Origin of the sequence: Bradyrhizobium sp. McL0615, assembly GCF_049993905.1 — a bacterium.
Taxonomy (GTDB): Bacteria; Pseudomonadota; Alphaproteobacteria; order Rhizobiales; family Xanthobacteraceae; genus Bradyrhizobium.
Genome location: NZ_CP188254.1, coordinates 4,510,535 through 4,564,271 on the forward strand (window position 1 = coordinate 4,510,535; position 53,737 = coordinate 4,564,271).

The following is a 53,737-nucleotide window of genomic DNA, read 5'->3' on the forward strand; positions in this document are numbered from 1 at the left end:
TCGATGGCCGCGATTTCCGCTCGGCCCGCGAGGCGGAGCGCGCTGCCAGGGCAGTGCTGGGCGGCAGGCAAACCAGCACGCATTCGCAGTCGTGAGCCGGTGGCTCGATCAAGTCAGAAAGGAAGAACATATGACCACGAGAAGAAATATCATCGCCGGCGCCTTGATCCTTGCATCGCTCGCGATATCGCCCGCGCAGGCGCAGGACAAGCCAACCGAAATCCGTATCGGCACGCAGAAGGGCGGGTTCTTTCCGGCGGTGCGGCAGCGTCACACGGTCGAGGACGTCTTCAAGCCGCTCGGCATCGAGATCAAGTGGGTGGATTTCCAATTCGGGCCGCCGCTGCTCGAGGCCATCAATGTCGGCGCCGTCGATTTCGGCTTCGTCGGCGATTCCCCGCCGATTTTCGCGCAGGCCGGTGGCGCGAGGATACGATACGTGGCCGCCGTCAAATCGGACGGCAACAACCAGGCGATCATCGTTCCCAAGGACTCGCCGATCAAGACGGTCGCCGATCTCAAAGGCAAGCGCATCGCCTTCGGCAAGGGATCGAGCGCGCATAATCTGCTGGTCGCGGCGCTGGAGAAGGCCGGGCTTTCCTATGGCGATATTTCCCCGGCGCCGCTCGCGCCGGCCGATGCGACGGCAGCCTTCCTCAAGGGCTCGGTCGATGCCTGGTCAATCTGGGATCCGTACCTGGCGCTGGCCGAGCTAAAGGAGAATGCGCGGATCATCGCGTTCGACAAGGACGTGCACAAGCCCAATGCGTTCTATATCGCGGGGTCGGACTTCGTGGACAAGCACCCGGCGCTGGTGGCGAAGCTCAACGCTGTCTTTGCCTCGGAGGGACGGTGGGCGGACAGCCATCACGACGAGGTGGCGAAGGCGCAAGCCGAGGCGACCGGTGTCGATATCGACGCAGTCAAACGCTTTGTCGCCCGCTCAAGCTACCGCGTCGTGCCTGTCGACGACGAGGCCGTAAAGAGTCAGCAGGCGATTGCCGATCGCTTTGCCAAGCTGGGCCTGATTCCGAAACCGGTCAACGTGTCTGATATCATCTGGAAATGGTCGCCGGGGTCCTGATTCCGAGCGCATCAATTCCAGACATCCGGGCACGTATGGGGCGGACATGGCGGGTCCGCCCCATTTTTGTATGGAGCATTGCGGCTGAAGACGGGTTGCGCCAGACCGCAATTGATGGCGGACTGCGGGCCGCCTGCAACGTCTTCGGGAGCCGAGCGTCATGAGTATCTTCGACACGCCATTCGATTCTACTCGCGAGGCGGCGCTCGTTACCGGCGCGGGCAACGGAATCGGCCGCGCGATCGCGCAAGCCCTGGTCGGCGCGGGCGTGCGAACGGTTTTTGCCGATATCAATCGGGAGACGGTAACGGCGGCCATCAAGGGCTCGGCTCGGCCGGAACTGGCGATGCCGTGGTTCGGCGATCTCGCCGAGCCCACCGCCCGCAACGCGCTGCTGACGGAAGCAGCCAACGTGCTGGGATGCGTGACGCATTTCGTGCACAGCGCCTCGCCGCCGCGGCGGGAGGCCGATCATGCGCTTGGCGTCAGCACCGAAACCTGGGCGAAGATGCATGCGGTGAACCTTGAAGCCGGTTTCGATCTGTCGCGCGAACTGGCGCGCAAGCTGATCGCCGACAAACAGCCCGGCTCGTTCCTGATCTTGACCTCGCTGCATGCCGGCACGCCGCGCAACCTGCCGCATTACTCGACGTCGAAGGCAGGGCTTTCGATGCTGGTGAAGGAATTGGCCAAGACGTTCGGCCGCTTCGGCATCCGCGTCAACGCGCTGGTGCCCGGCGCGATCGCGGCCGGCGGCTTCGTCGCCGATCCCGCGCTCGCAAGACACATTCCGCTCGGCCGGCTCGGAGAGGCCAAGGACCTTGCGCCGCTGGCGCTGGCGGTGCTGTCGAACCGGATATCGGCCTACGTCACGGGCGCCGCGATCGTGATCGACGGCGGCCTGTCGCTGACGAACTGGTTCGAGCCGCCGGAGCTCGGGGATTTGTAGATCGGTAGGATGGGTAGAGCGAAGCCAAACCCATCAATCGCGGTTTGCAATCACGATGGGCTTCGCTTCGCTCGACCCATCCTGCGAATGAGGGCTACGCCGCTACTAAATCGCGCTGCCCTGGTGCTTCGCGCGCCATTTCGGGCCGCGGCCGCGCATGTAGTGCAACTCGGGACGGTAGGGGTTGCAGGCAAGGTCGAGCAGCCTGTGCCAATGAATCACGATCTCTGTCAGGCGTCGGAGCAGCGGTTGCATGACCAGCATGGCGGCCTCTCAATGCAGCTTGCCGAGCATGGATGAAAACGGCAGGGCGAAGATCTCGTCGTTGAGATCGTCGCTGACATGCAGTGTCCAGTCGCGCCAGTCTTCCGGGCCCTGCGTCGTTATCAGCGACTGCACGACGCGGGCGGCGTGGTTGCGCACCTCGGTCAGGTTTCCGACGGCGGTGCCACGCTGGTCGACGCATACGCCCTCGGAATTGGAGTAGTGAAAATAGACCTTGGCCATGTCCGACTCCCGCGATTGCGACTCACGCCGAAAAATACCAGTCGGAAGACCGGCTTGATATTCGGGGAGATTGCGGACGGGATATTACGGGGACCGCAGATGGAACCGCGCGATCCCTAAACTTGTCCGAAAATTATCTGTCACAACGGAAGGAACGAGACTTTCGGTTCGGCAGTTTCCACGACGAAGCCGCTGGGAATCGAAACGCTGCGGCGTGGACTGGTGGAACCCTGGGAGAGCGACATGATCTCGGAAATGCAGATCCACACGATTGCACGCCAGATGATGGAGAAGCACGGCCTTAGCGCGATTGCGCAGGCCGCCCACAATGCACTGGCTTGCGAGAGCAACGGCGAGGCCGAGGAAGCCAGGGAGTGGCGTCATATCGAGGACGCCATGAAGATGATGCGGGGACCGCACCAGAGCTGAGTTCCCATCCGAAGGCAATGCAAGCAGCAAAGCCGGTTGCGCGAATGCGCCGCCGGCTGGCTTTGTCGAATCCGGCCGCTACCGCAGCGGCATCGGCGGGCGCACCACCGGCTCGCCGTCGTCGGCGATCGTTTGCTTGGGCGGTGCTGGCGGCAACGGCGCGGCAGCCGGCGTCGGCGGGAGCGGCGCTACGGGAGCGGCGGCAACCGGCGCGGGCGAGTAGGAAAAGGCCGCCGGCTTCGGTTTACGCACGGGCGGCGGAGCGGCCGGCCGCTGCGGAGGAGGCGGCGTCAGCGCCGACACCCTGGGCCGCAAGTTCTGCTCGGCAGGCCTGGTTTCGCCCACTTTGGCCTCTGAAGCCTTGGCAAGCTCACGCGCCATCTGGGCCTGGCTCGCCTTGAGCTGCGCGATGGTCGATTTCAGTTCCTCGACCTGCTGGCCCATCGTGGCCAGATCCTGCGCCATCGATTGCATTTGGCTCGATTCCGCAGAAGGAGCGGCCGCAGCAGTGGCCGTCGGGGCAGCGGGGGCGGGTTGAGCCGGTGCTGCCGCGGCTGCCGGTTGCTCGGCGGTCTGATCGGTCGTGGCGGCTTCAGTGGCCGGAGCGCTCGGCTGCTCCGCGACGGCAGGCCTGCTTGCCGAAGGCAATGCGGCCAGCACGAAGGGCGGCGCCCATTCGGCGGCCATCGCCGTGGCCTGATCGCCATAATGCTGCCAAGCCGCGGCAGCCGTGGCGCCGCACAGGCCGAGCAGCGCCATGATCACGCGCTTCGACCATTTGGACATCGGTTGTGCGCCGAGAGGCTTGAGACCATCCACCTTGATCTCGCTTGGCCTGACATTCTCAACCTGGATATCGTGCACATCGGGGTCGCGAAACGTCGGTTCGATCTGCGGAGTCGGAGCGCCGACCGAAATCAGGGGCGCGACGTGGACTTGCGGCGCCGCTGAAGGGGCGGCCGGATCATGCGCCAGCGGCGGCGCCTTTTCGGCATGCGCGTGCAGCAGCGATTCGATTGCGAAGACGTCGTGCGGATCGGTCTCTTTCAGCGGTGGCATGGATTGCATTGGCGGTCCCTTGCTCAATGTCCCCCGCATCAGGCGGCGAGCATGCTTTGCAGCGTGGAAAATCCTCTGCCCAGAAAGCCTTGTCCAAGCCGCACACGGCCAGCGAGGTTTGACCAAAGCAAGGCGATCTCGTGGAGAGGTTGAGGCTGCGGGTTCCGCATACTGGAACCGGCGCGCAAAGGAGTGCGAAGGGGATTAAGGAATTTTATGGATCGGCGCAGAACGCGCCGGCTGCGCGATCGGCCGCGTCTTTAGAGGGTAATGCCTGCGATGTCAGCGCGATGTCTGGCGTGCCATTTCGGGCCGGGGCCGCGCATGTAATGCCGCTCGGGACGATAGGGGTCGCGGGCGCGCGCGATCAGGCGGTGGCAGCGCGCCATGAGCGCATCGAGCCGACGGAGCAGCGGCATGAAGGGGGGGCGCGCCGGCAGCATGGCAACCTCTCAGTGCGGTTTGCCGAGGACGAAAGCGAACGGCAGAACGAAGATCTCGTCGTCGAAATCGTCGCTGACATGCACGACCCAGTCGCGCCAGTCTTCCTCGTCGCGTCCCATGATCAGCGAGCGGACGATGCCGGCTGCACGGTCGCGTGCCTCGGCGAGGTCGCTCACCGCTTCGCCAGATCGATCGATCCGGACTTCCCGGGAGTTCGAGCAGTGGAAATAAACCTGCGTCATGTTGGCCTCCTGTGCTCCAAAGCGAAGCTGCTCTTATTGGTACGAAGCTAACGCCCGAAGGTTCTGCCAATCCGTGATGCACCTCACATCCGACTCTTAAGATTTTCTTAATGCTGTGGTGGTGAAGTTTTAGGCATGGAATCGCAGCGGAACCGGACCTTCCGAGCCGGCAGTTGCAAGAGAAGGCCGGTGGCGTAACGCCCGCCGGCCTTTTCTCTTGCGGGCAACAGGCAAGCGATCGCCTCCAAAACTCACGGCGCCGTGACACCGAGCTCGGGAACCAGCATCTCATCTCGCCCGTTCGCTCTCATATTGAGATGGAGAATGAGCGATGACGAAACTGACACTGCTCGGCGCGGCCGCGATCCTGGCGACGGCGCTTGCGACGCCTGCGATGTCGCAGGAAGCGACCCAGGAGCCCGGTATGATCGGGTTCAACTACCCGAACTCGAACTATCTGCGCGGCGGGTACGGCGTGCGTACGCCAAGCCGTCATGACCACAGCTACTACTATGGCGGCTACGGGCCGCGCGCGTATTACGGCCCCGGGCCCGTCGGGGTTGCGGCGGGCATAGCCGCCGGAACAGCGGCTGCCATTGCAGGCGCGCCGTATTACGATTCCTACGGTTATTATGATGGGCCCGGTTATTGATAGAGCCGGACGCGCCACTGCAATGAAGCGGCCGCAAGGCCGCTTTTTTGTTGGCATTTTGTGCGTGGCCCGAACGAGCGAAGGCGACATCCGCAGCGACGGTCATTCATTGGCCGCAGGCTTCCGGTCTTGCATGGAAAGGAGCCGCATGGTTCGACTGCTTCCTCAATGTCTTGAGGGGCAGGCGTCATGGGAAATCGCATTCTCGTTCTTTACGGCTCCTACCGGTCCGACCGCATGGGCATCCGGCTGGCGCAATACCTCGTCGACGGGTTTGCCGCGCGCGGCGACGATGTCGAACTGATCGACGCCAAGGCGATCGGCCTGCCGATGCTGGACCGGATGTACAAGGAACATCCGAAAGGCGGCGCGCCTGATGTGCTCGAGAAACTTGCCGAGAAGATTCGCACCGCTGAAGGCTTTGTGTTCGTCACCGGCGAATATAATTGGGGCATGCAGCCGGGGCTGAAAAACCTCACCGACCATTTTCTCGAGGAATGGTTCTGGCGGCCTGCGGCGATTGCGAGCTATTCGGCAGGCCGCTTCTCCGGCGCGCGCGCAGCGCTGGCATGGCACGGCACGCTTTCGGAAATGGGCATGGTGGTGATTTCGAGCTCGATCGCCGTCGGGCCGATTGCGCAGACGCTGACCGAAGACGGCAAGCCGGCAGGCGAGGGCGGCAAGGCGCTGTCGCACGCGTTTCCGCGCTTTGCCGATGATCTCGCGTGGTGGATTGAGGCGGCACGGGCCCAGCGAGAGAAGAGAAAGCCGCCGTACTAGAAGCGTAATTGTAGCCCGGATGAGCGAAAGCGATATCCGGGATCGGTGTCCACGCTATCCCGGATATCGCTGCGCTCACCCGAGCTACTGCTTCATGCCCCGATTCAAGCGCAATAATGGCGGAAGCGCACCCATTTTTCGCCACGCCTGGACAGCAGATTGCGCTTCGCTTGCCATCTTCCGCCTTCTTGCAAGGCGGCTCATCCGCTCCGTCCGGAAAAACTGATGTCGCCAATGAAAGCGCGCTGCGGTCTGCTTGTTCTTGCGACGATAGTCGCGCTGGGCGGATCGGTGGCTGTTGCGCAAAATCTCGATCAGGGCAAACCGGCGCCAAAACTGTTTGCCGAAAGTTGCGCATCCTGCCATCGCAGCCCGCGTGGGCTCGCCAAGGGGCGCTTTCACCTCACGCTCTATCTGTTTCTACAGAAACACTATTCCAGCAGTTCGAGTTCGGCCTGGGCGCTGACGTCCTATCTGGAATCGATCGATAGCGGAAAGCGCGTCGCGGCGAAGCGGCCGGCTGCGACAGGGGCGGCGCGGTCACGCTTGTTGCGGCCACCGGCGCCGGTGCCGGCGCGATAGGCGGCCGGCGTGGTCCGTCACGACTTGCTCACGGCTGCGCTACGAAATCTCCTCAGCCTTGCCATCTTTTCGACCTTTGCCGGCCTAGCATCCTAGGGGTGTGCGTGGCGGGGAGTGACGACGATGGTGGTGGCTGAGCTTAAGACCAAGGTTGAGAAGTACGAGACGAAAGCCTCGCGCTGCGAACAGCAGGCGCGGGCAGCAACCGACAAGGCCGAGCAGTCCTTTTATGAGGTGCTGGCCGGCTACTATGGCAGCCTGGCTACCGATTTTCGCAAGATTCTCGAGAAGCGGCTGGTCGCGTAGGCGGCCACCGCTTGCAGCCGCCGTAGCCTGGATCAGCGATAACGAAATCCGGGGCGGTATTGGCGTTGTCCCGGATGTAGCTAACGCTCATCCGGGCTACATGGCCTTGCGATATCCTTAGCCGTTGGCAGGCTGGTTCTCTGCACCCGGTCCCTCCGCACCCGGCGGTTCGGGCTTCAGATAGACGATCAGGCAACAGATGCAGATGCCGAGCCCGGCGAGCGGATATTTCAACGCGACCACGGCGGCGAGGGCAAAGCTGCAGAGCGTCGTCAGCGACCGTATCCGCATGATCCGGCGCGCCTTTGGCGTGATCGTGGTGCCGGGCGTCCGCTCGATCAGATCCCAGATCAAGGCGATATAGGTCGCGTTCACCAGGAAGAACACGGCCGCATAGAACGCGACCGGTTGCGGGGCCAGTTCGCTGACAGCCATCCAGGCGGTGGAAAGCGGCAGCAGCGACATCGAGAACAGATGCGCAAAGTTGAACCACATTAGCCGCGGCGTCGCCTCGGTGGCGTAGCGCATCAGGTAATGGTGATTGGTCCAGACGATGGCGATGAAGAGATAGCTGACCGCGTAGCTGAGCCAGGTTGGCCAGAGCGCCATCAGCGCCGCGATGGTCGGAGTTTCGGGCGGCCGCAATTCCAGCACGAGCACGGTGATCAGGACGGCGAACACGCCATCGGAGAAGAAGCTCAGTCGTTCGGGGGTCGCTCTGCTCAGCACGGCCGATTCCCTTTCTGTTACTTTCGTTGCGCGGACATTGCCTTGCCCCGTTCGGTGAGCTTCACCATCACCTGCAGCGCATGATTGGTCGGGGTCGGAATGCCGAGCTCCGCGCCCTTGCGACCACATGGCCATTGAGGAAGTCGATCTCGCTGGGCTTGCCGCGTGCCAGATCCTGCGCGGTGGACGACATCTGGTTCGGCATGATCGCCGGGATGTTCAGGATATGCGCGAGGAGATCGTCTGATATCGATACGCCGCAGGCGCGGGCGACCGTTGTCGCCTCCTGCACCGCGCGCGTGACGACATCCCGTGTGCCTTCGACCTCCAGCATCGGGCCGTAAGAAATATCGGCCACGGCAGAAAGCGCGTTGAAGGCGCAGTTGATGATCAGCTTGCTCCACAGCGTCTTGTCGATGTCGTCGGCGATCGTGATGCCGATGCCGGCGGCTGCCAGCGTTTGCGCCAGCGCTTCGCTTGCGGCAGATGGGCCGATGGCGAGGTCGCCACCGCCGTGATGCCTGACGTGGCCGGGTCCCGCCATTTCGCTGCCGACATAGACGACGACAGGAATGACGGCGTGGCCAATGACCGCGGCAAGACGCGGCGCATTGTCGACGCCGTTCTGCAGGCTGAGCACGGATGTTTCCGGCTGCACGCGTCCGGCCAGCGACCGGCCGGCCTGCTCGGTATCGGCCGACTTCACGCACACCAGCACCAGGCCGGGCGCGGCAAGCGCGGTTGCGTCGGTCGCGGCTTTGGCGGGCAGGTGGCCGTTGAAAGTCTTGGTGTCGAGCAGCAGGCCATGGGCGTTGATGGCGTCGACATGCGGCTGCCGGCCGATGAACGTCACGTCATGCCCGGCCCGCAGCAGCAGTCCGCCATAATAGCATCCGACCGCTCCGGCACCGACGACTGCTACTTGCATGCTCTTCTCCCGCTCGGTTGAGGCAGTTCGAGTACGGCGGATGATGCCGTTCGCCTTCGCTCGTCTGGCAGCAGGTGGACGGGTTCGGCTGATCCGCCCCCACCACCGTACTTACTACGTGCCAGTCCCAATTTGCGCGGCGTTACCACCGTGCCGCGCGGCTCGCCGCACGCCTCCGGAATGAACGACAGGATTTTCTGCTAACCGGTTGGCCCCTCACCATTAATTGAGTATGGGGTGCTGCATTGTTGCAATGCGATATTGTGATATCGCAATGCAGCAAAGGGGGTATAGATTACGGCCTCGAATCCTTGTCGTCCGGAGAATTCAAGTGAAGAAGACCTACCTTTCCATCGCCACCGCCGCGCTCTCGATTGCGGCTGCCACTGCCTCCTTTGCGGCGGAGTTGCCGAGCTATGAAACGAAGGGACTGCCGATATCGTCCGTGCAGGTTCGCGTGCTGGGTGCCGCTGATGTCAAGGAGCAGTCGCCGGCGCTGACTTCCACGGTCACCGCGCATCAACTGAGCGTCCTGACACCGCGGAAGACACGGACGGCCGAGACGGCCGCGCCAGCCCCGACCATCGGTCGCGCCACGCGCTGACCGCGGTCGCGCCTTTCGTTGACCGATAGCTCCATCGTCGTTTGAGCGCGACAGATTGCAAAAAGCCCGCGATTTTGTCGCGGGCTTTTTGTCTTGATGCGTATTTGCGGCCGGGAGGGTCGGGTTCGGTGTTTCGGTGCGCGGATGTGATGGGTTAGCGGGTGTTCGGGCTGCCTACTTTCAGGTAGCATTGTCGGATGAGTGAAACCGAGACTTTGTTTGCGGCGCTCCGTCAATCGTCCGACGAGGCCGTTGTCGATATGCTCGAGCGCATGGTGCGGGATGCCCCGGATCATGCCCTGAACAAGATGAACGCGCTTGATCTTGCAAGCACGCAAGGCATTGACGAAGAGCGGGTCATCGCAACGCTGCTGAATGCGGTGGGGCTCGGCATGTTCGAGATGACATGGAACGTGATGTGCCCGAGCTGCGCCGGGGTTCTCTCAGCCAATAAAAGCCTGAAGACCCTGAACAGCGCGCAGTATAATTGCGCTTTCTGCGCCGCGGGCTATGAGACGACGCTCGATAACCTGGTCGAGGTGACTTTTACGGTAAGCCCGCGCGTGCGGAAGATCGCGGCCCATGATCCCGACGAACTGTCTGCGGCCGAATATTATCGCCAGATCTTCTGGAGTTCGGCGATCGATCTTCCTGATGATCTGGAGAAGCTGCTGGACGACGTCACGCTCGAAATCGTCGACCTGCCGGCAGGAGAGCGGGCCATCCTTTCGCTGCAGGTGCCGCAGGGCACGTTGATCGTGTTCGATCCGGTGACGCATGCGGCGCAGTTCCTGGAAGTCAGCGGCGAGGAGACCAGCGAGCGGCAGAGCCTGTCGGTGATCTTCAACAGGGTCCAGGTTCCCGTCGACACCGTCACCTTGCGCCCCGGGCCGCTGCGCGTCGCCCTGGACAACCGCACCGAAGGCCGCGTGTTGCCGGCGGTGTGGGTGGCGAACGCGGCGCTGGACGACCTCCTGACGCGACGGAAGCCGGTTCTCACGGCAACGCGACTCCTCACCAATCAGACGTTTCGGGATATCTACCGGACCGACACGCTCGCCATCGGCCAGCGCCTCAAGATCCTGAGCCTGACTTTCCTGTTCAGCGATCTCAAGGATTCCACCGAGCTTTATGAGCGGGTCGGCGACCTCACGGCTTTCGATCTCGTCAACGAACATTTCAGGCTGCTGCAGGAGATCATCGCGTCCGAACGGGGCGCGATCGTGAAAACCATTGGCGATGCCGTGATGGCGACCTTCGAGACGCCCGACCGCGCCATTGCCGCGGCAATCCGCATGCGCGAGGCGATGAGCGATCTCGGCGCCGAGCGCCAGCACCAGAGCCTTCGCCTGAAGATGGGCATCCATGAAGGCTCATGCCTTGCGGTCACGCTCAATGGCCAGCAGGACTATTTTGGCCAGACGGTCAATATCGCCTCGCGCGTCCAGGGCCTTGCGGCCTCGCGCTCGATCGTGGTGACGGAATCGGTGGTGGAGAACGCGCATGCCCGGGCCCTGCTCGAGACCAGCGGGCTGAAGCCAGCGCCGCGGCGCGTGGCGCTGACCGGCATCGCGGACAAGGTGTCGGTCTACGAGATCTCCTGAGCGAAGCGGTGGTCAGGGCCGCGATCGAGCCCACGCTTTAGGGATTGATCCGGCAATGCACCAATTTCGCGTCCGGCGCCGATATGGCTAGGCCCGCTCCACTCTTGCGGCGTAGCAGCCCGCTGCCGCAAAGTGAACATGCAGATAAGCGACTTTTGACGGGGTCAGCAACTTTTCGATGACCGGCTCGATCTCTTGCCCATCGACTAACCGGTTATCGACCATCATTCCGTTCGCGTCGAAAGACCTTACAGCAAGCGTGCGCTTTCGCAGTTGTTCGGGAATCTCATTCACTTCATCGTAGGTCTGATCGCCTTCGCGCACAAAAATCGCAAACCGCATTCGATACGGCGAGTCGACGGCATGATGCTCGTAATTGACCAGCAAAAGCTCCTCACCTGGCTGCGAGTCCGTCAGGCTAACGCGGCAGGGATAGTTACCATCGGCTGTCCGGCGCACGCCGCCTTGCGCTGCAAGGTCGCGATCAGACAAGGCAAAAAGATGAGTGAAATTGTTGGCGGGCAGTCCTAGGATACGAAAGGCCATATTTGTTACTCCGTGTGAGTGAATATCACCTTCGCACCTGCTTCAAACCGAGCCACCCGATTTCCGAACAGCCGGTGATTGCCGTGTAGGGGCAGGCGGGCCCTTAGGGCCAAGCGGTTGGGCGTTGACAGGTTCTTGATCGCCAGCTTTTGAGTTCGTGACAGGATCGCAATTGGCAGCTTTTTTCGGAGGAGAACCATGAACAAGCCTTCGCCCGTCAATCCGCCCGAACTTCGGTCGACCTTCGTCGCCGCCTCGTCGATGCCCTGGCAGCGAACGGAGTTCGACGGCATAGAGATGAAGATCCTCTACAAGGACGACGAAGGGCGCTCGACCATCCTGTTCAGGATGGCGCCCGGCGCGGTCGTGCCGCTGCACGAGCACACGGCGCTCGAACAGACCTTCATGCTCGAAGGATCGCTGGAAGATGCGGAGGGCAGTTGTGGCACGGGCGACTTCGTATGGCGACCGGGCGGCAACATCCACGTCGCGCATGCGCCCCACGGCGCGACGTTCCTCTCCGTGTTCAATCGTCCGAACCGCTTTTTCGATGGAACGAAATTTTTCACTTCCGCCGAGGAACGCAGCTAGGACGCAGGATGGATTGAGCTATTTGCTATCCATCGAAGCCACGAACAGCCATTGATAGGTATCGCTTCCGCCTTCGCTCGTTGAGCTGCGGCGGTTTGTTCGCGTTGGAATGCCAGAGCGGTCCCGGATGTCGCGCAGCCTATCAACACTGCGGGAGCGCAATTGCGCTCGTCGTCGGGACGCGCATGCGTGCGACCGTGGGCTCATCCGGCCTGGATGCTGCGATTTGAGAACACGCACGCGGGCGTCCCAAAGGATTTCGCCGAGCTAATTATTGTGGCCAGAATGTGAATTGCCTCACACGCGAGGTAGCAAGTGTGGGCAACGATACCGGTGGTTGAGAGCAAAGTGCCATTCCTAGTTTGCGTTGATCAGGGAGACCGGCCATGCGTGCAATCATTATCTTCAGAATACTCGTAGTGATCCTGGCGACAACGTGTGTTGTCACCTCGGCATCTGCTTGCCCTGGGGGGTACCGCGCATGTGGTGGCGCCTGCTGCCCCGGCTGATCAAGATTTTGAACGAACGCCTGAGAGAGAGGAGGCGGTCATGCGCATCAGGTACATGCTTGCGTTAGCGGCAGTCGTCGTGGGAGCGCCGTTGGCGGCGCATTCCTTCCAAAAGCCCGGCGATGATCAGCTCGGAGACACATTGCGGGAATATGGATTCATCCCAAAGAATCCGCCGACCACCCTGATGACCGTCGGGTCGCTCTACTACGTCGATTCCGAAGCGAAGCACTTCTTTCCGATATGCATAGCCGACAAGGAGGACGTTGGAGAATTCCTGCGCTCGTCTCCCAGCGTGGAGCTGCAACAAAGTCTCGAACGCAAGGGACAGCTCGCTACGGGGATCAGCATTGATATCGGATGGCTGCTCAAGGGCAGCGTCAACAACAACTATGTCGTGAAGGTGAATTATTCGCTCACGGACGTCCGGGTAGAAGAGATTGCGCTCGGCGCCAACTGGCAGATTTTCGGCAAGCTGATGGAGCGGCCTCCCTGCAGCCAAATGGCAATGCGATATATCCATGCTGGCGGCTACGTGTGTCAGGTGACCAGCATTTTGACGGCAACCGCAGAGTTCAAGTTGGACCGCGACGCGCAAAGCAAGCTGGAAACCAGTTCGAATGCAACGGTCAACGACGTCAAGGACATCATGAAACGCGCCGTCGAGGCGCAGGGTAATCAGGACGTGGTTGACAAGGAAGGTCGACTGCTCGCGGGGAAGGCGTTGCAGTACGGCGCTGCCTTGACTCCGCTCTGCCTCGCACCGACGAATTCGCGGTTTTCGCGCGTGGTCCCAAGCACCACGTTCGGGCGCTTCTGGAACTACGTGCTGTTCAATATCCTTGAACCGATGCTTCCGCCGGTTAAGGGCGACCAGCCGGACGTAGGGCAACCGCACGCCGGAGCCTGAACGACCAGTCGGCTCCGACCCGCCTTACGCGTTGCCCGTGATGTCCGACAGGGCCGACAACAGCCGGTCGATTTGCCCGCCGGTGCCCACGGTGATCCGCAGATAGTCGGAGATGCGCGGCGCCGAAAAATGGCGGACGATCACCGCGCGTTGGCGCAGCGCGGCGGCCAGCGCCGCGCCTTCGTGCGCCGGATGCCGCGCGAAGACGAAGTTGGCGGATGAGGGCAGCACTTCGAAGCCAAGCTGGACGAGGCCGCCGTTCAGCCGCACACGGCCTTCGATCACGCGGGCGCGGCTCTGCTGAAAATACGCTTCGTCCTCCAGCGAGGCGATGGCGCCGGCTTGGGCGGGACGGCCGAGGGGGTAGGAGTTAAAACTGTCCTTCACGCGGGTGAGCGCCTCGATCAGGTCGGCGTCGCCGATCGCGTAGCCAACCCGCAGACCTGCCAGGGCGCGGGACTTGGACATGGTTTGAACGACCAGGAGGTTGGGGTGGGACTCGACCAGCGGGATCGCAGTCTCGGCACCAAAATCGACATAGGCTTCGTCGATGACCACTGGCGCGTCGGGATGCTCTTCCAGCAGCGTCGCGATATCGGCCCGCGACAGCGCAACGCCGGTCGGCGCATTCGGATTGGGGATGATGAGCGCGCCGGCCGGCCTTCGATAATCGGCAACGCGGATCTGCATGGCCTGATCGAGCGGCACGGCATCAAACGCGATACCGAACAGGCGGCAATAGACCGGGTAGAAGCTGTAGGTGATATCGGGGAACAGCAACGGAGCTTCATGCTTGAGCAGCGCGGCGAAGGCGTGGGCCAGCACCTCGTCCGAACCGTTGCCGACGAACACCTGTTCCGGGAGCACCTGATGGTAGGTGGCCAGGGCGGCGCGCAAGGCGGACGCCTGCGGGTCGGGATAAAGGCGCAGCGTATCCGCCGCCTCGGCGCGAACGGCTTCCAGCGCGCGTGGCGAAGGACCAAACGGGCTTTCATTGGTGTTGAGCTTGACCAGCTCCGCGATGCGCGGCTGTTCGCCCGGCACATAGGGTTTCAGGTCGTGCGTCAGGCTGCTCCAGAAGCGGCTCATTTTTCGTCCTGCGGATAGTAGCCCGGATGGAGCGAAGCGAAATCCGGGGTGGTGTTGGAGTGATACCGGATTGCGCTGAGCTCCATCCGGGCTACGGGGTGATCGCGATACATTCGAATTTGCGCTCCGGGTGGACGAGCTGCTCCGCGCTCTCGACGATACGCATTTCCTCGGTACCCCGTGCAGCCGTGCGTTCCAATACGGCGAAGATGGCGGAGGCAGCGTGGCTGAGCGCGTCCGGCGTGCCGGACCCGCGGACGCGCGCGGCGACCAATAGCGCTGCGAACAGGTCGCCGGTGCCGTTCGGGCTGATCGGCAATTTTGGCGTGCGCACGCGCCATGCATTGGCGCGCTCGACGGCCAGGCTCTCGATCTCGCCTTCGGGCGTGTCGGCAAGCTCGGCGCTGGTGATGACGACCGTCCCGCGCGCCATGAAGGCGCGCGCTGCCTTGAGCAGCTGATCGATCCTCGCGGCCTTCGCGCCACTCAGCCATTCGAACTCGAAATGATTGGGCGTGACGATATCGGCCAGCGGACAGAGCAGATCGCGCACCAGCGGCGGAATGTCGGCATGAACGAACAGGCCGCGGTCGCGATCCCCAAGCACGGGATCGCAGCAATAAAGTAGCGCCGGATTTTTGGCCTTGGCGCGTGCGACGAAATCCGCGACCACTTTGGCGTTGTCGGCTGAGCCGAGATAGCCGGACAGGATCATCGTGGCGGCATCGACCGCGCCGCGCTCCTCGATCCCGAGCAGCAGATCGGCAACGAGTTGCGCATCGAGCACGCGGCCGCGGATGGTCGGGTATCCGGGCCGGTTGCTCAGCAGCGTGGTCGGCACCGCCACCACGTCGATCCCGTGCATCTGCATGGGAAATACGGCGGCGCTGTTGCCGACATGGCCGAAAGCAACCTGCGACTGAATCGAAATGACGTTCATGTTTCGTCTGGGGATTATCTGATTTGCCGGTGCGGGAACCTTCCGAGGTTAACACATTGGTTATTTGTTTGCGGGCATTTTCACAACCTCATTAAACAGGGAGGCACCATGTCTGACGTCACCATTCCCGGCGGCAAGATCCGTTCTTTCGTCGAGCGGATCGAGAACATCGATGGCGAATTGGCCGAGCTGAACGAGCAGAAGAAGGAAGTGTTTGCGGAGGCCAAGGGCGAAGGCTTTGATGTGAAGATCCTCAAGGAGATCATCAAGCTGCGCAAACAGGACCAGGACGAGCGCGACGAGCGTGAAAGCCTGCTCGATCTCTACATGCGCGCGATGGAAACCGCGGCGCCGGACAAGGTAGCGAAGGCGGCCTGAACGAAGCAGAGAGAACGTAGCCCGGATGAGCCAACGGGTCGCGCGAATGCGCGCCCGATGACAGGCTCTGCCGATATCCGGCGCGGCGTTACAGTGGCCCGGATGTCGCTTTCGCTCATCCGGGCTACTCGCTTGCTGTGGGCGACTACGACCCGAACAGCGCGATGTAGATCACGTAGAGCCAGCCCAGGACGCCGTGGATGATGGCCCAGAGGATCGAGTGGTTGTTGGTATAGGAGATCGCGATGGCGAGTGCCGAGCCAAAGCCCACGCCGTATTTCGCGCCCTCGACCCGAACCCCGTAATATCGATTTCCGTTCATGGCGATCCTTCCCGCGACCAGGGTGAGTTAGCGTAGCGCGCCAGCCATCGCGCGTGAATGACGAATTCCGAAAGGCCGGTCCGGAAACGCGCCCGTCTGCCCTGCATGGGTGTGGGTTGAACCGCCATGCGGGCCAAGTTAAGCGTCCGCGATGAATGAGCCGACCCACGGCGCCGATGCTTCAGCCCAAAAATCCGATGCGAAGCCGGCCTTGCTCGGGGTGGCCTGCGGCGCGGGTGCGGCGCTGTTCTGGGCGCTCGGCTTCGTGGCGACACGGCACGGGCTGAAACTCGGATTCACGCCGCCGGATCTGCTGATGCACCGCTTCCTGTGGTCGGGCATTGCTTTTCTGCCGCTGGTGCTTCGTGCCGGCATCGGCAATCTCTGCGGCATCGGCTGGGGCCGCGGACTGGTGCTGATGGTACTGGGCGGGCCGGTGATGTCGCTCATCAGCTATACCGGCTTTCTGTTCGTGCCGCTGGGCCATGGCAGCGTCATCCAGCCGTCCAGCGCGACGCTCGGCGGCCTGCTGCTCGCCGCGGTGTTCCTGCGCGAGCGGGTGCCGGCCTCGCGCTTGCTGGGGGCGGTCGTCATCGTCGGCGGGCTCGCAGTGATCGGCGCGGAGTCGATCGGCCATATCGGTTCGCACGGCATCCTCGGCGACCTGCTGTTCGTGCTGACCGGGTTCATGTTCGCGGTGTTTGGCACGCTGCTGCGGCATTGGCGCGTCAACGCGTTCTCGGCGGCCACCGTCATCAGCGTGCTGTCGCTCGCGCTGCTGCCGATCTATGCCGCTTCCGGCGGGTTTACCCGCGTGGCGACATTTGGCTTGGGTGAAAACGTGCTGCAGGCGCTGGCGCAGGGTATCCTGGCCGGCCCCGCCGCGCTGTATCTGTTTGCGTTCTCGATCCAGACCATCGGCGTCGCCCGCGCCGCGGTGTTCCCGGCGACCGTGCCGGCGCTGACGATCCTCGCAGGCTGGCTCATTCTCGGCGAGCGGCCGACCGCGCTGCAGGCGGCGGGGCTGGTGACGGTGCTGGCGGGATTCTATCTGGCGCAACGGCAACGGTAAATTGGAGCCCGGACGAAGCGGTGTTAGCGTGGTCCCGGATTGTGCTTCGCTCCATTCTGGCTACTTGCTACGTGAGCACGACGCAAACGCGTTGTTAAGAATTGGCTCGCGCCGATTTGCGCGATTCCGATTCGTTCCTTGCGAACAAAGTGGAGTCGGATGGAGAACAAAGCTGCGTGCTGTTTGTTTTTTCTACCTCGGCAGCGTATCGGCTACAATTGTGCTCGTCCGGCAGCGCAGGGCGCGAATTCATGACGAAGAAAACGAGCAAGCAAAAAGCGGGCAAGCGTGCATCGCGACCAACGATCCTGGCGATCGACATCGGCGGTTCGCGCGTAAAATTCATGACCGACAAGGAGCGAACCAAACGCGCGTTTATGTCTGGTCCTGATCTTTCTGCGAAAGCGATGGTGAGGAAGATCAAGGCGCTGACGAAAGACTGGTCCTATGATGTCGTCTCGATTGGGTATCCGGGGCCTGTGATTAACAACCGGCCCTTGTCGGAGCCTCACAATCTTGGTCGCGGATGGGCCGGTTTCAATTTCGAAAAGGCGTTCGGTCGCCCGACGAAGGTCGTCAACGATGCGTTGATGCAGGGGGTCGGCAGCTACCAGGGCGGCCGGATGCTGTTCCTGGGCCTGGGGACCGGTCTTGGCTCCGCGATGATCGTGGAGGGCATCCTGGAGCCGATGGAGCTGGCTCACTTGCCGTACCGCAACGGCAAGACGTTCGAGCAATGGGTCGGCGCCGCAGCTCTCAAGCGCCTTGGAAAAAAGAAATGGCAACGTGCTGTCGATGACGTCCTGAAGCGCCTGCTTGCCGCATTGGAGCCGGATTACGTCATGCTGGGCGGTGGAAACGCCGACAAGATCGATCATTTGCCGCGCAAGGTCCGGCGCGGAGACAACGTCGATGCGTTCGAGGGCGGGTTTCGGCTGTGGAAGAAGAGGCTGGTCAAGCCGCCCGACGCACGGCGATAGAAATCGGCGCTGGCTATTAAACCCTCATGGTGAGGAGGCGCCACCGGGTCCGCGCATAGCGCGGCCCGATGACAGGCTCCGCGCCGCGAACCATGAGGCTCCCGCTGGTGCCATTCATCCTTCGAGACGCCGCTACGCGGCTCCTCAGCCGGTCTCCCGTCCGCCACCGCGCGAGCCATTCTACCTCGCCCGGCACCCTTGGAGTTACAAGGATGAGGTCTCACACCGGGCGGGTTAGCGGAGTGCTCCCGCCAATCCGCCGCAGTGCGTGTCTGACACTTCCCCTTGACATGTCGGCGCGCCGCCGCCCGAATGTCTGACAGCGCAAAAGCGCGCGTCGCGGTGTCGCACCCGGCGCATAAAAACAAAGGGGGAGGATTTGCGAATGTTTCGCCAAGTGGTTCGCCATATCAGAAGTTTTGCGCTTTTCGCGCTTGCGGTCGTAACCCTGCTCGGCGCCGGAAACGCCCAGGCGGCCTTCCCGGAGCGGCCGGTCACGCTGATCGTGCCGTGGGCCGCCGGCGGCGGCACGGACGCGGTCGCACGCCAGATCGCCATCATGCTGGAGCGTGATCTCAAGCAGCCGGTGAACGTCGTGAACCGCACGGGCGGGTCGGGCGTGGTCGGCCACCAGGCGATCGCTACCGCAGCACCCGACGGCTACACTTTCGGTCTCATCACGCTCGAGATCACGCTGATGCACTGGGCGGGGCTCACCGATCTCACCTTCGAGAAGTTTACGCCGCTCGGTCTGGTCAACCAGGATTTTGCCGCGATCCACGTCAAGGCCGACGCGCCCTACAAGAACGTCAAGGAGCTGTTCGCGCATATCAAGGCGAACCCGAACAAGGTGGTGGCTTCGGGCACCGGGCAGGGCGGAAGCTGGCATGTCGCGCTCGCCGGGCTGATGCAGGCCGACGGCGTTTCGCCGACCTCGATCCGCTGGGTGCCGTCCACGGGCGCCGCGACCGCGCTGACCGATCTGGCGGCCGGCGGCGTCGACTTTGTCGCGTGCTCGATGCCGGAAGCCGAGGCGCTGATCAAGGCCGGGCGCATCCGCAGCCTGGTGTTCTTCTCGCCCAAGCGCGCGCCGAACTTCCCTGACGTGCCGACCACCGAGGAGGCGACGGGTCACAAATTTCATAAGGGTGTATGGCGCGGCTTTGCCGCGCCCAAGGGCCTGCCGCCGGAGATTGCCAGGACGTACGAGACCGCGATCAAGAAGGCCTGGGAAAGCGAGGAGTTCAAGGAGTTCATGACCCGCCGCGGCTTCGACATGATCTATCTGGACGCGGCGAAGTATGGCGAGTTCATGAAGTCCGACGACGAGGACAACGGCAAGGCGCTGAAGTCGCTCGGGCTCGCGAAGTAAGTGAATGAAGTGAGTTATAGCGAGCGTAGCCCGGATGGAGCCAACGGTCGCGCGAATGCGCGCCCGATGAAGGCTTCACGAAATCCGGGGTGGTGTCAGAGTGGTCCCGGATTGCGCAGCGCTGCATCCGGGCTACTTGCCCCGAGGGCGGCCGTCGATGACCCCCGTAACGGAATAGGCTAGCCTTGCCCGGGACGACCACCCTCCAGCCGTTCGAGCGCATAAGCCATGCACGTTCTCCGACCCCAGTTTCGCATCGAGGAGAGCCGTGCGCTTGCCTTTGCGGCCGAGCGCGGCTTTGGCGTCATCGTCGCCGCAGATGAACGCGGACCGCGTGGGTCGCACGTGCCGTTCGTCATCGCGCGGCGCGAGACCGGCGTGATCATCCAGATCCACCTCACGGCCAGAAATCCGCTGGTCGAACTCGCCGACGGCGTCAGGCGCTTTCTTCTGATCGTCTCCGGTGACGATGCCTATGTCTCCAACGACTGGTACGCCTCGCGCGACAACGTCTCGACCTGGCTCTATGAGGCCGTACATTTTTCCGGCGTCGCGCATTTACGCGAGCACGACGAGAACCGCGGCCATGGCGACGCGTTGCTCGCGGTCTCGAAGGCGCGCCTGCCGAAACAGCCTTGGGATCTCGCGCAGATGAAACCCAGCAAGCGCGAGACGATGCTGGCCTCGATCCGCGTGATCGATCTCGTCGTCGACCAGATCGAGGGACAGTCAAAGCTCAACCAGCACAAGAGCGATGAGGATCATGTCGCCGTCGCCAAGCAGTTGGCGCGCGCGGAGGAGACGGGAAGCCGGCGGTTGGCCGAGAAGATGCGGGCGCTGCGGCCGCAGCTTCGATATGAGCCGTAGCGCGCGGAAAAGTGCAGCAACATCTCACAGTGCGAAGTGAACCCGTTGTTAAGAGTTGCCCCGCGCTGATTTTCGCGATTCCGATTCGTTCTTTGAGAACAAAATGGAGTCGGACGCAGAACAAAAAAGATGATGGCGGATGACGCTACGCTAATCTGCCCCTCGCAACGGCAGCGCTGCAATCGTCTCCCTCACCAACCGTTCCACCGCGATGTGATCGTCATGCGGCGTGTAGGCCACTGAGCCGGCTTGCGCGCATTTTCCATCTGGCAGAACGCCCGCGATGTTGTCGCGGGCTTTTTGTCGCGAAATGCGGACTTTGCACCTTCGCTCGCACCTCCTAAGCTGAGGTCAACCGAACGCGCCTCACCTCTGGTCGAGATATCTAAGACCGGGAGGAAGGAAGGCAATAGCAGCGAAGCTGCGACGCGGCGCGCGGGCCCTGGAGGGGAGGACATCGATGCCGCTGTCTATCGACCGCCGCCGCGCGCTTGCGACCATCAGCTGTTTCGTTGCCGCGCCAATTCTGGCGCCACGCGTGGGCCGCGCGGCAGAGGCCTGGCCGATCCGGCAGGTGAAGTACGTCAACGGCTTTCCGGCCGGCGGCGCCACCGACACGCTCTCGCGCGTGATCTGCCAGAAGATGAGCGAACTGTCCGGACAGTCCTTTGTGGTCGAAAACAAGGGCGGCGCCGGCGGCGTGCTGGGCGCGGATGCGATCGCAAAGGCGCCGCCGGACGGTTACACGGTCGGGCTCGGCGGCATCGCCTCCAACGTGCTCGCGATCGGCTCTTACGCCAAACTGCCGTATCAACCGCGCGAGGACTTCACCTTCATCTCCGGCATGTGGCAATTGCCGAACATCCTGACCGCGAAGAAGGGCCTGTTCTCCGCTGACCTCAAGGAACTGCTCGCGGCGTTCAAGAAGGAGCCGGGCAAATACACCTACGCCTCCGCCGGCTTCGGCACCACGCTGCATCTCTCCGGCGAGATGATGAACAGCATGGCGGGCGTGCAGGTCCGGCACGTGCCCTACCGGGGCGGCGCGCCGGCGCTGAACGACCTGCTCGGCGGCAATGTCGATCTGCTGTTCGACAATCTGCCGGGCTCGCTGCCGAGCGTGCGCTCCGGCGCGATCAGGGCGGTTGCGGTCACCGCGAAGACGCGGCTGGCGGAGCTTCCCGACGTGCCCGCGATGGCCGAACTGTTGCCCGGCTACGAGCTCACCTCCTGGGCCGGCCTGGTCGGGCCTGCAAACATGCCCGCCGACCTCGTCGCGCAGATCAACGCACTCACCGGCAAGGCGCTCAGGGATTCCTGGGTGAAACAGCGCTACGCCGACCTCGGCGCCACCACCTGGCCGACCACGCCGCAGGAGATCTCGGCCTATCGCGACAGCGAGGAAGCGCGGCTGCTGCCGATCATGAAGGCGGCCGGGATCAAGCCGGAGGGAGGGTGAGGGGACGGCCGGACCCGTGGGAGGATGGCCCGCGGCCGAAGGGAATTGGCGTGCGTAGCCCGGATGAGCGCAGCGATATCCGGGGAGCGATGCTAGAGTTGTCCCGGATGTCGCGGAGCCTGTCATCGGGCGCGCATTCGCGCGACCCGTTGGCTCATCCGGGCTACGTTTGCGGCGTTTGCTTGAGGATCATGCCGGTTGTTGTTGTCCGCCGATGATTTCGAAAGCAGTCTCGACGCCGTTCGCGCGGCGGCGGCCGGACCGATCAAGGGAATCTTCGGCCCGGAGTCGCTGACGTGGCGGGTCGACCGCGAGGCGGCGGTTTTCCTTGGCGCGGGGCGGGCGCTGTTGCTGCAGTTGGCGCACCCCTGGGTCGCCGCCGCCATATCGGAGCATTCCAGGACCTTTGCCGATCCGGTCGGCCGGTTTCACCGGACCTTCAACATCACCTTCACGATGGTGTTCGGCACGCTCGATCAGGCGCTGGCCGCAAGCCGCCGGCTGCACCGGCGTCACGCCGCGGTGACCGGAATATTGCCGCAAGGGGCAGGCCGCTTCGAAGCCGGCTCGCGCTACAGCGCCAACGAGGTCGCGGCGCTGCGCTGGGTTCACGCCACGCTGGTGGAGACCGCCTTGCAGACGCATGATCTCGTGCTGCCTGCACTCACCAACAGCGAGCGCGAACAATACTGGGCCGAGGCGAAGCTGTACGCGGCCCTGTTCGGCGTGCGAGCGGCCGACTTGCCTGCGGACTGGACGTCGTTTGCGGCCTACACCGAGGCCATGTCACGATCGGACAATCTTTCGGTCAGCCCCGCCGCCCGCGACATTGCGCAGCAGATCTTTTCAGGCCGCGCGACAGGACTGCGCGTGCCCGGATGGTATCGCGCGCTGACGGCCCATCTGCTGCCGGAGCGGTTGCGCGAAGAATTCGGATTTGAGTTCGGCGAACGCGAGCAGCGCAGCATGAAGCGGGCGCTGGCGTGGATCCGCCGGATCTATCCCCGCCTTCCCATGCGCCTGCGCGCGGTGGGCCCGTATCAGGAGGCGCTGGCGCGCCTGCGAGGCGATCAGCGGCCGGACCTGGCCGTGCGCTGGCTCAACCGGCTCTGGATCGGCCGGCCGATGATGGAATGATGATGGCTTGCTTGTAGCTTGTAGCCCGGATGAGCCAACGGGTCGCGCGAATGCGCGCCCGATGACAGGCTCCGCGATATCCGGGAGCACTCTAACACCGCCCCGGATGTCGCTGCGCTCATCCGGGCTACTCGCTACTTGCTGAACTCATCCGTCGTCGCGCCCGCGGCCTATCGGCAAGAATGCGTCTGGCCGTCGTAGCCCCGGTAAGTCCCGGCCGACGCATTGTAGGTGCGGAAGCGGGTGCAGAGCATGGCTACGGTCCGCTCGCGCGGCTTCTGGGCTGTCTTGGACGGTTGCACCGGCTTGGATGGTTGCACCAACTTGGCCGATTGCACCAGCTTGGCCGGCTGCACCAATTTACCGGGCTCTGCCGGTTTGCCGAGGGCAGCGCTTTTTGATGGCCTGGCGGCAGGCTTCTGCTTCAAGGCGGGCTTCGCGTGCGCAACCCCGGGTTTTTCCGCTGATGGAGCCGGGCTCTGCTCGACAACCGCGGGCTTTGCGTCCGGGATGGTCGACGTCTGCTCGACGATGGCAGGCTTGTCGTTCGCGGCAGCCGACTTCTCCTCGACCGCTGCGGGCTTGTCCTGCGCGATTGCCGGTTTTTCCTCCGCGGGGGCCGGCTTCTGCTCGACGATGGCAGGCTTGTCATCCGCGGCAGCCGGCTTCTCCTCGACGCCTGCGGGCTTGTCCTGCGCGATGAGCGGTTTCTCTTCCGCGGGCGCCGGCTTCGGCTCGGCCGTGGCGGTGATGTCGGCCGCGGCAGGCGGTTTCGCTTCGGTAGCGGCCGCGGGCTTTTCGTCCGCGGCCACTGAAGGTTGCGCTGCGGTCGGGCCCGGATTGTCCGCGGCCGAATTCTGCGCGAGCGCTTGCGCGCTTATCACCATAAACAAGACACAGCAAAGCACGCCGGCGCGCGCGGCGGCGGCGGTCGATAAAGCTGATAAACGCATGGATTGATACTCGACTGGTTGTCCCCATCAAAGTTCCACACTCATTTGCGGCAAGTCTGTGAACGGTGAGGCTCTTTCGCTGATGACTACGCGCTAAGACCTTGAGTGTGTGCTGGCCGCCACACTGCGCGTCCTGAGGTTGGCGCCAAGACAGCGAAAGCGTTTCGGTGAATGCAACCAAAAAGAGAAAATTGAAATAAACACAATCAGACGAAAGCGAAGCAATCCATCGGGCCCGCAAGGGGAGACATGGATTGCGTCGCTGCGCGCGCAATGACGTGGGCATGCTTTCGCGATCTCGCGGCATCTTCCACCCGAGGTTTGACCGTTTCGTTGCCCTCCACTTGAAAAGAGGGCGCAGGGAAGACCGGGTGCACGCCGCACCCGCGGTCTCGCGTGCCAATGCACATGGCAGAAGCGCACACGAGCATACAGGTTCGGCAGGAGCATCCCGGCCTTCCCTGCGCAATGGCTTTACGGCTTACTTCGCGCTCTTCCCGGAGAACGGCTCTTTTGCCTCCGTTGCCTGCGCTTCTTATCGCAAGCTTAGCGCCAGCACCGCGGCGCCCGAACCACGCGACTTCACCGTACGCATCAGGCGCGTGCGTCTCGCGCGCCACCTGCGTCCACCGCATCCCACCGCGCGTTCGTGACGTGCGCAACGCCCCTCTCATCGGGTGAGACGGGCGGAGTCAAACCACTGATTTGCCCGACAACGAAAGCTAAATATTTTTGGCAAGAGCACTGGACAGGTTTTAGGTGATTTGCCCGTCGTGTTGTTTTGCCGCATGTGATGCGGAGAAATTTGACTTGCGCGTAAAGCAAATCAGCCGGCAGCGAAGGCGGATGACACGCGCATCCGTGCTACGCGAGCACGAAGCAAACGCGTTGTTAAGAATTGGCTCGTGCTGATTTGTGCGATTCCGATTCGTTCTTTGCGAACAAAATGGAGTCGGATGGAGAACGAAGCTGATGGCGGATTACGCGTTCCGCCTTCGCTCAGTGAGCTACGGCGGACAAGTCGGTTGATCTACCTGACGCGCGGCGTGATCGTCATGCGAAAATCGTCGGGTCAATCCCCAGACAATTGCGGCTGTGGCTGCCGTCGCGATCAGATGCTTCAAGGTGTGTCCGGTGACGAAGCCGAGAGCAGTCGCGATCTCGTGGTCGAGCACCTCAGCGAACTTGGCCAGGATGTACAGCACCATCGCGGTGGCGAATGCGATGCGATCGGTGCGCGGGGCGCGATGGATCGCTTGCCAGAGCGGAATAAGGATGAGAGCGAGCCCTTGCAACAGGAGATACGGTCCCAGGTCACCCGCGCCGTTCCTGTCTGACATGGCCCACCATGCGACGCTGGCGACGGCGTAGAGCCCGAGAACGATCCCGTCTAACCCCGTCTTCGTACCGCCCTGAATGTCTCCGCGGACGCCGGCGAGCAGGCCGGCGCAAACCAGTGCGATCGGCAGCCTGTCCCAGATCAGGCTGATATTGTCGGGGGCGAGATGATAGAACGCGGACCCGAAAGCGGTCAGGAACAGTCCGATCAGGAACAGCCTGTAGCCGGGCCATCCGGCGCGCAAATGCTCGCTGGCGCGTCGGGGCCGCAATGTCAGCCAGCCCCAGATCGCGACCAGCGCGAAGCCTGCGTTGGAAAGCACATCGGCGGCGTGGGGAATGCCTGACGCGGTCGACTGGTCGGCGAATTCGTTGTAGTGCGCCGGCTGCGCAATACGTCCGTGCAGCGCCAGCATCACGATCATGCCGATGGTGATGATCGTCGGAGCGTGCTTGACCCACGGGGCCATGGGGTGGCGCGTGCCGATCGAGACGTCCATACCGGGGGCGGGTTGCATCGTCGGCTCCTCCAATCTTGAGCGGTGCTCAAGTATGCGTAACCTGAAAATGAACAATGTTCAATAGGAATTTTCGATAGGTTCTTTGGCTATCCGGGGTGACTGGCAAAGTAAGGGGCCGCGAAATGACGTTTCGTGTCTTGATCATCGGTGGCACGGGGCAGGTGGGAGCGGCGGTGGTGCGCGCACTGGCGGCGGAGCCGTCCTGCGCTGAAGTCGTGATGGTCAATCGCAGGGCGATTTCGGCGACCACTGGTTCCCGTGTGCGGCAGGTGGTCCTCGATACGGCAGCGGCCCAGTTTCCGGCAGAAGTGAGCAAGCTTGCGCAGGACATGGTTGCGCAAGGGGATCCCGTCTATGGGGCGTCCTGTGTCGGCGTTGGTCAAGGCAGCATGAAGTGGAGCGAGGAGGAATTGAAGGCCCTCGAAATTGGCGTGGTCGGCGGCTTTGCCCGCGGTTGCCGGGCCGGGGGCATCGCACGGTTTGCTCTGCTCTCGGCCGTGGGCAGCAGCGCGAAAAGCAGCATTCGCTATGTGCGCGTCATGGGGCTGAAGGAAGAGACGGTTCAAGCGACGGGCTTCCAGCGCCTCGCGATTTTCCGTCCCGGAATTATCGCAGGCAATGCGCACACGCCGCGCTATGTGGCCTGGCTGGGGCGCCTGATTCCCGGCCGTTTTGGCACGATCGAGCAGGACGATATCGGGCGCGCCTTTGTCGCCGAGTTCGTCAGCAGCTCGGCGCCGAACGGGGTTGTGTATTTCGAAAATGGGGCGATGAGACAGAGGTCTCGTACGCTCAAATAGCGCGTAGGGCGGGTTAGCGAAGCGTAACCCGCCGCCTTGGTCACTTGGAATGGCGGATTACGCCTTCGGCTAATCCGCCCTGCGCTTGCTAACGCCGACTTTGAAGGTCAGCGATTGCCGCGGCCTTTTCGGCAGGCGTCATGTTAGGATCACGTCGGATCATCTCTATCTTTCCCAAGATAAAGTCGCGCGTCCGAGCGAGGTCTTCCTCGTTCTGCGGCGTCTTTCGGGCGAAGGCGTCGCGCATATCGACGATTGGCGCGTCGGTTTTTTTCTGAGTCTCTTCAATCGCCGGCGGTGCCGGCGGAGGGGTAGGATCGACTGGCATGGCGCCTTCTCCTCGCGCCGGCACGCGGCGGATCAACTGTTCACAACGAAAGCATAGTTGGGGTCGAGGAACATCAAATGGAAGCCGAGGTTGTCGATTCTCACGGTTGAGTTTGACGCAGCCAGCAGCGCCCAGGTCCCCCAGTGACCGCTGTTGTCCGCGCTGATCAGTTGCGTGCCGATCGCTCCCATCGGCTTAGTGTGCAGATAGGCCGTCTGGAAGGTTTCCACGATCGGACCCCAGGAACCGATCCAGCCCGTTTTCTGCTGAGCATCGGTTGCGGTATAGTCGTATTGATAGACGAGGTCCCAACCGCCGCGAACGTGGTTGTAGAGCAACGCCTGATTTCGGTACTTGTTGGCTCCGATCAGCCAGGTGCTGTTCCACACCGGCAGCACCGGGTAGGGGTGACCATGAGCGGATGCCGTCGTGAGATAATTTCCCAGCGATGTGAACGGCGTGTCCGTTTGCCAGTGATCGGTGCGCGCCCAGTCGAAGACCTTGAAGTGAGGCGTGCCCTGCGCGTTGTAAGCGACAAACGCCTCCACGCCGAGCCCGGACCGGTTGGTCGCCGTCAGATACAGCCAGGTGTTCACGTTACCGCCTGGCGGTGACGGACACACGAAGTCGCACGTGAGCGAAGTTCCGTGACCCCAGCCGGTTTTGAACGCTGACGTGAAGAACATGCCGTAGCCGACGCCGCCGGGGGGCGGCCTTCTTGACTCGTCTGCATCAGAACCCATGCGCTCGACCAGACTGGCGACCGCCTGGTCGCGCGCGGCGAGGTCGTGTTGGGGATGCGTGATGGCCATCCGCAGCTTGCTTTGCATGAAGGCATTTCTGAAATTCTGATCTACCGGCGTTTTGGCCGTTATCTCGGCGAATGCCGCTTGATGATCCTCGATCGCCCCATGCGGACGGTTTGAGGGTGGAGCTGGACTCTTCATCTCATGTTTGGACATGGTCAGATCTCCGGCTTGTGAGCGCGCCTTTCCCGGCGCGGGTCCACATTTTAGGGCTGGAGATCAACGACAGCTTATGAAGCAATTCACAATCGGAAGTTGTGATTCAGTGTCTGTGACGGCGGATTACGCTGGTGCTCAAGCGAGCAGCGCGTAGGGTGGGTTAGCGAAGCGTAACCCGCCGTTCTCAACCGCCGGTCGGCGGATTACGCTGGTGCTAATCCGCCCTACGCACCTACGCACCGCTCTATCGCTTCGGTCTCCTTTGGTAGACCCCTGAAAACGACACGTTGGCGCCGCCGCAATGGAGGTTGTCGCCGACGACCAAATACGTGCCGACGAGTTGCATGGTGACCTGGCAGTCGCTTTCGTCCGTGCCGTCGCCGAACTTCATTTTATCGGCAGAAGGTTTGGCGTCGTAATCGAGCTCGCCGGTGTGGGTGCGGCTGCCCGAACCCCATGTGGCCTCGCCCTTGATGGCGAGCGTGCCTGCCGCTTTCGAATTCGAGATGCTGATAACATTGTCATAGGCGTGCCACTCGCCGAACCAATCCCGCATCGCCGGTGAGCGTGCGTCCGCCTGCCACGCCAGCCGGTCGGTCTCGATCCAGCCGACCGTCTCGGTGCCCTTGCGCGGTTGAAACCAGCTGCATGCGAACTTGCCGAACGTTCGCGAGACAATGACTTCATCGCCCGGAATGACATAGGTTTTCAGACGACAGGCCGCATCGTCCGGGCAGCGCTCGCTGTCATCGCCGTGGAAAGTGATCCTGTCGCCGGCCGCGCCCTTGATCTTCGCCAGCCTGTAGTTCGTGCTCTCGCGTGGAAAATATCCGTTACGGCAAACGTTGTCGGGGTTGCCCTTGAGCTGGGCGAAAGCGGGCGATACCTGGAGCAGGCTCCATGCGAGGAGGCCCAGCGTGGCCTGGACAAGGCGTCTCATTGGGGTTTCCCCTTTCGCGTCGGCGGATCTCGATGATAATGCTTGACTTAGAGTGTGCTCGAACCTGTAGCTTCCCTGGCGTCGTGACGAAAGACAGGTTTGCATGAAGATTGGCGTGTTGGCGAAGCGTTCGGGATTGTCGGCCCACACCATCCGCTACTACGAGCGGATCGGGCTGCTTCCCTATGCCGACCGGGACCAATCGGGCCAGCGTGATTACGACGCATCAATTCTGGTTTGGATCGAATTTCTCCACCGAATGAAGACAACGGGAATGCCGATCCGGGAAATGTTGCGCTACGCTGCCCTTCGAGAAGGCGGCGTAGAGACGGAAGCGGAACGTCGCGCGCTGCTGGAACAGCAGCGCGTGCGTGTACGCACTCATCTTGGCGAACTGCAAGACTGTCTTCTCGTCCTCGACGCCAAGATCGCCGGATACTCCGGCGTGGAAGAGAGGATGAAGGTATATGACGCAATGGCACTTGGACGTGAACGAAAGCCGGCTGGAACGCGGCAAGCGGGCACTGGATCAGATTGACGGCGAGGCAGGTCGAAATGTCATTTCAGCCCTGGCCGACATTGCCCCTGATTTCGCGACCTATGTGTTCGAGTTTCCGTTCGGCGACATCTATTCACGGCCAGGACTGAGTGTGCGCGACCGGGAGATCGCAGCGATCGCCTCGCTTGCGGCAATGGGAAATGCGACGCCGCAGTTGAAGGTCCACATCGAGGCGGGCCTCAATGTCGGTCTCACGCGTGAAGAGATCACGGAAATATTGATGCAAATGGCCGTCTATGCGGGGTTTCCGGCAGCGTTGAACGGTCTTTTCGCGGCCAAGGAAGTCTTCGTTGCCAAGCGGAGTTAAGTAAGCGTAGCCCGGATGAGCGCAGCGATATCCGGGGCGATGTTAGAGTTGTCCCGGATGTCGCTGCGCTCATCCGGGCTACTCGCTCCCAACTTACTGGAACAGCGCGAAATAGATCACGTAGAGCCAGCCCAGGATGCCGTGGATGATCGCCCACAGGATCGAATGGTTGTTGGTATAGGAGATCGCGATGGCAAGCGCCGAGCCGAAGCCCACGCCGTATTTCGCGCCCTCGACGCGAACCCCGTAATATCGATTTTCGTTCATGTCGATGCTCCCCAGCCAGTGAGTAGGGCGGGTTAGCGAAGCGTAACCCGCCGACTTGGTCGCTTGGAATGGCGGATTACGCTTCGCTAATCCGCCCTACGCCTTCTTCACGAACTCCGATTTCAGATTCATCGCGCCGATGCCGTCGATCTTGCAGGCGATGTTGTGGCCATCGCTCGCCTCGGTCAGGCGGATGTTCCTGACCTTGGTGCCGCCTTTGACGACCGATGACGATCCCTTGACCTTGAGATCCTTGATGACGATGACGCTGTCGCCATCGGCCAGCACATTGCCGTTGCTATCGCGGACACCAGGCTCGGGCGAGGTCTGCGCGGCTGCGGCCGCCTCGGCGCTCCATTCATGCGCGCATTCCGGGCAAACCCACAGGCCGCGATCCTGATAGGCATGCTCGGAATGGCATGCCGGGCATTTCATTGCATCGTCCATAATCGGTCTCGTTCCCCTCTTGGCGGGGCGCACCGTAGGGGCATGCTCGGGTAAATCAAGCGAAGAAGGGGAGCCGGGGGCGTCGGGCTGGAGGTCCTCCGACGGCTGATGCCATGCGGCTTTTGCTAGCGGCTTTCGGTTTTCCGGAGTTGAGCGCACTGTCACCGTAATTGGGAATGTAAAGGAAATCAGTGCCCTTAGTTAGCGGAAGTTAGAATTGGGAGCTCGAAGTCGGCCAGGAATTTGGCAGCCCCAACAGGATGAAAATATACCCTACCAGGGGATGGCTTAACCGCCTTTGCAATATACTCCCTGATCTGCCCGCTGATTTGATGATTGATTCCGAGCGTAGTTCCATAGACTTCGCGATCGGGAGACGCGCTTTCTACAGTGAGGGCAGATACATTTTGTCGATGAAATCCAAAGCCAAGGAAAATCACAACTCGAGCGTTTGATATTGCTTGCATCATCCGTTCGCTCACATCGGCAGATCGCTGCTCGGTGAAGGTAAGGATGTTCTTGGCAATTCCTTTTAGGTCGAGATCCTCGGTGCCGCCGAATGGAACGGAGTTATTGCCCCATAAATTTCCCAAGGAACCGTAGGGACGGATAACATTAAGGGATTCGACAAGCTTTCGAGCTTGATCGGGGGCGAACGGTCCGCGCTGCACGAACGCGGTTGCGAGATAGTGCTCCAGCGAGCGATCGTAGTTGAAATTGATAACCGTGGTTGTTGCAAAGATGTGTTCAACATTCTCTCGCTTTAGGTCACGCTTGGCCAGGGAAAAGAAGGCGTGCGCCCATGTCGAATCGAATTTTTCTAATGCAGAAACGTTAGCCAAATCGCTGGTCCTTTCAGCGATAAGAATCTCCGCCGCGATTGCGATTTTCCCTAGTTCTATCGCGACGGGGTCATCTGAGAGCCAGTTTAGAGCGTCGTCGGTAGACGGACTAGACTTCAGAACTGCTCGAAGGTGATCTGCCGCCCTCTCCATCGCGTCTCTGTTTTCTGTTCCATATTTTTCAAACAAGAAGGGCAGGAGCCGCTCGGTACTGGCAGTATTGACATCGAGCGTGGTCGCAATCCGTGACACCAATTCGGAGCCTAGCGGAAAGCCGCACTCGTAACTTGCGCCGGCGCCTAGAACGAAGACTGTAGGCTTTGCAAACATCGTTTTGCCTTCCAGTTTTAGGGCTGCACCTTCCCAAGACGCTTGAGTCAATCGCGAGGCGGCTTATTCGAATACATTTCAGATTACGGTGACAGTGCACTCAATGGTTCTCGCTGCAAGTTAAGTGCACTGTCACCGTAACCCGCAGATGTTGCTGCTGGTGAGTGCAGCAACACTTGCGAGCGAGCTATGCTGAGTATCGCCTCGCACATCCGGGATCTACTTGCTGGTAGCCGATCTACTCCGCGCCGGGCGCTGTGGGCGATGGCCGCGCAACGTGTGCCGGAACTTGAATGGTCTTTTCCATGGTGTGGCTGAAGCCCCGTCCGTCTGCGTAGTCGAACGAGCAATGGAGAATGAGGTATGTGGCGGAGGCCGGAACACGAGCAATGTATGAGTAACGAGCCGTGACTGATGGGCCAACGACGAAATATTGAAATGATTTTGGTATGAATGATCCCTTAGCTATTTCGTGGGGAAAATTGATTTGTCCGGCCCATTTTTTGCTGACATCAATGGGATCATTTTCGTAGAGGGCATTTAAATCGAACGCAAATTTTTCGATCTTATGCTGAACCTTACCTTTGTTGTTCAGGACCGCAACAAGCTCGACAATCCAGAAGTCCCCTTGTTGCCCAATTAACGAAATTTCCGCCGAAGTCTCGATATGCGGGAAATTGCTTTCTTCCACTATGTAGCGGCGATAGGCCCACCAACCTCCGATAACCAGCGCTAGTGGTGTAACGATGGATTGAAATATAGCCGCGAGGTTCTTCCAGTCTGCAAGAAGCATGGAGAAGCCTTCATAGAGATATTTGGTCTAATCTTTAGAATACTCGCACAAGTTGCTTTCTGTTATCAAGGACTAAAGGAAAAGGGGCGGCCTTCGGCCGCCCCTGCGTTCGTGTATCGGTCCAAACTCGATGGAGAAAAACGATTAGGAACACCCCGTCGTGCTGCCACACGTATCGCACTTCATGCACGTCCCGTTACGCACCAGCGTGAAGTTGCCGCACTCCGAGCACATCTCGCCCTCGTAGCCCTTGGCCTTGGCTTCCGCCCGGCGTTCGGCCTTGCTCGGGGCCACCGCCACCGCCGCACTTCCGGCCTTGCTCCACTGCACGGCTTCCAGCCGTTCCGTCGGCGACAGGTCGTGGGCCGCTTCCTGCTTCAGGGCGACCGCGCCTTCAAGGGTGTCGGAGAGGCGGGCGCTGGGGCCGTGGCCGGCGATCGCGGTGACGTTGCTGGACGCCCGCGCGTCGACGTCGACGCCGCGCATCACCACCAGCTTATCCGTGCGCGAGCGGGTCAGGCCCTTGGACAGATATTTGTTGGCCTGGTGGCCGTCGGACGGCTCCTTGCCTTCCTCGACGCCTTTGCCCATCGCGTCGAAGTTGGACTCGGAGGGATCGACATGCGCGAGATCGAAGCGCGACATGTAGCTGACCGCGAGTTCGCGGAACACATAGTCGAGGATCGAGGTCGCGTACTTGATCGAGTCGTTGCCCTGCACGGGGCCCGCTGGCTCGAAGCGGGTGAAGGTGAAGGCGTCGACATACTCCTCCAGCGGCACGCCGTATTGCAGGCCGAGCGAAACCGCGATGGCGAAGTTGTTGATGAAGGAGCGGAGGGCTGCGCCTTCCTTGTGCATGTCGATGAAGATCTCGCCAAGACGGCCGTCGTCATACTCGCCGGTGCGCAAGTACACCTTGTGGCCGCCGACCACGGCCTTCTGGGTGTAACCCTTGCGGCGATCCGGCATCTTCTCGCGCTCGCGCATCACGATGATGCGCTCGACGAGCTTTTCGACGATCTTTTCCGACACCTGGGCGGCACGCGCCGCCATCGGCTTGTCGTAATACGCCTCCGTCGCATCTTCCTCGTCGTCATCATCGCTGATGAGCTGCGAGTTGAGGGGCTGGGAGAGCTTCGAGCCGTCGCGGTAGAGCGCGTTGGCCTTCAGCGCGAGCTTCCAGGACAGCAGATACGCCGACTTGCAATCCTCGACGGTGGCGTCGTTCGGCATGTTGATCGTCTTCGAGATCGCACCCGAAATGAACGGCTGCGACGCCGCCATCATGCGGATGTGGCTCTCGACCGACAGATAACGTTTTCCAATTTTGCCGCAGGGGTTGGCGCAGTCGAACACGGGATAGTGTTCGGCCTTCAGATGCGGCGCGCCTTCCACCGTCATCGCGCCGCAAATGTGCACGTTGGCTGCCTCGATCTCGCGCTTAGTGAAGCCAACAGCCGAGAGCAGGTCGAAGCCGGGGGCTGCGATCGTTTCGGCCGCGATGTTGAGCGTCTCGCGCAAGAAGTCTTCGCCAAAGGTCCACTTGTTGAAGGCGAACTTGATGTCGAACGCGGTCGGCAGCGCCTTTTCCACCTTTGCCAGTGCTTCGTCGGTGAAACCCTTGGCCTTCAGCGTGGAAACATTGATGCCGGGCGAGTTGGAGAGCGAGCCGTGCCCGACGGCGTAGGCCTCGATCTCCGCGATATCGGCCTCGCTGTAGCCGAGCGTCCGCAGCGCCACCGGGACCGCCTGGTTGATGATCTTCCAGTAGCCGCCGCCGGCGAGCTTCTTGAATTTCACCAGCGCGAAATCGGGCTCGATGCCGGTGGTGTCGCAATCCATCACGAGACCGATGGTGCCGGTCGGCGCCACCACGGTGGTCTGCGCGTTGCGGTAGCCGTTGAGCTCGCCGAGTTCGAGCGCGTTGTCCCAGGCCGCCTTGGCATGGGTGATGATGTCAGCCTGCGGGCAGGAGGCGTGATCGAGCGGCACGGGGCTCACCGCCAGCGCCTCATAACCACGGGATTCGCCATGCGCCGCGCGGCGATGGTTGCGGATCACGCGCAGCATGTGCTGGGTGTTCTTCTTGTAGCCGGGGAAGGGGCCCAATTCCTTGGCCATCTCGGCCGAGGTCGCGTAGGCCACGCCGGTCATGATGGCGGTCAGCGCGCCGCACAGCGAGCGGCCTTCCTTGGAGTCGTAAGGAAGGCCCATGGTCATCAAGAGGCCGCCGATGTTGGCAAAGCCGAGGCCCAGCGTGCGGAACTCGTAGGAGAGTTCGGCGATCGCCCTCGAGGGGAACTGCGCCATCATGACGGAGATTTCGAGCACGATGGTCCAGAGCCGGCACAAATGCTCATACGATTCGACGTCAAACCGTTTTGTGGTGGTCGAATAGAACGTGATCAGGTTGGCGGAGGCGAGGTTGCACGCCGTGTCGTCCAGGAACATGTATTCCGAGCACGGGTTGGACGCGCGGATGTCGCCGGACGACTTGCAGGTGTGCCAGTCGTTCATGGTGGTGTTGAAGTGCAGGCCGGGATCGGCCGAGGCCCAGGCGGCGTGGCCGATCTTTTCCCAGAGCTCGCGGGCCTTGAGCGTCTTCGTCACCTTCTTGTTGGTGCGGCCGATCAGATTCCAGTCGCCGTCGGTTTCGACCGCGCAGAGGAAATCGTCCTTCAGCGAGACCGAGTTGTTGGAGTTCTGGCCGGATACCGTGAGGTAGGCCTCCGAATCCCAGTCGGTGTCGTAGGTCGGGAAGTCGATATCCTTGTAGCCTTGTTTTGCAAATTGGATCACGCGCTTGATGACGTTGTCGGACACCAGCGCACGGCGCGCGAGCTTGATCTCGCGGCGGAGCGCCGGGTTCTTTTCCGGGTCAAAACAGTCGTCGCCCGAGCCTTCGCAGTTCACGCAGGCCTTCAGCACGGCTTTCAGGTGCTTCTGGTTGATCTTGGAGCCGGTGACGAGAGCGGCAACCTTCTGCTCCTCCTTCACCTTCCAGTCGATATAGGTCTCGATATCGGGATGGTCGGCGTCGACCACGACCATCTTGGCCGCGCGGCGCGTGGTGCCGCCGCTCTTGATCGCGCCCGCCGCGCGGTCGCCGATCTTCAGGAAACTCATCAGGCCGGACGAGCGGCCGCCGCCGGACAGCTTTTCGCCTTCGCCGCGCAGGCGCGAGAAGTTGGAGCCGGTGCCGGAGCCGTATTTGAACAGGCGCGCCTCACGCACCCACAGGTCCATGATGCCGCCCTCGTTGACGAGGTCGTCACCCACGCCCTGGATGAAGCAGGCGTGCGGCTGCGGATGCTCGTAGGCCGACTTCGATTTTGTCAGTTTGCCGGTGAAGGGGTCGACGTAATAATGGCCCTGGCCCGGTCCATCGACGCCGTAGGCCCAGTGCAAGCCGGTGTTGAACCACTGCGGCGAGTTCGGTGCGACCATCTGCTTGGCGAGCATGAAGCGCAGCTCGTCGAAGAACGCCTGCGCGTCTTCTTCTGACGAGAAATACTTGCCCTTCCAGCCCCAATAGGTCCAGCAGCCGGCCAGCCGATCGAACACCTGCTTGGCGCTGAGCTCGCTGACGAAACGCTCGGATTCCGGGAGGAGGGCGAGCGCCTCGGTGTCGGGCACCGAGCGCCACAGCCAGGACGGCACGGTCTCTTCCTCGACCTTCTTCAGCTTTGCTGCGACGCCGGCCTTGCGGAAATACTTTTGCGCGAGGACGTCCGAGGCGACCTGCGACCAGAACTGGGGCACTTCGACATTTTCGAGCCGGAACACGATCGAACCATCAGGGTTGCGGATCTCGGATGTCGTCAGCCTGAAATCAATCCCTGCATAGGGTGACTGGCCGGAAGTGGTGTTGCGTCGTTCGATTCGCATTGGTCGTGCCCCGTGTTCTTTGGCCGGGTCCGCTTGCCGCGGGTTGCCGGATGTTATCAGTGAGCGGACCTCGCGCACCGAAGTTGACAGCCAACTTCGGTTCGACCCGCAAGCTTTACCGGTGGACCCGGCCCTGTTTCTGTTTTCGCCACCCCAAAGGTCCCGGCCGATCGGCGGGACCCATCCCTCAAACTCAACGTAGCAACTCAATACCTGGGTCACCTTGGGCCGATTTCAGCCCGTTATTCGGTATGCCGGTCACCCCCGTTTCAAGGCAGACAAGCCCTCGATCCGTGCCTCGACCGGCCGACGGAGTGCTTGTTTGGAACCCGTTGGGAGCGTCCGGCGGGACCCAAAACTTAACTCGCGCCGTCCAGCAGGGACGCTAGGCCAAACCCGTCCGGCCCGTCAAGGACTAGTACGAGTTCCTGAATCAAATACTAAATATGGTGGAAAGTGAGGGATAACAGGGGGTGATGCCACCCCTGTGATCGCCCCAAGTATCAGTGAGTCCTCAGGGATTCCCAAGGGAAAAAAATTGTTGCGGCGTGTGGAAATCGGCTTCGCCCCGCTGTTCACAGGGCAGGTATTTTTTCGACGTCCGGGATTGCACTGGAGAGACTCACGTGAGGTTACGGAGCGCGCCTCGTTAAGGCTACGGGCGGGGAGGTCTGGCATGTCGGCGCATCCGTGGTCGCAGCGGCGGATACGCGCCATGGTGCAAACTGATTCCATCGCTTTTCCGTCCTTTGCCGGGCTCCATGACAGAATCAAAATCCACCGCGCCGGCGCGGATCGCGCCTGCAGGCCTGATGTTCCTCGCCATCACCTCGGTGGGCTGGGGGTTCAATTGGCCCGTCACAAAATACCTCCTGAGCGAGCTGCCGCCGCTGACGCTGCGCGGCTCGACCGGGGTGATCGGCGCGGCGCTATTGGCCGTGCTGGCGCTGGCGCGCTCCCAGAGCCTGAAGGTCGAGCGGCATTTGTGGCCGCGGCTGATGCTTTTGGCGCTGCTCAACGTCACCGGCTGGATGGTGCTGATGGGGCTGGCGCTGTTGTGGCTGCCGGCGAGCGAGGCGGCGCTGATCGCCTACACCATGCCGGTATGGGCCTCGCTTCTGGCCTGGCCGGTGCTCGGCGAGCGGCCGACGGTGTTGCGCACGGTGGCGCTGGTGATGGCGTTCGCGGGGTTGGCCGTCATCATGGGCGGCAACGGCTTTAGCGCGACGGCCGCAAAACTGCCGGGCATGGTGATGGCGATTGCCGGCGCATTCGGCTTTGCGCTCGGCACGGTGCTGGCGAAGCGGCTGCCGGTGCCGCTGCCGCCGATCCCGGCCGCCGCCTGGCAGATCGGGCTCGGATGTTTCCCGATCGTCATCATCGGTCTCGCCTTCGAAACCACCCATATCGAGAAGGTGACAACGCTCGGCGCGTGGCTGCTGGTCTATTCGACCGTGATCCAGTTCTGCATCGCCTATGTGAGCTGGTTTGCCGCGCTCGCCCGCCTGCCGGCGTCGGTCGCGGCGATCGGCACCATGGCGGTGCCGGTGATCGGCGTCGTGGCATCCGCGATCGCGCTCGGCGAGCCGCTGGGGTTGACGCAGATCGTGGCGCTGGTCTTTACGCTCGCCGGCGTGGTGCTGGCGACAAGGTCGTGAGCCCTCAGCGCGGCACGCCGCTGATGTCGAACAGGGTGGTGTCCTCCATGGTTTCGCCGAACCATGCGCTGATGCCGGCCTTGCGCTCGCCGATGTAAACGGGCTGGCCGCGCTCATCCAGCCGCATGCTGAGGTCGTGCCCGGGAATGACGATCGTCCCCGGCACGGCCCGCCACAGCTGCCAGATCCTGTCGATCGATGCCGTGCTCGCGGCCTCGTCGAGACTCATGTCGACCTTGCGCGAGATCAGCTCGGCCCGGTTCTTGGCGGCGTCTCCGGTGAAGATCACCGGCAGCGCGTTGGCCGTGAGATGAAAGACCAGCGAGCCGGGCGTATGGCCCGGCGCATCGAACGCGACGATCCCGGGTAGAAATTCCTCGCCTTCACGGACGCGCTTGACCCGCGGATCGGTCGCCAGCGCCTGGACATAGAGTTCAGGCAACGGATCGAAGCCCGGCGGCTGGGCCGCGGCCCATTCGATTTCCTTTGCGCCGATCCATACCGTGGCGCGATCGAACAGCACGAAATTGACCGAATGATCGTAATGGGCGTGGGTCAGGACGACGTCGGTAATGTCTTCCGGCGCGACGCCGATCGCCTTGAGCTGGCTCTCCAGCGGCTTGCGAATGCCGAAGGCGCCGACATCGATCAGGATCTTGTGCCGGTCGGAGCGCAGCAGCGCGATGGTGCTCCAGCCGAGCCCGCCATGGCACACGGCCTTGCCCGGGAATCCCTGCACCAGGACGTCAATTCGATACATGTCGCTGCCCGCCTTCGTCACTCGACCCGGATTTTCGCGGCCTCAGCGATGCCGCCGAATTTCTCGCTCTCCGATCGCACGAAGCTGCGCAGCCCGGCAAGCGTCATCGGCCGCGGGACGATGCCCTGTATCAGCAGCTTCTCCATCGTCGATTTTTCCTGCAGCGCGTTTGACATGACTTCAAACAGCCGGCTCTGCAGCGGCTCCGGCGTACCTGATGGCGCGAACACGCCGAACCAGTTGAGCAACTCGTATCCGGCGAGCGCCGGCGCACCTTCGCTCAACGGCGCCACGTCGGGCAATTGCGGCATGCGCTCGCGCGATGTCACGGCAACCGCGCGCAGCCGTCCATCCTGGATCAAGGGCAGCGCCGCGCCGAGGCTGGAAAAGCTCATTGTCACCGCGCCGACGGCCACGTCGGTCACGGCTGGTGCCGACCCGCGATAGGGAACATGCAGGACGTCGGTGCCGGCCATGCGGTTCATCAACTCGCCGGCGAGATGCTGCGGGTTGCCGACGCCCGACGATGAGAAGGACAGCTTTCCCTTGTTCGCCAGCGCGTAGGCAACCAGCTCCGCCGGCGTCTTGACCGGCGTGGTGGCGGCTACGACCACCACGCAGGGGACGATGCCAGCGAGCGCCACCGGCGTCAGCTCCTTCTGCGGATCGTACGTCATCCGCTCCTTATAGATGTGCTGATTGACGGCGACCTCGCCGGCCGCCGAGACCAGCAGCGTGTGGCCGTCGGGTGTGGCGCGGGCGACCGATTGCGCCGCAATCATCGCCGCCGCGCCGGGCTTGTTCTCGACCAGCACCGCCTGGCCGAACGCCGCCTTCATCGGGTCGGTGAGCAGCCGGGCGACAATGTCGACACCGCCGCCGGCGGGATAGCCGACGACCAGGCGGATGTTTTGCGTTGCAAAGCTGCCCTGAGCCCATGCGCTGCTGCCGCGGGCGAGCAGGGTGGCGGCGGCCGACATCGAGAAAGCGCGTCGCGTGAACACGTCATCATTCTCCGTGCGGGCGGTGGGTGGCTATGCAGGCAAGGGCGGGCAATTGAAATCCCACGCTTCCACGGACGGATAAAGCGCGTCAATCCGCCGAATCATCTGGCGGTTGCTTGCTCAACTAAATTCCGTAAACCATTGATGTGAGACAATTTCCTAGAATCATTGCGCCTTTACAAGGATTTAGCTATATATAGCGGTGTGACGCCGTACCAGTGGATCATACCGGTACAGCGCCACACCTACTCTATGGTGGTTGCATTGCTCCCACCTCCTTCCCCGGGGCTTCCGTAGCTCCCCGGTTCTTAGACGACGGCCCTTGCGAGACCATCATACCCGGCTACCCGGGAGACCCCCTGCACCAGTGCTACGGCCTGATGCAGGAAGGATGGAGACGGCGGCTTCGGCCGCCGTTTTATTTCGTGGCGCGCTGCTCCTTTACCGCCTCGTCAGCTTTTTGAACGGACTCCTTTGCGCGAGGACGGCTATCTGCGTTGCGCACAGTTTTCGGAATTTTGCAGTGGTCTGCGCAAATCCGCCAATGCCGACGAAACTCGACCGCATCCCAAGGAAGATTGTCGTTCTCGCGACGGACGATCGCGCCAGACGCTGGAAGCTTAGAACGGGCATCTTTCCCGGGAGTAAAATCGAACTGGATTCTAAACTCTTCCAAGACCGCGGGCGCGTTGAGAAGGGGGAATTCGATGTCGCCCTGCCAACCATCGCCTGCATGCCGTAAAACCAAGTTATCGTCGATTTCATTCCAGCGGATGCCGCGAACCCATTTGTGGTCCTTGAACATGATGTCGGAAACGCCATCAGCGCTAACAGGAACCCACTCTCCTATCGTGTCCTTCTGTAATAGCCCGGCGTCGGTCTGAAAAGCCTGAGCGAGGGCAATGGACGGGCGCTTGACGCGCCGCGCCATCATGCGGATTGCGTTTGCATCTTCCGGAGTAAGACGTTCCACCCGGGCTTTGGGGGCTTTAAACCTGAGCTTGGCAAGAATGCCGAACAACTGCTCGCACTTGGGATCATGCAGCATCGCATTGCCAAAACCGAATAGCCCGCGAACCATCCCGATCTTGGCGTGGGCAACCGATTTTTTGCCTCCCTCACTCCATGCCTGATGCCATTCGTTGAGATGCTCGCCCCTGAGTGAGGCGAGGGCGTCATTGCCATGGTCGTTTTCAATAAGGCCAAGCAGCGCATCATAATGCGTCTGTGATGCATGGCTGAGCTTATGATACGGGGAGGTTTCTACGGTTCGGTACGCCTTGATTAGATCTGAAATGGTCTCAAGGCGGGGACGCGCCGTCTCGGTCGGGATCAAGACGTAGTTGTGCTTGGCGGCCAGTTCCAAGAGCTGAGCATGCTCGGCCGTTTTCCGAGCAAGTTCTTCTGCCGCCGCGAGATGGCGCAAGCGATCGCGTTCAAAGCCTGCCATGGCTTCCACGATGCTCTCGTTGGTGACCTTGTCGCTCATCAGAATCCCATGAGGCCCCCTCAGAGGTCCGTTGGGAACCTAAGCTGAGATTCGCGTTAATGCAATAGCGAGCATTGGCTCTCCATAAACGAGACCGTTTGTGCACATTCCACCCATTGGCTGTGTGGTGTGAAGTACACGATCCACAATCCGCTGCGGCCCTGAACGGCAAAAAGATGCCCGCTATGTGATTGTAAGACCTATCAATTCGTGTATGCCACGGGCGAAATGCTGGCCCCGCGGAGTTGGGGCGTTCGAGAGAATTCTCACATCATCTGTGAAAGAGAGAGTATGGCGCGCAACATTTTGATCCTTGGGGCCTCGTATGGCTCGCTCCTGGCGACAAAGCTTTTGATGGCGGGTCACAACGTGACGCTGGTTTGCCGGAGGAAGACGGCCGACCTCATCAATCGCGACGGCACCGAGGTTCGCATCAAGCTGCGCGACGAGGCGGTACACCGCGCGATCTTCTCGCGCGATCTGCCCGGCAAACTGGACGCCACCACGCCCGCCGAGGTCGATCTTTCCCGCTACGACCTGGTCGGCCTTGCGATGCAGGAGCCGCAATACACCAATCACACGATCCGCGTTCTGATGATCAAGATCGCCGCGGCGGGGCTTCCTTGCCTTTCGATCATGAACATGCCGCCGTTGCCCTATTTGAAGCGCATCCCGGCGCTGGCGGACATGGATCTGGAGGAGGCCTATACCAATGCGTCGGTATGGGAGCGGTTCAAGCCCGGACTGGTGTCGCTCTGCTCGCCCGATCCGCAGGCCTTCCGCCCGCCGGAAGAGGCGGCGAACGTCCTCCATGTCGGCCTGCCGACCAACTTCAAGGCCGCGGCCTTTGAAGACGCGCAGCACAACAAGATGCTTCGCGAGCTCGAAAAAGACATCGACGCGGTGACGCTGGACGGCAAGGACGTTCCCGTGAAGCTCAAGGTGTTCGACTCGCTGTTCGTCCCTCTGGCCAAATGGTCGATGCTGCTGACTGGGAATTACCGCTGCATCACGCCGCACGAGCCGCAGTCGATCCGCGACGCCGTGCATGGCGACCTGAAACTCTCGCAGTCGATCTACGACCATGTCGACGCCGTCGCCCGGCGCCTGGGCGCCGACCCGCAGGATCAGGTGCCTTTCGAGAAGTATGCCAAGGCGGCGGAAAGCCTGCTCAAGCCGTCATCGGCGGCGCGGGCCGTGGCCAGCGGCGCGCCCTTCATCGAGCGGGTCGATCTGCTGGTGAAGCTGGTTTCCGATCAGCTCGGCGTGCCCAGCGCCGAGATCGACCGCACGGTCCAGACCGTCGATCAGAAGCTGAACGAGAAGATCGTGGTAGGTGGATCGGGTTCGCAGTAACGAGCTCGCAACCGCAGCTCGCGAATGACGCGCCATAAAAGTAGTCAGCCTGGCGCACGTTCCACGGCGTGCCTCAACCACACCATGCCGCCTTCGAGCGTCTCGCAGTGCGTGAGGCGCAGCGATTGCCCGGCGCCGGGGCGGTCCCCCTCGGGCCCGTCATAATCCACGATGCTTTGCGTACCGGCCACGCCATCGACGGCCGGATGGATCAAGGTGCTGAACTCATCAATAAGCTTGTGCTTCAGAAAGGCGCCGTTGATCTTGCCGCCGCCTTCGAGAAGAAGCGTTTTGACACCCAACAGCGAGGCGATCTCTTCCATCGCGCGGGGCAGATCATCGCCCGTGGATCCGGCGAAGACATAAGACACGCCGTCCTCACGCAATTCCGCGAGGTACGCATCGGATACTTTCTCGCCCAGAACGGCGACGACATGGTCGCCGCCGATATTGTCCTTGCCGTAATGAACGCGGCCCGATGGATCGATGCCGATCGCAAGCTTGCGCCCAATACGCCCGGCAATATAGGCATCGCGCGCGACTGTGGGTGCTTCTTTGATCGGCCGTTCCGCTCCCTTCGCCATCTCGCTCATGGTCCTGCGGCCGATGATCCATCCATCGGCGCCGAACTGATCATGGATGCGTTCATAATGTCCACGCAGCACATCTCGAGAGATGCCGTTCGCAGGTGAAGTGAAGCGACTCGGATGCAGGCGACCGTCGATCGACGTGCCCATATGGCAGATGATGTAGGGGCGCATGGGTCTTTTCCTCACCTACTGACGGCTTCTCAAATCGATCAGCGCGATGACTAATGGCGACGACTGACGGCGGCAGAGATGATAGCGATCAGCGCCAACGCGGTTCTCGGGTTCGCATGATGCCCTAGACGTAAACCTGCTTCACCAATTCGGGCAGGATCTCTTTGAGCCGCCGGTGACTGATGAGCGGGGTGGCGGCGATCTCGGCGAGCCGCCGTTCAATATGGGGCCATTGGTTTGTTTCGCGTGGGTCGGTGTCGTTCTTGGCGAGATTGCAGGGGTAGCAGGACAGCACGCGATTGCCCCGGATATTCTGCCCTCCCTTCGAGAGCGGGATGAAATGGTCGATGCCGGCCCTGACTTTGCCGTCCCATTTTATTCTGGGGAGCCCAATGTTGCAGTAGGCGCATCGTCCGCCCCAATCGACGTAGCAGCGCTTGTAGTTCAAATTGGGCGCGGTCATTGGCTCTTCCGAGAATCCCTATATCCAAGGTTTTCCTCCTCCATACACTGACTCGACACTCAAAACGACGATGCACGTGCGGAGAAGCTCGCGCCTTGCGCCGGCTCAGCCCGTCAGCGCGCGGCGATCATGTTTGGCGAGCTGGGACTTCCGATACGGCTTGGTCAGCAGCAGCACGCCGGGGTCGAGGCGGCCCTGATGCACGATGGCGTTGTCGGTATAGCCCGATGTGTAGAGCACCTTGATGCCGGGCCGGAGCTTCAACACCTTCTCCGCCAGTTCGCTGCCGGACATGCTGATCTCGATGATGCGGTCCATCATCAGCATGAGCGGTGCTGGCAGCTGAGCATTGCCCGGGCCGAAATAGCCGCCTTCGCTCGATTTGAGCAGATCTTCCCTGTTGTAGGACGATTGCGGCGCGTGAAAGTCGCGAGGGTAGGACATGGCCGTGTCACCTTTGATGATGTTTGGCGGGTGGCTGTCGAACGTCAAGCGGCCTTGTCACGGCCGTTTTGTCGACGTCGGAGCTGGAGGGCCTCGCACGGTGGTCTGCGATTCTCGCTAGGCTATTCAGCGAGTTGGTACGCGCCGGGTTATTTTTCCTTCGCCAGTGGCTTCGTGATCGCACGCACCCTGTCGATGAAAAGCTGCGTAGCTCGACTGAGAGACCGGTTCTTTAGTGTAATGATTGCAACTTTGAGACGCGTATTGGGAAAATCTACCGGCAGGACCCTGAGCGATGGGTGCCTGCGCGGCAGCAAGATCCAATAGCGAGGAACCATTGTAAGGTAGCGGCCGGTCGCAAGCATCTCGCCGCGCAAATTGCTCGAAGTCGTCGCAACCGTGATTCGTGGAGCGGCAACGCCGGCAGCGTGAAGGGCATCCACGGCGAACGACCCAAAATTGTTCTCGCGCGGCTGCAACGTCCATGGTTCGTCCAACAATTCGGAAAACTCGATCCTGCGACGGCGAGCCAGCGGATTGTTCAGTCCCGTGACGACGACCAACGGATCTTCAAAAAGCACTTCAACCGAATGTTCCTCGGAGGGAGGGCTGTACATTCGGCTCACCACAAAATCGATGTGTCGCGCGTCCAATTCGCGGGACATCGTTTGCAAGTCCCCGACGATGATGTGAAAAGACATCCGCGGATATTGTACCGAGAATTGATGGACGACGGGCGTATAGATAGCGGATATGGTATGCTCGCTCCCTCCCATGCGAATCTCGCCCATCGTCGGATCGGTAAGAGACGCGATGTCCTGAACGCCCTGTCGCAATTCGTCGAACATGGCGACACCCCTCTTGACCAGCGCGTGGCCGTACGGTGTCGGCTCCACACCCTGCCGGCTCCGGTCGAGCAGGCGCACGCCGAGAGTACTTTCCAGATAAGCGATCGCCTTGGAAACGGCCGGTTGCGACATGTTGAGCGCGCTTGCCGCCTTCCCCATGCTGCCGGTTTGAATAACGGCCAGCAGGATATCCACGTCTCGCAATTTGAGGCGGCGACGGACGCGATTGTTCCACTGCTCTGCGACTGTCATTCGAAGTCGTTATGGTATCATTCGATAACAATATTATCTGGTTTTGGTCGTTGAGGCTAGGTTGGCATTGGTTGTTTCGCATGAGTAAGGCCCAACGGAGGGCACGCCATGAAGCAGCTTCCACGTCGCCAATTTCTGTATCTTGCAGCGAGTGTTGCCGCACTTGCGGCGGTCCCTCGCATCGCGAGGGCGCAAACCTACCCGACGCGGCCAGTTACGCTGGTGGTGCCGGTTGCTGCGGGCGGCGGGGTCGACACCATGGCCCGTATTTTGTCCGAGAAGCTGCAGGAGAAACTGAAGCACACTGTCGTGGTTGAAAACCGACCGGGTGCTGGCTCGATGGTCGGCGCCAACTACGTCGCCAAGGCCAATCCCGATGGACACACGCTGCTGCTGATGGAACCCGCCGCGGTTCTGGCAAAGTGGATGAATAAGACCGTACCTTACGACGTGACCAACGACTTTGCTCCAGTTGCGCTGGTCGGCACTCAACCGCTCGTGCTGTTCGCGCATCCATCGCTTCCCGTGAACGACGTCAGGGAATTGATCGCCTATAGCAGCGCCAATCCCGGTAAGCTCTCGGTTGGGACGGCCGGCATCGGATCGCCTCATCATCTTGCGGCGATATGGTTGAATTCGGCGGCGAAGATCGAGATCGTGCACGTGCCCTATCGCGGCGCTGCGCCAGCGCTCAATGATCTGCTGGGTGGACAGATCCCACTTATCTGGGCGTTGCCAGCGGCCGTCATGCCATTCGTTGAGCAGGGCAAGGTGAAAGCACTGGCAATCTCGACAAAGCGGCGGCTCTCGATGCTGCCAAAAGTGCCAACCGTCGCCGAAAGCGCCGTGCCGGAGTTCGACATCGACTTTTTTTACGGAATCGCTGCACCGGCGAAGGTACCGCCGGCCGTCATCGTGCGCGTCGGAGAAGCCATTCGCGAGATAACCGAACTGGAGGAGGTGCGGTCACGCATGTCCACGCTTGGAATGTCGGTCGATTTTCGCGGTAGCGAGCAATTTCGTGAGCTGATCGCCGGAGAATACCAGAAATACGGCGCAGTGGTTCGCGATTCCGGCATTACGCTGGAATGACTCGTCCGAGTGAGCAATGACGCAGACCGATCCCGACGAATTCGCCAAATCCGCGGCAATGGATTTTGCCCGCCAACTCGTCCGGCATTGGCAAGAAGAGCTTGGGACCGATCTGCTGGGTGCTTATCTCATGGGCAGCCTGGCCCATGCCGGATTCAGCCGGCGCTACAGCGATATCGACATCGCCCTCGTCACGATGGCGGGACTATCCCCGCAGGCGCTCGATCGGTTGCGAACCGAGGCCGTAGCATTGTCTGTCGATTGGGGGCCCAAGGTTTCGGTGTTCTGGACTGACCGGCAATTCTCGCTCGGCAGGTTTCCACCGCTGGATCGCCTGGATTATCTCGATCACGCGGTTGCGCTGGTGGAGCGCGAATGCGTGCGACCTGCCCGACCCACGCTCGAAGAAATTCACCATTACCTGCGTGGTGCACCGTTTGCGAGTTGGGCAGAGCGCGCGCGGAGCTTCGCTGCGGCTGAAACGCTCGAGCCGAAGGATCACAAAGCGTATCTGCGGACGCTCCTCTATCCCGGACGCTTTTGCTACAGCTGGACGACCGGCCTCATGGGCTCGAACAATGACGCTGTGGCGTTTCTGAAGGAAAGTCACGCTGCGGGGTTCGATGTCAGTTCGCTCGAATGCGCGCTTCAGTGCCGCCAAAGTGCCGCTGACCCTGATACACTATTCCCCGCACGAAAAGTGCTGCCGTCACAGATCGATGCGTGCGTCGCACTGTTCTCCGCTTGAAGAATGTGCACCACGGCCACGGCCGCGTACAGAGCGGCGGCTTTTCTGCACCACATTGAGGTCGCCAAGAAGTTGATTGAGGCTGGAAGTACGTTCCCTCAGCGCCAGGCGCTCTCTTCAAGTGCAAAAATCGGCGGCATTTGGCGTCGATAGCGTGTTCCGAACTGGCGCCCCGACACCATTCGAAAGCGGCCTATGCCTTGAGAGAGTTTGTTCGCGGGCAAACACGATGTACAGGCGAAAATGGTGACAAACGGCGGCCCGCCGCCCGCCGACGAAGATGCACGCCCGCGCCGCGAGGGGGAGTGCCAACACCACTTCCGCCGCTTCACCCCGTCAGCGCGCGGCGGATCATGTTGGCCAGCTGGGACTTCCGATACGGCTTGGTCAGCAGCAGCACGCCGGGATCGAGGCGGCCCTGGTGGACGATCGCATTGTCGGTATAGCCCGATGTGTAGAGCACCTTGATGCCGGGCCGGAGCTTCGACACCTTATCCGCCAGTTCGCGGCCGGACATGCTGCCGGGCATGATGACGTCGGTGAACAGGAGATCGAACTTCTCGCCGCCTTCGATCAGGTTCAGCGCCGCCGGTCCGTTGGCGGCGCCCACGGTGCGGTAGCCGAGGCTCTGCAATTGCGTGGTGACGAAATTGCGCACCAACGCGTCGTCTTCCACCACCATGATGGTTTCGTTGCCATGCGGCAGCGCCACCGCCGCGGTTGGCGCAGCCTCGATCTGGCCGCGGGCGGGCGGCAGATAGAGCTTGATCGTGGTGCCGTGGCCGACCTCGCTGTAGATCCGGATGTGCCCGCCGGACTGCTTGACGAAGCCGTACACCATGCTCAGCCCGAGGCCCGAGCCCTTGCCGACCTCCTTGGTGGTGAAGAACGGCTCGAACACCTTGTCCAGCACGTCCTGCGACATGCCGGCGCCGGTGTCGCTGACCGCGAGCATCACATAGGGGCCGGGCTTCACGCCGGGATTTCCTTGCGCATAGGCTTCGTCGAGCACGACGTTGCGCGTCTCCAGCAGCAGCTTGCCGCCGTTCGGCATCGCGTCGCGGGCGTTGATCGCCATGTTGAGCAGCGAGTTGGCGAGCTGCGAGGCGTCGATATGGGCGCTCGCCACTTCCTGCTCGAGGATCGAGTTGACCTCGATCTGCTCGCCGAGCGTCGGCCGCAGCAGTTTTGCGATGTCGAGCACGGTGGCATTGACGTCGACATTGCGCGGCTGCAGCGGCTGGCGACGGGCGAAGGCGAGCAGATGCTGGATCAGTTCGCTGCAGCGTTCCGCCGCCTGGTCGATCAGTTCGGCCGTCTTCTGCAGCTCCGGCTGATGCGCGAGGCTCGCGACCAGCGTTTCGGTGGTGCCGGTGATAACTGTCAGCATGTTGTTGAAGTCGTGCGCGACGCCACCGGTGAGCTTGCCGATGGCGTCGAGTTTTTGCGATTGCAGCAGCTTGTGCTCGGTTTCGCGCGAGGCGGTGGCGTCGTGATAGACCAGCGCCGCGCCGCTGATGGCGCCCGCAGCATCGCGCAACGGCCGGCCGCTGATCATGAGATGAACCGGCGGATTGCCGCTGACGGGGCGGACCACGATTTCGGTGACGTCGAACGCTTCGCCGCGCAACGCGCGCGACGCAGGCATGTCCTGGACCAGCACCGGCGTGACGCCGTCGGCATGAAAGACCGTACTGAGTGACCGCAGCAGCTCGACCGTCATGCCCGGCCGGTAGCGCAGCATCTTCTCGGCGGCCGGGTTAGAGAGCAAAATCTCTCCCTTGGTGTCGATGACGAGCACGGCCTCCGCCATGCTGTGAAAGGTGCTGCGCAGCACGGCGGCCGAAAGCCTCAGTTCGTCATGGGCTGCGACCAGATGCTCGGTGCGCTCGGCGACCGCGGCTTCCAGCGCCTCGTTGGTGGCCTGGGTAGCGCTCAGCGAATCCTGCAGTTGCCGGCGCGAGCGGCGGGTCGACACCGTCAGAACGGTGGCGAGGATTAGAATCAGCGCGACGCCGGCAAGATCGATCGCCAGCAGGAACGTCCCGTTGGTTTCGGATTCGGCGCGTCTGGCGAAAAGCAGCCGGCGCTCTTCCGCGACCGCCTTTTCCAGGTTTCCGGCGATCGCGGCGGTCGCCGCGCGATCCTCCTGGCCGACGAGCGCCGCGACCGCGGCGTCATCTCCCGCGATCCGGAACCTGATCAACTCGCCGTTGAGTGCAATCTGGCGTTCCACCAGCGCATTGGCCTCTTCGATCAGCTGCCTTTCGGTGGGATTGTCCTTGACGGCCTCCATCAGCGCGGCGAGCGCCGGCAGGATCGTGTCGCTGGCGTCGCGGTATTCCCTGGCGAATTGCTGATCGCCGGTGAGCGCGAAGGCCCGCGCCGTGCTTTCCGCCCGGCGCAGCAGCGGGCGCATATCTGAGATCTTGCTGAGGATTCCAAGCGCACGGTCGACGGAGGCGGTGTCGGACCGCGACATCAGGTCCAAACCGATCGAGGCAGCGCCGATAACGAGGAGGATAGCGAGGCCAATTCCAAGGATGATACGCTGCGAGGGCATTGCCAGTTGCTTACTTCACTATTTCGAGTGGCGCGCGGAAGCTTTCGGTGTGGTGATGCACTGATTGACCGAGGTCAACAGCGCGTCCGGCGTGAAGGGCTTGCGCAGGCAGCATGCCGCGCCGAGTTCGATGGTCATCCGCAGGAAATCCGGCGCGCGTTCGGCGTTGGCGAAGGCGTAGCCCGACATGGCGACGATCGGTATGCCTGGTTTGCGCTCATGGAACATCCGAATCGATTCGAAGCCGCGCATGTGCGGCATGAAAACGTCGATCAGCATGACGTCGAAATCGGCGGCTTCGAGGGCGCGCATTCCCGCTTCACCACCGTCGGCAACGGTGACCTCGAAACCCTTGCGCGTCAGACAGACCTCGATGGCAACGCATACCATCGGGTCGTCATCGACCACGAGAACGCGCGGCACGATGATTCCTTCTTCCTCGGGCGGCAGCCAGGTGACTCGCACATCCCATGTGACGATTAAGTCGAAACGCCGACAGGTCGTCTGTATGATAGAGTGCACATAAAAGTTGTTGAGAGCAATTCCGTTTCGCTGTGTCAGAACGAGAACAAATGCACTTCCGGTTCCGGATCTAATCCCGCCATGCCCTCGATCAATCGCGCGGGGCGGCTGTCGCCGCTCGGGCTCATCCTGCTTGCCGTGACATCGGTCGGGTGGGGCCTCAACTTCCCGATCATGAAACATTTGCTGACGGAATGGCCGCCATTGTCCTCGCGCGGCCTGTGCGGCATCGTCGGTGCTGCGGCGTTGGCGCTGTTCGCGCTCGGGCGGCGACAAAAACTGAGCGTGCCGCGGCCGATGTGGTTGTGGCTGTTGCTGGTCTCGATGCTGACGATCGGCGGCTGGGTCGCGTTCATGGGGCTGGCGTTGCTGTGGCTCAATGCCAGCGAAGCCGCGGTGCTCGGCATATCGATTCCGGTCTGGGTGGCGTTTCTGGCATGGCCGATCCTGGGGGAACGGCTGTCGCCGCTGCGCGCCGTCGCGCTGACGGTCGCGCTTGCCGGCATCGCCGTGCTGATCGGCGGCAACGGTATCGAGGCCAGTGTCGAGAAGTTGCCGGGCATCGCCTGCGCGCTGGCTGGCGCGGTCTGTGTCGGCCTCGGCACCGTGTTGACCAAGTATTTCCCGCTGGCGATGCCGCCGCTGTCGCTGGCTGCTTGGCAGATCGGGCTCGGCTGCGTGCCGATCGCGATCGTCGGGCTGGCGGTCGAGCAGCCGCATTTGGCCGCATTGTCATATGTCGGCTGGCTGTCGCTGCTCTATATGACGCTGATCCAGTTCTGCCTTTGCTATGTGTGCTGGTTTGCCGCCTTGGAGCGACTGCCGGCGGCGACGGCCTCGATTGGAACGTTGCTGGTCCCGGTCATCGGGGTGCTTGCGGCGGGGGCGATGCTGCATGAGCCGCTCGGCCTGCGCGAGATCGCGGCACTGGTGTTCACGCTCGGCGGTGTGGCGGTCGCGCTGCGCGCGTAATTTTGCAAAGAGAAAGGGCGGCGCAGCAAGAATGCGCCGCCCTTCGAATTCACGCTATCGCGTTATTGCGCCGGGCAGGGGTGCCGCAGCCCGTCATTGCCGAGATAGGTTCCCGATGCCGGATCGTAGGACCGATACCTCTGCGTGCAGTACGCCACTGCATCATCATCGCCAACCGGGGGGCCCGCGGCGACCGCGCTGTCGTCATAATAGCCGTACGAGTCGTCGGTGTAGTAGGGGCTGCCGTAATAGCCGTAGCCCGCGCCCGCACCGAGGCCGATGCCAGCGCCGACCGCAACGCCCGGCCAGAAGCCGCCGCCACGGTGACGATAACCCCCGCCGCGATAGCCACCACCGCCGCCAGCATAATAATTACCGCGACCCCCGCCGCCCACAACGGCGGATCCGCCGGCGCCGGGATTGCCGCGGAATCCCATCGTCGGGGCTTGCCGGAATCCGGAAGGTGCGCCACCCATTGAAGGTGCGCCGCCACCGGCTCTAAAACCACCGCCGCCTCCACCGCCGCCACCGGCCCTGAAGCCACCACCGCCGCCGCCGATAGCTGCGCCGCCACCGCCACCGGCCTTGGTACCGAGGCCACCTTGCGCCTGGGCGGCACCGATACCCGGCGCGATCATCGGCAACACCAGCGCGATCGCCGCCGCTGTACTCAAAACTTTCAGATTAATCATTGTTGGCTCCATTTGCGGGATATAGGTCCTAACCCGTTCAGCGGGCGGACGTTCCCGAGCCCGCGTATTGATTGCGGCAAGTCGAGCCTGTCAGGTCGGAACTGTACCCGGGATGAACGGGTTGCGCCGATTCGGCGATCATGCACGCGGGCTCCATCTGGCCGAGCAGTATCGGTCCGACGGGGCTGCAATATCAGCCTTTGTCTGGACAATCCGGCCTGCCGGTGGCATCAGAACGGCACGACATCTCGAACCGGCCGAGCCCTCATGAAGCTGTTTCTGCTGAAATTTTTCACCTGGTGGAGCGGCCAGACATTCGGCACGCAATTGTGGACGTGGCGATTCGGCGAGCTGGTCGGCCAGGACGAGCAGGGCAACCGCTATTATCGCACCAAGGGCCGCAAGATCGATCCGACGCTCGGCTTCGAGCGGCGTTGGGTGATCTACAACGGCTATGCCGAGGCAAGTCGGGTGCCGCCGTCATGGCATGGCTGGCTGCATCACACCGTCGATGTCGCGCCGACCGAAGAGAACTACACGCCGCGGGAATGGGAAAAGCCGCATGTTCCCAACATGACCGGCACGCCCGCGGCATATCGCCCCTCCGGCTCGACGCTGGCCAGCGGCCGCCGCCCCAAGGCAACCGGCGACTACCAGGCCTGGACGCCCGGAAGCTGACTTCACGTTTATTTTAGCGGATGAGCTGTCGGGGCCTTCTTGCCGGCTTCGATATGTGTATCTACACCTATATCATGAAACAACTCAGCGAGACGGATTCCACTGACTACATGGCTGCCGCCGGCTGCTTCTGCCTGGCGTCGCGGCAGGCCGCCCGAAAGATCACGCGCCTCTATGATTCGTACATGCAGGAAGCCGGAATTCGGGTTACCCAGTTCACCATCCTGTCGCAGTTGATGTTGCGGGGTGAACTGCCGATCGGCAAGCTGGCCGGTATTCTCGGCATGGAGCGCACCACGCTGACGCGAAACCTGACGCCGCTCGAGGAGCAAAAGTGGATTTCGATCAAGGCGGGCGACGATCCGCGCGCCCGCATGATCGGCATCACCGGGCAGGGACGAAATGTGGTGCGCCGCAGCTTTCCCTATTGGTCGAAGGCGCAAGCCCATATCGGCAAACTGCTTGGCGCTGACGGGCAGGCCGCGCTGAAGCTTTTGGGATCCCGGAATTTGGAGTGAGACAGGACGGGACTTCGTGCGGCTTTCGTTCATCTCAATACGTGTAATTACACATAGAGGAGAGGCGTCATGCTCGACTTCATCGGAATCATGGTTCTCGTTGCCGCGATCATTTTCAGCATTAATGCGCTCACCGGCGCGATGCCGATCAGCCCATCGCAACGTCTCGCGCTTTCGGTCGGCGCCGGCCTGTGGACGGGGCTGGCTGCCGCGCTCGCCGGCGCGAACCTGTTCGTCGGCTCAAATCCGGTGGGGCCGCCCACGATCGGCGCGATGATCGTGCTTCCGCTCGTCGGCGCTGCCGTTGCGGCCTCGATCTCTCCGTCGGCGCGCGCTGCGCTGCTCGGAATGCCGATGCCTTTCCTGATAGGCCTCAATGTCTGGCGCGTGGCGGGAGGATTCTTCCTTCTCCTTGCGGCTGAAGGCCGGCTTGCCGGACCATTTCCAACCTCGGCGGGCTGGGGCGATATCATAACCGGCGCGTTGGCCTTGCCCGTGGCCTGGCTCGCACTGCGCGGGCAAGGCAGAGCGCTGGTCTGGACCTGGAATGCATTCGGCATGCTCGATC

At 62.0% G+C, this 53,737-nt stretch carries 60 protein-coding genes and 1 pseudogene (2 of these 61 cut by a window edge); 30 read left to right on the plus strand and 31 right to left on the minus strand.

Translation table 11 applies throughout. The features are described 5' to 3' along the window. From ACPPVP_RS21295 to ACPPVP_RS21305, 3 genes are all read left to right on the plus strand, one after another. On the plus strand, positions 1-95 hold the 3' portion of the coding sequence (locus ACPPVP_RS21295) for a hypothetical protein (protein WP_426524082.1). 106 nt of this gene lie to the left of the window's left edge; the window shows 95 of its 201 coding nt (coding positions 107-201); its start codon lies beyond the left edge, outside the window; the stop codon is at positions 93-95. 35 nt (positions 96-130) lie between these two features. Further along, positions 131-1,084, plus strand: coding sequence for an aliphatic sulfonate ABC transporter substrate-binding protein (locus tag ACPPVP_RS21300; protein ID WP_426524084.1), 954 nt, complete (start codon positions 131-133; stop codon positions 1,082-1,084). A gap of 160 nt (positions 1,085-1,244) precedes the next feature. Further along, positions 1,245-2,033 carry an SDR family NAD(P)-dependent oxidoreductase gene (locus ACPPVP_RS21305; protein ID WP_426524086.1) on the plus strand — a complete coding sequence of 263 codons (789 nt, stop codon included), beginning with the start codon at positions 1,245-1,247 and terminating at the stop codon, positions 2,031-2,033. 105 nt (positions 2,034-2,138) lie between these two features. On the opposite strand, the gene ACPPVP_RS21310 is transcribed toward ACPPVP_RS21305, so the two are convergent. Both ACPPVP_RS21310 and ACPPVP_RS21315 read right to left on the minus strand, forming a co-directional pair. Then, the gene (locus tag ACPPVP_RS21310; RefSeq protein ID WP_426524088.1) at positions 2,139-2,297 is read right to left on the minus strand and encodes a hypothetical protein; all 159 of its coding nucleotides are present in this window, start codon (positions 2,295-2,297) and stop codon (positions 2,139-2,141) included. A 9-nt stretch (positions 2,298-2,306) separates the two neighbouring features. Next, the gene (locus ACPPVP_RS21315) at positions 2,307-2,540 is read right to left on the minus strand and encodes a DUF6894 family protein (protein ID WP_426524090.1); all 234 of its coding nucleotides are present in this window, start codon (positions 2,538-2,540) and stop codon (positions 2,307-2,309) included. Between the two features lie 243 nt (positions 2,541-2,783). Between ACPPVP_RS21315 and ACPPVP_RS21320 the strand changes: the two genes are divergently transcribed. Further along, positions 2,784-2,969, plus strand: a complete 186-nt coding sequence (locus ACPPVP_RS21320; RefSeq protein ID WP_426524092.1) for a hypothetical protein — start codon at positions 2,784-2,786, stop codon at positions 2,967-2,969. 78 nt (positions 2,970-3,047) lie between these two features. On the opposite strand, the gene ACPPVP_RS21325 is transcribed toward ACPPVP_RS21320, so the two are convergent. The 3 genes from ACPPVP_RS21325 to ACPPVP_RS21335 form a co-directional block, all read right to left on the minus strand. Then, a complete protein-coding gene (locus ACPPVP_RS21325) occupies positions 3,048-4,037 on the minus strand; it encodes a hypothetical protein (RefSeq protein ID WP_426524094.1) in 990 nt (329 codons plus the stop codon). Between the two features lie 251 nt (positions 4,038-4,288). Further along, the gene (locus tag ACPPVP_RS21330) at positions 4,289-4,447 is read right to left on the minus strand and encodes a hypothetical protein (protein ID WP_426524096.1); all 159 of its coding nucleotides are present in this window, start codon (positions 4,445-4,447) and stop codon (positions 4,289-4,291) included. 33 nt (positions 4,448-4,480) lie between these two features. Beyond that, positions 4,481-4,714, minus strand: a complete 234-nt coding sequence (locus ACPPVP_RS21335; RefSeq protein ID WP_426524098.1) for a DUF6894 family protein — start codon at positions 4,712-4,714, stop codon at positions 4,481-4,483. Positions 4,715-5,045: 331 nt separating this feature from the next. Here ACPPVP_RS21335 and ACPPVP_RS21340 point away from each other — a divergent pair, with 331 nt between their 5' ends. From ACPPVP_RS21340 to ACPPVP_RS21355, 4 genes are all read left to right on the plus strand, one after another. Then, positions 5,046-5,366: a hypothetical protein gene (locus tag ACPPVP_RS21340; protein ID WP_426524099.1), complete on the plus strand. Its 321-nt coding sequence runs from the start codon at positions 5,046-5,048 to the stop codon at positions 5,364-5,366. A 189-nt stretch (positions 5,367-5,555) separates the two neighbouring features. Continuing rightward, positions 5,556-6,146 (plus strand): NADPH-dependent FMN reductase, encoded by a 591-nt coding sequence (locus ACPPVP_RS21345; protein ID WP_426524100.1) that lies wholly within the window; start codon positions 5,556-5,558, stop codon positions 6,144-6,146. Positions 6,147-6,371: 225 nt separating this feature from the next. Further along, positions 6,372-6,728 (plus strand): cytochrome C, encoded by a 357-nt coding sequence (locus tag ACPPVP_RS21350; protein ID WP_426524101.1) that lies wholly within the window; start codon positions 6,372-6,374, stop codon positions 6,726-6,728. A 123-nt stretch (positions 6,729-6,851) separates the two neighbouring features. Next, positions 6,852-7,034 carry a hypothetical protein gene (locus ACPPVP_RS21355; RefSeq protein WP_212418709.1) on the plus strand — a complete coding sequence of 61 codons (183 nt, stop codon included), beginning with the start codon at positions 6,852-6,854 and terminating at the stop codon, positions 7,032-7,034. Positions 7,035-7,151: 117 nt separating this feature from the next. On the opposite strand, the gene ACPPVP_RS21360 is transcribed toward ACPPVP_RS21355, so the two are convergent. Both ACPPVP_RS21360 and ACPPVP_RS21365 read right to left on the minus strand, forming a co-directional pair. After that, positions 7,152-7,763, minus strand: a complete 612-nt coding sequence (locus tag ACPPVP_RS21360; RefSeq protein ID WP_426524103.1) for a TMEM175 family protein — start codon at positions 7,761-7,763, stop codon at positions 7,152-7,154. A 67-nt stretch (positions 7,764-7,830) separates the two neighbouring features. Continuing rightward, positions 7,831-8,691: a ketopantoate reductase family protein gene (locus tag ACPPVP_RS21365; protein ID WP_426524105.1), complete on the minus strand. Its 861-nt coding sequence runs from the start codon at positions 8,689-8,691 to the stop codon at positions 7,831-7,833. Between the two features lie 331 nt (positions 8,692-9,022). On the opposite strand from ACPPVP_RS21365, the gene ACPPVP_RS21370 reads away from it, so the two are divergent. Both ACPPVP_RS21370 and ACPPVP_RS21375 read left to right on the plus strand, forming a co-directional pair. Continuing rightward, a complete protein-coding gene (locus ACPPVP_RS21370; RefSeq protein WP_426524107.1) occupies positions 9,023-9,295 on the plus strand; it encodes a hypothetical protein in 273 nt (90 codons plus the stop codon). A gap of 197 nt (positions 9,296-9,492) precedes the next feature. After that, positions 9,493-10,899 (plus strand): adenylate/guanylate cyclase domain-containing protein, encoded by a 1,407-nt coding sequence (locus ACPPVP_RS21375; RefSeq protein ID WP_426524109.1) that lies wholly within the window; start codon positions 9,493-9,495, stop codon positions 10,897-10,899. Between the two features lie 87 nt (positions 10,900-10,986). Here ACPPVP_RS21375 and ACPPVP_RS21380 read toward each other — a convergent pair whose 3' ends face one another. Beyond that, positions 10,987-11,445, minus strand: a complete 459-nt coding sequence (locus ACPPVP_RS21380) for a DUF1203 domain-containing protein (RefSeq protein ID WP_426524111.1) — start codon at positions 11,443-11,445, stop codon at positions 10,987-10,989. Positions 11,446-11,643: 198 nt separating this feature from the next. On the opposite strand from ACPPVP_RS21380, the gene ACPPVP_RS21385 reads away from it, so the two are divergent. Together ACPPVP_RS21385 and ACPPVP_RS21390 are read left to right on the plus strand one after the other, a co-directional pair. Next, positions 11,644-12,036, plus strand: coding sequence for a cupin domain-containing protein (locus ACPPVP_RS21385; RefSeq protein ID WP_426524113.1), 393 nt, complete (start codon positions 11,644-11,646; stop codon positions 12,034-12,036). A gap of 549 nt (positions 12,037-12,585) precedes the next feature. Continuing rightward, positions 12,586-13,455, plus strand: coding sequence for a hypothetical protein (locus ACPPVP_RS21390; RefSeq protein ID WP_426524115.1), 870 nt, complete (start codon positions 12,586-12,588; stop codon positions 13,453-13,455). Positions 13,456-13,479: 24 nt separating this feature from the next. On the opposite strand, the gene hisC is transcribed toward ACPPVP_RS21390, so the two are convergent. Both hisC and pdxY read right to left on the minus strand, forming a co-directional pair. Further along, positions 13,480-14,544 carry a histidinol-phosphate transaminase gene (gene hisC, locus ACPPVP_RS21395; RefSeq protein WP_426524117.1) on the minus strand — a complete coding sequence of 355 codons (1,065 nt, stop codon included), beginning with the start codon at positions 14,542-14,544 and terminating at the stop codon, positions 13,480-13,482. A gap of 91 nt (positions 14,545-14,635) precedes the next feature. Further along, the gene (gene pdxY / locus ACPPVP_RS21400) at positions 14,636-15,484 is read right to left on the minus strand and encodes a pyridoxal kinase PdxY (protein WP_426524119.1); all 849 of its coding nucleotides are present in this window, start codon (positions 15,482-15,484) and stop codon (positions 14,636-14,638) included. Positions 15,485-15,592: 108 nt separating this feature from the next. Between pdxY and ACPPVP_RS21405 the strand changes: the two genes are divergently transcribed. After that, positions 15,593-15,862, plus strand: coding sequence for a DUF2312 domain-containing protein (locus tag ACPPVP_RS21405; protein WP_426524121.1), 270 nt, complete (start codon positions 15,593-15,595; stop codon positions 15,860-15,862). Positions 15,863-16,007: 145 nt separating this feature from the next. Here ACPPVP_RS21405 and ACPPVP_RS21410 read toward each other — a convergent pair whose 3' ends face one another. After that, a complete protein-coding gene (locus ACPPVP_RS21410) occupies positions 16,008-16,184 on the minus strand; it encodes a hypothetical protein (protein WP_426524123.1) in 177 nt (58 codons plus the stop codon). A gap of 151 nt (positions 16,185-16,335) precedes the next feature. On the opposite strand from ACPPVP_RS21410, the gene ACPPVP_RS21415 reads away from it, so the two are divergent. From ACPPVP_RS21415 to ACPPVP_RS21440, 6 genes are all read left to right on the plus strand, one after another. Next, positions 16,336-17,256, plus strand: a complete 921-nt coding sequence (locus ACPPVP_RS21415; protein WP_426524125.1) for a DMT family transporter — start codon at positions 16,336-16,338, stop codon at positions 17,254-17,256. Between the two features lie 251 nt (positions 17,257-17,507). Next, on the plus strand, positions 17,508-18,236 hold the full coding sequence (locus tag ACPPVP_RS21420) for an ROK family protein (protein WP_426537985.1): 729 nt from the start codon (positions 17,508-17,510) through the stop codon (positions 18,234-18,236). A gap of 385 nt (positions 18,237-18,621) precedes the next feature. Continuing rightward, positions 18,622-19,608 (plus strand): Bug family tripartite tricarboxylate transporter substrate binding protein, encoded by a 987-nt coding sequence (locus ACPPVP_RS21425; RefSeq protein ID WP_426524127.1) that lies wholly within the window; start codon positions 18,622-18,624, stop codon positions 19,606-19,608. 228 nt (positions 19,609-19,836) lie between these two features. After that, positions 19,837-20,475, plus strand: a complete 639-nt coding sequence (locus ACPPVP_RS21430) for an FMN-binding negative transcriptional regulator (protein ID WP_426524129.1) — start codon at positions 19,837-19,839, stop codon at positions 20,473-20,475. A gap of 460 nt (positions 20,476-20,935) precedes the next feature. Next, entirely contained in the window at positions 20,936-21,934 is a 999-nt protein-coding gene (locus ACPPVP_RS21435) for a Bug family tripartite tricarboxylate transporter substrate binding protein (protein WP_426524131.1), read from the plus strand. 198 nt (positions 21,935-22,132) lie between these two features. After that, a complete protein-coding gene (locus ACPPVP_RS21440) occupies positions 22,133-23,071 on the plus strand; it encodes an oxygenase MpaB family protein (RefSeq protein WP_426524133.1) in 939 nt (312 codons plus the stop codon). Between the two features lie 170 nt (positions 23,072-23,241). Here the strand turns inward: ACPPVP_RS21440 and ACPPVP_RS21445 are convergent, their stop codons facing one another. After that, positions 23,242-24,024, minus strand: coding sequence for a hypothetical protein (locus ACPPVP_RS21445; protein WP_426524135.1), 783 nt, complete (start codon positions 24,022-24,024; stop codon positions 23,242-23,244). Positions 24,025-25,031: 1,007 nt separating this feature from the next. Further along, positions 25,032-25,880 (minus strand): hypothetical protein, encoded by an 849-nt coding sequence (locus ACPPVP_RS21450; protein ID WP_426524137.1) that lies wholly within the window; start codon positions 25,878-25,880, stop codon positions 25,032-25,034. Positions 25,881-26,005: 125 nt separating this feature from the next. On the opposite strand from ACPPVP_RS21450, the gene ACPPVP_RS21455 reads away from it, so the two are divergent. After that, the gene (locus ACPPVP_RS21455) at positions 26,006-26,683 is read left to right on the plus strand and encodes an NAD-dependent epimerase/dehydratase family protein (protein ID WP_426524139.1); all 678 of its coding nucleotides are present in this window, start codon (positions 26,006-26,008) and stop codon (positions 26,681-26,683) included. Between the two features lie 88 nt (positions 26,684-26,771). Here the strand turns inward: ACPPVP_RS21455 and ACPPVP_RS21460 are convergent, their stop codons facing one another. From ACPPVP_RS21460 to ACPPVP_RS21470, 3 genes are all read right to left on the minus strand, one after another. Continuing rightward, positions 26,772-27,011 carry a hypothetical protein gene (locus tag ACPPVP_RS21460; RefSeq protein ID WP_426524141.1) on the minus strand — a complete coding sequence of 80 codons (240 nt, stop codon included), beginning with the start codon at positions 27,009-27,011 and terminating at the stop codon, positions 26,772-26,774. A 32-nt stretch (positions 27,012-27,043) separates the two neighbouring features. Next, a complete protein-coding gene (locus ACPPVP_RS21465) occupies positions 27,044-27,973 on the minus strand; it encodes a hypothetical protein (protein WP_426524143.1) in 930 nt (309 codons plus the stop codon). 247 nt (positions 27,974-28,220) lie between these two features. Beyond that, on the minus strand, positions 28,221-28,916 hold the full coding sequence (locus ACPPVP_RS21470) for a hypothetical protein (protein ID WP_426524145.1): 696 nt from the start codon (positions 28,914-28,916) through the stop codon (positions 28,221-28,223). 103 nt (positions 28,917-29,019) lie between these two features. Between ACPPVP_RS21470 and ACPPVP_RS21475 the strand changes: the two genes are divergently transcribed. Both ACPPVP_RS21475 and ACPPVP_RS21480 read left to right on the plus strand, forming a co-directional pair. After that, complete coding sequence (locus ACPPVP_RS21475) at positions 29,020-29,454, plus strand: MerR family transcriptional regulator (protein WP_426524147.1); 435 nt, start codon at positions 29,020-29,022, stop codon at positions 29,452-29,454. Then, a complete protein-coding gene (locus ACPPVP_RS21480) occupies positions 29,384-29,782 on the plus strand; it encodes a carboxymuconolactone decarboxylase family protein (protein ID WP_426524149.1) in 399 nt (132 codons plus the stop codon). Before ACPPVP_RS21475 ends, ACPPVP_RS21480 begins: the two co-directional genes overlap by 71 nt. 93 nt (positions 29,783-29,875) lie before the next feature. On the opposite strand, the gene ACPPVP_RS21485 is transcribed toward ACPPVP_RS21480, so the two are convergent. From ACPPVP_RS21485 to ACPPVP_RS21505, 5 genes are all read right to left on the minus strand, one after another. After that, complete coding sequence (locus tag ACPPVP_RS21485) at positions 29,876-30,049, minus strand: hypothetical protein (protein ID WP_426524151.1); 174 nt, start codon at positions 30,047-30,049, stop codon at positions 29,876-29,878. Positions 30,050-30,145: 96 nt separating this feature from the next. Continuing rightward, complete coding sequence (locus ACPPVP_RS21490) at positions 30,146-30,496, minus strand: zinc ribbon domain-containing protein YjdM (RefSeq protein ID WP_426524153.1); 351 nt, start codon at positions 30,494-30,496, stop codon at positions 30,146-30,148. Positions 30,497-30,693: 197 nt separating this feature from the next. Continuing rightward, positions 30,694-31,668, minus strand: a complete 975-nt coding sequence (locus ACPPVP_RS21495) for a hypothetical protein (RefSeq protein ID WP_426524155.1) — start codon at positions 31,666-31,668, stop codon at positions 30,694-30,696. A 238-nt stretch (positions 31,669-31,906) separates the two neighbouring features. After that, a complete protein-coding gene (locus ACPPVP_RS21500) occupies positions 31,907-32,461 on the minus strand; it encodes a hypothetical protein (protein WP_426524157.1) in 555 nt (184 codons plus the stop codon). Positions 32,462-32,605: 144 nt separating this feature from the next. After that, positions 32,606-36,349 carry a vitamin B12-dependent ribonucleotide reductase gene (locus tag ACPPVP_RS21505; protein ID WP_426524159.1) on the minus strand — a complete coding sequence of 1,248 codons (3,744 nt, stop codon included), beginning with the start codon at positions 36,347-36,349 and terminating at the stop codon, positions 32,606-32,608. Positions 36,350-37,110: 761 nt separating this feature from the next. On the opposite strand from ACPPVP_RS21505, the gene ACPPVP_RS21510 reads away from it, so the two are divergent. Further along, a complete protein-coding gene (locus ACPPVP_RS21510; RefSeq protein WP_426524161.1) occupies positions 37,111-38,007 on the plus strand; it encodes a DMT family transporter in 897 nt (298 codons plus the stop codon). A gap of 4 nt (positions 38,008-38,011) precedes the next feature. On the opposite strand, the gene ACPPVP_RS21515 is transcribed toward ACPPVP_RS21510, so the two are convergent. The 3 genes from ACPPVP_RS21515 to ACPPVP_RS21525 form a co-directional block, all read right to left on the minus strand. Further along, the gene (locus ACPPVP_RS21515) at positions 38,012-38,767 is read right to left on the minus strand and encodes an MBL fold metallo-hydrolase (RefSeq protein ID WP_426524163.1); all 756 of its coding nucleotides are present in this window, start codon (positions 38,765-38,767) and stop codon (positions 38,012-38,014) included. A gap of 17 nt (positions 38,768-38,784) precedes the next feature. Beyond that, on the minus strand, positions 38,785-39,771 hold the full coding sequence (locus tag ACPPVP_RS21520) for a Bug family tripartite tricarboxylate transporter substrate binding protein (protein WP_426524165.1): 987 nt from the start codon (positions 39,769-39,771) through the stop codon (positions 38,785-38,787). 418 nt (positions 39,772-40,189) lie between these two features. Further along, the gene (locus ACPPVP_RS21525; protein WP_426524167.1) at positions 40,190-41,260 is read right to left on the minus strand and encodes a hypothetical protein; all 1,071 of its coding nucleotides are present in this window, start codon (positions 41,258-41,260) and stop codon (positions 40,190-40,192) included. Between the two features lie 291 nt (positions 41,261-41,551). On the opposite strand from ACPPVP_RS21525, the gene ACPPVP_RS21530 reads away from it, so the two are divergent. Further along, entirely contained in the window at positions 41,552-42,616 is a 1,065-nt protein-coding gene (locus ACPPVP_RS21530) for a ketopantoate reductase family protein (protein ID WP_426524169.1), read from the plus strand. Positions 42,617-42,660: 44 nt separating this feature from the next. On the opposite strand, the gene ACPPVP_RS21535 is transcribed toward ACPPVP_RS21530, so the two are convergent. From ACPPVP_RS21535 to ACPPVP_RS21550, 4 genes and pseudogenes are all read right to left on the minus strand, one after another. Continuing rightward, positions 42,661-43,377, minus strand: coding sequence for a dihydrofolate reductase family protein (locus ACPPVP_RS21535; protein ID WP_426524171.1), 717 nt, complete (start codon positions 43,375-43,377; stop codon positions 42,661-42,663). Positions 43,378-43,501: 124 nt separating this feature from the next. Then, a complete protein-coding gene (locus ACPPVP_RS21540; RefSeq protein ID WP_426524173.1) occupies positions 43,502-43,840 on the minus strand; it encodes an HNH endonuclease in 339 nt (112 codons plus the stop codon). Positions 43,841-44,110: 270 nt separating this feature from the next. Next, positions 44,111-44,284 (minus strand): annotated as a pseudogene (locus tag ACPPVP_RS21545) (beta-hydroxydecanoyl-ACP dehydratase); the annotation flags it as partial. A gap of 149 nt (positions 44,285-44,433) precedes the next feature. Further along, positions 44,434-45,384, minus strand: coding sequence for a LysR family transcriptional regulator (locus tag ACPPVP_RS21550; protein WP_426524175.1), 951 nt, complete (start codon positions 45,382-45,384; stop codon positions 44,434-44,436). Between the two features lie 108 nt (positions 45,385-45,492). On the opposite strand from ACPPVP_RS21550, the gene ACPPVP_RS21555 reads away from it, so the two are divergent. Together ACPPVP_RS21555 and ACPPVP_RS21560 are read left to right on the plus strand one after the other, a co-directional pair. Beyond that, positions 45,493-46,476 carry a Bug family tripartite tricarboxylate transporter substrate binding protein gene (locus tag ACPPVP_RS21555; protein WP_426524176.1) on the plus strand — a complete coding sequence of 328 codons (984 nt, stop codon included), beginning with the start codon at positions 45,493-45,495 and terminating at the stop codon, positions 46,474-46,476. A gap of 16 nt (positions 46,477-46,492) precedes the next feature. Continuing rightward, entirely contained in the window at positions 46,493-47,224 is a 732-nt protein-coding gene (locus ACPPVP_RS21560; RefSeq protein ID WP_426524178.1) for a hypothetical protein, read from the plus strand. A 328-nt stretch (positions 47,225-47,552) separates the two neighbouring features. On the opposite strand, the gene ACPPVP_RS21565 is transcribed toward ACPPVP_RS21560, so the two are convergent. Then, a complete protein-coding gene (locus ACPPVP_RS21565) occupies positions 47,553-49,787 on the minus strand; it encodes a CHASE3 domain-containing protein (protein ID WP_426524180.1) in 2,235 nt (744 codons plus the stop codon). Positions 49,788-49,805: 18 nt separating this feature from the next. Beyond that, the gene (locus tag ACPPVP_RS21570; protein ID WP_426524182.1) at positions 49,806-50,210 is read right to left on the minus strand and encodes a response regulator; all 405 of its coding nucleotides are present in this window, start codon (positions 50,208-50,210) and stop codon (positions 49,806-49,808) included. Positions 50,211-50,390: 180 nt separating this feature from the next. Here ACPPVP_RS21570 and ACPPVP_RS21575 point away from each other — a divergent pair, with 180 nt between their 5' ends. Beyond that, complete coding sequence (locus ACPPVP_RS21575; protein ID WP_426524184.1) at positions 50,391-51,281, plus strand: DMT family transporter; 891 nt, start codon at positions 50,391-50,393, stop codon at positions 51,279-51,281. Positions 51,282-51,343: 62 nt separating this feature from the next. Here ACPPVP_RS21575 and ACPPVP_RS21580 read toward each other — a convergent pair whose 3' ends face one another. Continuing rightward, positions 51,344-51,973, minus strand: a complete 630-nt coding sequence (locus tag ACPPVP_RS21580; protein ID WP_426524186.1) for a BA14K family protein — start codon at positions 51,971-51,973, stop codon at positions 51,344-51,346. A 267-nt stretch (positions 51,974-52,240) separates the two neighbouring features. Between ACPPVP_RS21580 and ACPPVP_RS21585 the strand changes: the two genes are divergently transcribed. The 3 genes from ACPPVP_RS21585 to ACPPVP_RS21595 form a co-directional block, all read left to right on the plus strand. Further along, a complete protein-coding gene (locus tag ACPPVP_RS21585) occupies positions 52,241-52,651 on the plus strand; it encodes an NADH:ubiquinone oxidoreductase subunit NDUFA12 (RefSeq protein WP_426524188.1) in 411 nt (136 codons plus the stop codon). A 53-nt stretch (positions 52,652-52,704) separates the two neighbouring features. After that, on the plus strand, positions 52,705-53,169 hold the full coding sequence (locus ACPPVP_RS21590; protein WP_426524190.1) for a MarR family winged helix-turn-helix transcriptional regulator: 465 nt from the start codon (positions 52,705-52,707) through the stop codon (positions 53,167-53,169). 69 nt (positions 53,170-53,238) lie between these two features. Beyond that, positions 53,239-53,737, plus strand: partial view of a hypothetical protein gene (locus tag ACPPVP_RS21595; protein WP_426524192.1) — the 5' portion only. Its footprint extends 197 nt past the window's final position; 499 of the gene's 696 nt are visible here — the first part of the coding sequence; the start codon lies at positions 53,239-53,241; its stop codon lies beyond the right edge, outside the window.

Coding starts and splice junctions, on each gene's coding strand:
- ACPPVP_RS21300 (WP_426524084.1), top strand. CDS start 131: ATGACCACGAGAAGAAATATCATCGCCGGCGCCTTGATCCTTGCATCG.
- ACPPVP_RS21305 (WP_426524086.1), top strand. CDS start 1,245: ATGAGTATCTTCGACACGCCATTCGATTCTACTCGCGAGGCGGCGCTC.
- ACPPVP_RS21310 (WP_426524088.1), bottom strand. CDS start 2,297: ATGCTGGTCATGCAACCGCTGCTCCGACGCCTGACAGAGATCGTGATT.
- ACPPVP_RS21315 (WP_426524090.1), bottom strand. CDS start 2,540: ATGGCCAAGGTCTATTTTCACTACTCCAATTCCGAGGGCGTATGCGTC.
- ACPPVP_RS21320 (WP_426524092.1), top strand. CDS start 2,784: ATGATCTCGGAAATGCAGATCCACACGATTGCACGCCAGATGATGGAG.
- ACPPVP_RS21325 (WP_426524094.1), bottom strand. CDS start 4,037: ATGCAATCCATGCCACCGCTGAAAGAGACCGATCCGCACGACGTCTTC.
- ACPPVP_RS21330 (WP_426524096.1), bottom strand. CDS start 4,447: ATGCCGCTGCTCCGTCGGCTCGATGCGCTCATGGCGCGCTGCCACCGC.
- ACPPVP_RS21335 (WP_426524098.1), bottom strand. CDS start 4,714: ATGACGCAGGTTTATTTCCACTGCTCGAACTCCCGGGAAGTCCGGATC.
- ACPPVP_RS21340 (WP_426524099.1), top strand. CDS start 5,046: ATGACGAAACTGACACTGCTCGGCGCGGCCGCGATCCTGGCGACGGCG.
- ACPPVP_RS21345 (WP_426524100.1), top strand. CDS start 5,556: ATGGGAAATCGCATTCTCGTTCTTTACGGCTCCTACCGGTCCGACCGC.
- ACPPVP_RS21350 (WP_426524101.1), top strand. CDS start 6,372: ATGTCGCCAATGAAAGCGCGCTGCGGTCTGCTTGTTCTTGCGACGATA.
- ACPPVP_RS21355 (WP_212418709.1), top strand. CDS start 6,852: ATGGTGGTGGCTGAGCTTAAGACCAAGGTTGAGAAGTACGAGACGAAA.
- ACPPVP_RS21365 (WP_426524105.1), bottom strand. CDS start 8,691: ATGCAAGTAGCAGTCGTCGGTGCCGGAGCGGTCGGATGCTATTATGGC.
- ACPPVP_RS21375 (WP_426524109.1), top strand. CDS start 9,493: ATGAGTGAAACCGAGACTTTGTTTGCGGCGCTCCGTCAATCGTCCGAC.
- ACPPVP_RS21380 (WP_426524111.1), bottom strand. CDS start 11,445: ATGGCCTTTCGTATCCTAGGACTGCCCGCCAACAATTTCACTCATCTT.
- ACPPVP_RS21385 (WP_426524113.1), top strand. CDS start 11,644: ATGAACAAGCCTTCGCCCGTCAATCCGCCCGAACTTCGGTCGACCTTC.
- ACPPVP_RS21390 (WP_426524115.1), top strand. CDS start 12,586: ATGCGCATCAGGTACATGCTTGCGTTAGCGGCAGTCGTCGTGGGAGCG.
- hisC (WP_426524117.1), bottom strand. CDS start 14,544: ATGAGCCGCTTCTGGAGCAGCCTGACGCACGACCTGAAACCCTATGTG.
- pdxY (WP_426524119.1), bottom strand. CDS start 15,484: ATGAACGTCATTTCGATTCAGTCGCAGGTTGCTTTCGGCCATGTCGGC.
- ACPPVP_RS21405 (WP_426524121.1), top strand. CDS start 15,593: ATGTCTGACGTCACCATTCCCGGCGGCAAGATCCGTTCTTTCGTCGAG.
- ACPPVP_RS21410 (WP_426524123.1), bottom strand. CDS start 16,184: ATGAACGGAAATCGATATTACGGGGTTCGGGTCGAGGGCGCGAAATAC.
- ACPPVP_RS21415 (WP_426524125.1), top strand. CDS start 16,336: ATGAATGAGCCGACCCACGGCGCCGATGCTTCAGCCCAAAAATCCGAT.
- ACPPVP_RS21420 (WP_426537985.1), top strand. CDS start 17,508: ATGACGAAGAAAACGAGCAAGCAAAAAGCGGGCAAGCGTGCATCGCGA.
- ACPPVP_RS21425 (WP_426524127.1), top strand. CDS start 18,622: ATGTTTCGCCAAGTGGTTCGCCATATCAGAAGTTTTGCGCTTTTCGCG.
- ACPPVP_RS21430 (WP_426524129.1), top strand. CDS start 19,837: ATGCACGTTCTCCGACCCCAGTTTCGCATCGAGGAGAGCCGTGCGCTT.
- ACPPVP_RS21435 (WP_426524131.1), top strand. CDS start 20,936: ATGCCGCTGTCTATCGACCGCCGCCGCGCGCTTGCGACCATCAGCTGT.
- ACPPVP_RS21445 (WP_426524135.1), bottom strand. CDS start 24,024: ATGCGTTTATCAGCTTTATCGACCGCCGCCGCCGCGCGCGCCGGCGTG.
- ACPPVP_RS21450 (WP_426524137.1), bottom strand. CDS start 25,880: ATGCAACCCGCCCCCGGTATGGACGTCTCGATCGGCACGCGCCACCCC.
- ACPPVP_RS21455 (WP_426524139.1), top strand. CDS start 26,006: ATGACGTTTCGTGTCTTGATCATCGGTGGCACGGGGCAGGTGGGAGCG.
- ACPPVP_RS21460 (WP_426524141.1), bottom strand. CDS start 27,011: ATGCCAGTCGATCCTACCCCTCCGCCGGCACCGCCGGCGATTGAAGAG.
- ACPPVP_RS21465 (WP_426524143.1), bottom strand. CDS start 27,973: ATGTCCAAACATGAGATGAAGAGTCCAGCTCCACCCTCAAACCGTCCG.
- ACPPVP_RS21470 (WP_426524145.1), bottom strand. CDS start 28,916: ATGAGACGCCTTGTCCAGGCCACGCTGGGCCTCCTCGCATGGAGCCTG.
- ACPPVP_RS21475 (WP_426524147.1), top strand. CDS start 29,020: ATGAAGATTGGCGTGTTGGCGAAGCGTTCGGGATTGTCGGCCCACACC.
- ACPPVP_RS21480 (WP_426524149.1), top strand. CDS start 29,384: ATGACGCAATGGCACTTGGACGTGAACGAAAGCCGGCTGGAACGCGGC.
- ACPPVP_RS21485 (WP_426524151.1), bottom strand. CDS start 30,049: ATGAACGAAAATCGATATTACGGGGTTCGCGTCGAGGGCGCGAAATAC.
- ACPPVP_RS21490 (WP_426524153.1), bottom strand. CDS start 30,496: ATGGACGATGCAATGAAATGCCCGGCATGCCATTCCGAGCATGCCTAT.
- ACPPVP_RS21495 (WP_426524155.1), bottom strand. CDS start 31,668: ATGTTTGCAAAGCCTACAGTCTTCGTTCTAGGCGCCGGCGCAAGTTAC.
- ACPPVP_RS21500 (WP_426524157.1), bottom strand. CDS start 32,461: ATGCTTCTTGCAGACTGGAAGAACCTCGCGGCTATATTTCAATCCATC.
- ACPPVP_RS21505 (WP_426524159.1), bottom strand. CDS start 36,349: ATGCGAATCGAACGACGCAACACCACTTCCGGCCAGTCACCCTATGCA.
- ACPPVP_RS21510 (WP_426524161.1), top strand. CDS start 37,111: ATGACAGAATCAAAATCCACCGCGCCGGCGCGGATCGCGCCTGCAGGC.
- ACPPVP_RS21515 (WP_426524163.1), bottom strand. CDS start 38,767: ATGTATCGAATTGACGTCCTGGTGCAGGGATTCCCGGGCAAGGCCGTG.
- ACPPVP_RS21525 (WP_426524167.1), bottom strand. CDS start 41,260: ATGAGCGACAAGGTCACCAACGAGAGCATCGTGGAAGCCATGGCAGGC.
- ACPPVP_RS21530 (WP_426524169.1), top strand. CDS start 41,552: ATGGCGCGCAACATTTTGATCCTTGGGGCCTCGTATGGCTCGCTCCTG.
- ACPPVP_RS21535 (WP_426524171.1), bottom strand. CDS start 43,377: ATGCGCCCCTACATCATCTGCCATATGGGCACGTCGATCGACGGTCGC.
- ACPPVP_RS21540 (WP_426524173.1), bottom strand. CDS start 43,840: ATGACCGCGCCCAATTTGAACTACAAGCGCTGCTACGTCGATTGGGGC.
- ACPPVP_RS21550 (WP_426524175.1), bottom strand. CDS start 45,384: ATGACAGTCGCAGAGCAGTGGAACAATCGCGTCCGTCGCCGCCTCAAA.
- ACPPVP_RS21555 (WP_426524176.1), top strand. CDS start 45,493: ATGAAGCAGCTTCCACGTCGCCAATTTCTGTATCTTGCAGCGAGTGTT.
- ACPPVP_RS21560 (WP_426524178.1), top strand. CDS start 46,493: ATGACGCAGACCGATCCCGACGAATTCGCCAAATCCGCGGCAATGGAT.
- ACPPVP_RS21565 (WP_426524180.1), bottom strand. CDS start 49,787: ATGCCCTCGCAGCGTATCATCCTTGGAATTGGCCTCGCTATCCTCCTC.
- ACPPVP_RS21575 (WP_426524184.1), top strand. CDS start 50,391: ATGCCCTCGATCAATCGCGCGGGGCGGCTGTCGCCGCTCGGGCTCATC.
- ACPPVP_RS21580 (WP_426524186.1), bottom strand. CDS start 51,973: ATGATTAATCTGAAAGTTTTGAGTACAGCGGCGGCGATCGCGCTGGTG.
- ACPPVP_RS21585 (WP_426524188.1), top strand. CDS start 52,241: ATGAAGCTGTTTCTGCTGAAATTTTTCACCTGGTGGAGCGGCCAGACA.
- ACPPVP_RS21590 (WP_426524190.1), top strand. CDS start 52,705: ATGTGTATCTACACCTATATCATGAAACAACTCAGCGAGACGGATTCC.